The organism is Streptomyces roseolus, assembly GCF_014649855.1.
GTDB classification, from domain to species: Bacteria; Actinomycetota; Actinomycetes; order Streptomycetales; family Streptomycetaceae; genus Streptomyces; species Streptomyces roseolus.
Genome location: NZ_BMTV01000002.1, coordinates 166,949 through 223,148 on the forward strand (window position 1 = coordinate 166,949; position 56,200 = coordinate 223,148).

Genomic DNA, 56,200 nt, shown 5'->3' on the forward strand with positions numbered 1-56,200 from the left:
CGCGCCGTCACCGGCACCCTGGCCCTCCGCCTCGGCGGCTACCTGACCGTGCTCCTCGGCCTCCTGCTCGCCGCCACCCTGCTCTGGCCGGACACCCCCTGGCCGACCGGGGAACGGCTGCTCACCCTGCTGCTCCTCGGCACCGTGCTCTGGCTGGGGCTGCTCCTCCAGGCGTTCGGCGCCGTCCTCGGCGCGGCGGCCGTCTGCCTCCTGGCCGCCGCCGCGCAGACCCTGGAACCGGCGGCGGGAACGCTCGCCGCGGGGACGGCGGCCGTCGTGCTGGCCGCCCTCACCCGTGCTCTGCTGGTACGACCGACCGCCCACCGCCTCTAGAAGGGCACCGACGTGAAGCGTTCCCTCCTGGTGCCCTTCTACGAGCACCCCGCCGACCGCCCCGAGGGCTGGGCGGCCCTGATCGCGGCCGCGCCGGCGCTCCACGGCGTCGTCCTCAACCCCGCGGACGGCGCCGGCGAGGCCCCCGACCCGGCCTTCGCCGAGGCCGCGGAGCGGCTGCGCGCCGCCGGGGTGCGGATCCTCGGCTACGCGGACACCGCCTACGGCCGCCGTCCGCACGCCGAGGTCGTCGCCGACCTGCTCCGCCACCGCGACTGGTACGGCGCCGACGGGGCCTTCCTCGACCAGGTCGCGACCGCGCCCGACGCCCTGCCGCACTACCGCCGTCTCGCCGTCGCCGCGCGGACCGCCGGCGCGGCGACCCTCGTCCTCAACCACGGCACCCACCCCGACGACGGGTACGCCGAACTCGCCGACCTGCTGGTCACCTTCGAAGGCCCCTGGGACACCTACCGCGCCCTCGACCTGCCGGCCGCCCCGCACCACTGCCACCTCGTCTACGCGGCCCCGCCCGGCTTCCGCCCCGCGACCGAGATCCACTGCGCGGTGCCGGGCACGGGCGCCCACCCCTGGGGGACCCTGCCGCACGGGATCGCGGAACCCGCCCGATGAGGCGCCTCCTGCCGCTCCTCGCGGCCCTCCTGCTCCTGGCCACGGCCTGTACCACCGCCCCCGCCCCCGACCCCAAACCGGAGGAGCGGGAACGCTGGCGCCCGACGGCCGGGCTCGCCTGGCAGTGGCAGCTCAGCGGCCGCCTGGACCCGACCGTCGACGTCCCCGTCTACGACATCGACGGCTTCGACCACCCGGCCGCGACCGTCGCCGACCTGCACCGCCGGGGCCGGAAGGTGATCTGCTACCTCTCCACCGGCGCCTGGGAGGACTTCCGCCCCGACGCGGACCGCTTCCCGAAGTCAGTCCTCGGCAGGAGCAACGGCTGGGCCGGCGAACGCTGGCTCGACATCCGCCGCACCGACGTCCTCGAACCCCTCATGGCGGAACGCATCGACATGTGCCGCGCCAAGGGCTTCGACGCCGTCGAACCCGACAACATGGACGGCTACCGCAACCGCACCGGCTTCCCCCTCACCGCCGCCGACCAGCTCGCCTACAACCGCCTCATCGCCCGCCTCGCCCACGACCGCGGCCTGGCCGTCGGCCTCAAGAACGACCTCGACCAGATCCCCCAGCTCCTCCCCGACTTCGACTTCGCGGTCAACGAGCAGTGCGCCGAGTACGCCGAGTGCGACCTCCTGGCCCCCTTCATCGCCGCGGACAAACCCGTCTTCCACGCCGAGTACGAACTGACCCTCGCCCAGTTCTGCCCCCGCTCCCGCGCACTGGGCCTCAGCTCGCTCCTCAAACACCACGAACTCGACGCCTGGCGCCGGGCCTGCTGAGGCCCGGAGACCGGAAGGCGGGGGATCACGAGAGCCGGAAGCAGGTGGCCCGGCCCTCGCCGCGGTCCCGCCATTCCGAGGGGGTCGACCAGCGCGCCGGCTCTCCGGTGCCTTCACGAGGGGGAGAGGGTTGCCCGCCGGAAGATCACGAAGCGGTCACCCTGCGGTCAGCCCAGCGTCAGCGCCACCAGGGTCGCCGTCGCCGCCGTCTCCTCCACGGCGCCGAAGACGTCGCCGGTGACGCCGCCGAAGCGGCGGACGCAGCGGCGGAGGAGGAGGGCGGCGGCGGCCAGGCCGGCGCCGGTGGCGAGGACGGCGTGGACGGCGTCGTACGAGGAGAGGAGGAGGCCGGAGGCGGCGGCGAGGAGGAGGACGGCGGCGGTGCAGAGGGTCGCGGAGCGCACCGGGACGGTGGCGGCGACGATCGCGCCGAGGCCCTCGGGCCGGGCGGCCGGGACGCCGTGCCGGGAGGCGTGGGTGAGGGCGAGCCGGGCGACCGTGGCCGCCAGGACGGCGGCGGCCGCGCCGTGCGCCCAGCCCTCCCCGTACAGCTCGTACAGGGCCGCGACCTGCGCGAGCAGGACGAGGACGAGGGCGATGACGCCGAACGGCCCGATGTCGGACTGCTTCATGATGCGCAGCGCGTCCCCGGCCGGCTTGGCGCTGCCGAGGCCGTCGGCGGTGTCGGCGAGGCCGTCGAGGTGCAGGCCCCGGGTGAGGACGGCGGGGACGGCGACGGTGACGACGGCGGCGAGGAGGGGGCCGGCGCCGAGGGGGAGGAGGACGCCGCCGGCCGCCGCGGCGACCAGGCCGACCGCGAGCCCGGCGAGCGGGGCGCAGAGCATGCCGGCGCGCGCCGCGTCCCGGTCCCAGCGGGTGATGCGGGCGGGGAACACGGTGAGGGTGCCGAAGGCGAAACGCAGGCCGTCCATCCGGGCAGGGTAATCGCCGGACCGGGACGGTAGATTGCGCCTACCGGACAAGAGGTGCATATCGGATCGGGGTGGCATGGGTCACTGGTTCTCCCGCAACATCCTGGAGCCGGGGAAGCTGCCGATGCTCCTCGCGCTGACCTCGTTCGTCCTGACCTTCCTGGTCACCCGCACGGTCACCCGGCTGATCCGCGCCGGGAAGGGCCCGTTCCGGAACGTTTCCTCGGGCGGGCTCCACATCCATCACGTCGTGCCCGGTGTGGTCCTCGCCGTGCTCGGCGGCTTCGGCGCGGTCGCCAGCGGCCGTCACGGCTTCGGCGCCGCGGCCTTCGCCGTCGTCTTCGGGATCGGCGCCGGCCTCGTCCTCGACGAGTTCGCGCTCATCCTCCATCTCGACGACGTGTACTGGTCGGAGGAGGGCCGGCAGAGCGTGGAGGTCGTCGTGCTGACCGCCGCCCTCGTGCTGCTGCCGCTCAGCGGCTTCTCCCCGCTCGGCGTCGACGACGTCACCGACGAGGAGCGCCAGGACCGGGTGGGCTTCCTCCTCACCCTGGCCCTCAACTTCCTGTTCATCCTGGTCGCCCTGGTCAAGGGCAAACCGCGGATGGCGCTCCTCGGGGTCTTCGTGCCGTTCGTGGCGATCGTCGGCGCCGTCCGCCTCGCCCGCCCCGGCTCCTGGTGGTGGCGGCGCCTCTACCACCGCCGCCCTCGGGCACGCGCGCGGGGCACGGTCCGCGCCTACCGGCACGACCGGCGCTGGACCCGGGTGCGGCGGAGGGTTCAGGACCTGATCGGCGGTTTCCAGGAACGCGTCCCGGGCCGCGGCCCCGGCTCGTCCTGACCCCGCTCCCGCCAGGTCTCGAAGGCCATCAGGACGAGGACCCCGGCGATGGCCGCCAGATGCTCCTTGCCCGCCAGGTTCGGCTTGACGACCACCTCGACCACCATCGCCACGACGACGGCCGCGCCCGTCCAGTACGCCCGCTTCCGCCGGCACACGTAGACGGCGAGGCCGACCACCGCCGCCGAGGGGCCGGTGTCCACCACCTGCGCGTCGGAGGCCGGCAGCCCGAAGAGGGTGCCGGGGCCCAGGGCGATGCCCACGCGCGCGTACAGGGTCCCGCAGAGCGTCGCCAGGTACGCGATCCCCAGCGTCCGCCACCGCCCGAGGCACAGCTCCGCGATCCCGAAGACCAGCAGGACCTGCGCGAGCGCGCCCCAGACCGGCAGGTCGAGCGCGGGGACGAAGAGCGAGAGCGGGGTCCGCAGCAGGGCGAGCCACAGCGGGTCCTCGGCCCGCACGGCACCGATGGCCTGGACCGGCCCGTACCCCCACTCCTGGTTCTGGACGAACTGGAACGCCGCGGTGAGGCAGACCGCCGTGAGCGTCAGCGGCACCGCCCTCCACCGCCGGGCCGTCAGCTCCCCCCGTACGGTGACGGCCAGCGGCCCCCACTCGCGCCGGGCGAACCGGCGCACCGGCGAGCTCACCGCCCGCCCGCCAGGTGCTTGCGGTACAGCCTCCCCCGAGGACTTCGTCCAAGGGGTGCCCCCAGGAGCCCCGGAGCCTCCAGGAAGCCCTCGGCCCGCCCGGCGGCCAGGCCGATGCGCGGCAGGTCGGCGCTCTTCTCGAAGAGCATGAAACGCGGCTCCCAGATCGGTCGGTACTTGGCGTTGGCCCGGTACAGCGACTCGATCTGCCACCAGCGGGAGAAGAAGCCGAGCAGGGAGCGCCAGAGCCTCAGCACCGGTCCGGCGCCGAGCTTCGAGCCGCGTTCGAAGACGGAGCGGAACATCGCGAAGTTCAGTGAGACCTGAGTGATCCCGATCTCCTTCGCCCGCTGGAGGAGCTCGATCACCATGAACTCCATCAGCCCGTTCTCGGAGTCCCGGTCACGCCGCATCAGGTCGAGCGAGAGCCCCTTCGGCCCCCACGGCACGAAGGAGAGCAGCGCCCGCAGCTCGCCCGTGCCGTCGGTGCACTCCAGCATCACGCACCGCCCGTCGCGCGGGTCCCCGAGCCGGCCGAGCGCCATCGAGAAGCCGCGCTCGGTGGCGCCGTCCCGCCAGTCGTCGGCCTTGCGCAGCAGCTCCGCCATCTCCCCGGCCGGAATCGACTCGTGCCGCCGGATCCGCACCTCGTACCCGGCCCGCGCCACCCGGTTGTACGCCTGCCGCACGGTCCGCATCGCCCGCCCGTCCAGGGTGAACTCGTCGGTCTCCACGATCGCCTCGTCACCCAGCTCCAGGGCGTCGAGACCGTGCCGGGCGTAGATCACCCCGGCCTCCTCGCTCGCGCCCATCACCGCCGGGGTCCAGCCGTGCTCCCGCGCCTCGGCGAGCCACGGTTCGATGGCCCCCGGCCACGCCTCCGGGTCGCCGATCGGGTCGCCGGAGGCGAGCGAGACCCCGCCCACCACCCGGTAGGCGACGGCGGCCTTCTCGCTCGGCGACCAGACCACGCTCTTCTCGCGGCGCAGCGCGAAGTAGCCGAGGGAGTCCCGCTCCCCGTGCTTGTCGAGCAGCGCCCGCAGCCGCTCCTCGTCCTCCTCGGTGAGCGGATCGACCGCGCGGCGGGAGCGGAAGGCGGCGAAGAGCACGGCGAAGAGCAGCAGCGTGGACATCACGTTGACGACCACGTCGACCCAGCCGGGGGTGGCGATGGCGGGGAAGCGGGAGTCGTCCGCGGCCAGCGTGATCAGCCGCATCACGCCGTACCGCCACCGCTCCAGGAAGGTGGAGGTGCCGGTGGCCGTGTTGGTGGCGGTCACCAGGAGGGCGGCGAGCAGCGAGGTGACGAGCAGGCCGCCGACCGCGACGATCGCGGCGAGCAGCGGATTGGACCGGTCCCCCTTCGCGTAGAACTCCTTGCGGCCGAGCAGCAGCGCCAGGAAGAAGGCCGCGCTCAGGGCCAGCGAGATCCAGTTCTGCGCGTGCTGCCGGACCTCGGGGAGGATCATCACCAGCGCGAAGAGCAGCAGGAACAGCCCGCTGAGCACGGTGTTGAGGATCCAGGCGGCCCGCTTGCGGCGGCGCATGGTGATCGCCAGGAAGAGGGTGAGGACGCCGGAGGCGAAGCCCGCCGTCAGCATGTACGGCGTGAAGTAGTCGTCCTCGTTGTGCCGCCGCAGGTCCTGGCCGAAGGAGACCCAGACGGCACTCAGGAAGTTGACGAACGTGACGGCGCGGAGGTACCAGACGGCGAACGCGGCACTCCGCCGTGAGCGGTCGGTACCGCGGGGCGTTCCTTCGGCGGACAAACGGACCTCTCCCATGAAAAGCGATCATATGGGGCACCGCTTGCCGTGCGGCGACGCCGGAGGCGGCCATCCGCGCGTCGCGGACGGCCGCCTCCGGGCCTCACCGATTCCGGTGGTGCGCTCCCCGTCAGACCGCCCCGGCCGGGGCGGCCGCGCCCGCGGCGGTCGGCTCCGGGCGCTCGGGCAGCTCGGCGGCGAGCGCCGCCGCGGCCCGGACGAGGGGGAGCGCGAGCAGTGCCCCGGTTCCCTCACCCACCAGGACGCCCTGGTCGAGCAGGGGGTTGAGCGCCATCCGGTCCAGCGCCTTCGCCTGTGCCGGCTCCCCGGACACCTGGCCCGCCAGCCACCAGTCCGGCGCCCGGAACGCCGCCCGCTGCGCCACCAGCGCGCAGGCCGCGCCCACCACGCCGTCCAGGATCACCGGCATCCGCCGCACCGCCGCCTGCAGCAGGAAGCCGGTCGTCGCCGCCAGGTCCGCCCCGCCGACCGCGCCGAGCAGCGCCAGCTGGTCGCCGAGCACCGGCCGGGCCCGCCGCAGCGCGTCCCGGATCGCCGCGCACTTGCGCATCCACGCCAGGTCGTCGATCCCCGCGCCGCCGCGCCCCGTCACCACCGAGGCGTCCGTGCCGCACAGCGCCGCGATCAGCGTCGACGCCGGGGTCGTACCGCCCACGCTCAGATCGCCGAGCACCACCAGATCGGTGCCCGAGTCGGCCTCCTCGTCGGCGATCGCCATCCCGAGCCGCACCGCCGCCTCGGTCTCCTCCGGCGTCAGCGCGTCCTCGACGTCGATCCGGCCGCTGCCGCGCCGCACCCGGTGCCGGGTCACCGACTCCGGCAGCAGCTCCGGGTCGCAGTCCAGGCCCGCGTCCACGACCCGCACCGGCACGTCCATCGAGCGGGCGAGCACCGCCAGCGGGCTCTCCCCGTCGAGCAGCTCCCGCACCAGGAGGTGCGCGGTCCCGGCCGGGCGGCCCGACACCTCCTGGACGGCGACGCCGTGGTCACCGGCGAAGACGACCACCTTCGGCTGCGTGATCGCCCGCACCCGCACCGCCGACTGGGCGGCCGACAGCCACTCGCCCAGCTCGTCGAGGCGGCCGAGCGCGCCCGCGCGGACGGCGAGCCGCTCCCGGCGCTCCTCGGCGTCGCGCCGGATCCCGCCGTCGGGGCGCTCGATCAGATCGGAGAAGTCGTCGAGATTCAGGGGCTGCAGGGGCTGCAGGGGTTCCATCGGGGTTCCGCCTTGTGGCATCAGCGAGGTTCGGCACGGGCTGGTCGCCTCGGGCGCCCTCAGGCACCTTCAGGGACCCTCAAGGATCAGCACCCTACCCGCGCAGCACCAGGGCCTGACCGGCGACCACGAGGACCACCTGCTCGCACTCGTCCCCGAAGGCCGCGTTGAGCCGCCCCAGCTCGTCCCGGAAGCGCCGCCCGGCCGCCGTCGCCGGCACCACGCCCGAGCCGACCTCGTTCGTCACCGCCACCACCGTCCTGCGGGCCGCCCGCACCGCCGCCACCAGCTCAGCCGTCCGCTCCCGCAGCGCCGCCCGCCCGCCGTCCGCCCAGACGGCGTCGTCCCAGGCGCCCACCCGGTCCATGGCGTCCGTCAGCCACAGCGACAGGCAGTCGATCAGCAGCGCCGGACCCTCCTCCGCGAGCAGCGGCACCAGGTCGGTGGTCTCGGCCGTACGCCACGAGCCGGGCCGCCGCTCCCGGTGCAGGCTCACCCGCTCCGCCCACTCCCGGTCGCCCTCGCGGGACCCGCCGGTCGCCACGTACACCACGTCGGGGAAGGTCTCCAGGCGCCGCTCGGCCTCCACCGACTTCCCCGACCGCGCTCCGCCCGTCACCAGCGTCCGGCGCGGCACCACCGGCAGGTCGTGGTACTCGCCCAGGTACAGCACCGTCCCGTCCGGCACCGCCCGCGCCCCGGCCGCCGCGAGCCGCCGGTCCAGCTCGCCGCCGGCCGGCGCGTCATGGTCCAGGTGGACGGCGATCACCTCCGTGCCGGGCCCCACCGCGCCGCTCGCCCGCAGCCGGGCCAGCGCGTCGGGACGGCCCGTGACGTCCGCCGCCACCAGGTCGTACGGCTCCTGGTGGTTCTCCGCGAGACCGGCCGGCGCCCCGCCGCGCGGCAGGTAGAGCAGCCGCTCGCCCTCGGCCGACACCACCTCGTAGCCGGTCCCGGGGGAGTCCATCGGCACCGCCCGCACCCGGTGCCCGCTGATCAGCGTCAGCTCCCGTCCGTCGGGCACCCGCCCGGCCGTCGGCAGCCCCGCCGGCAGCTCCACCGGCGGACCGTCGTGCGGATACGTCAGGAGCACCTGCCGCACCCCCACCAGCGAACGCCCCGCGCGGGCCGCGGCGAGCGCCGCCCCCGGGGTCAGGTCGAGCAGCAGGGCCCCGTCCACGAGCAGCGCGGTCGCGGCACGCGCGCGTGCGCCGCGGGAGGACGCGCACACCGCGCAGGGGCAGTCGGGGCGGGGCAGACCGAGCGGGGAGCCGGTGCCGAGCAGAGTCAGTTCCACGCTCTGATCCTCCCGCGCCCCCGCGCGCGGTGCTCGCCCGGCTACGCTGCGGGCAGGAAACCGATCATCCGGTGAGCCCCAGGAGGCGGACATGGCATGGACGTGGCGGTTCGAGAAGTCCGACGGCACGGAGGTCACCCCGGTGGTGACCCCGGAGGACTTCACCACGCAGGGCGACGCCGAGAGCTGGCTGGGCGAGCACTGGCGCGACCTCCTCGCCGGCGGCGCCGACCAGGCGACCCTCTCCGAGGACACGGTCAAGATCTACGGTCCGATGCCCCTGGACGCGGGGGAGTAGGAGCGTCGCGCACGCGACCGCGGGGCCGGAGGCCGCTCACATCTCGCCGAGCGTGACCTCCGCCCTGCGGGTCGCCGAGCCCCGGACGTAGGTGACCTCCACCTCGTCTCCCGGCCTGCGGTCCGCCAGGGACTCCGCCAGCGAGGTGATCGTCGTGATGTCGTCGTCGGCGAGCCGGGTGATCACGTCCCCCGCCCGCAGCCCCGCCTCCGCCGCCGCCCCGCCGGCCTCCGCCTCCACGACCGCCACGCCCGCCGGCTCGTAGTCGTCGTTCAGGAGGGTGCGGCCGGTGATGTCGAGGGCGGCCCGGCCCGAGTCGGTGACCTTGCCGTCCTTGATGATCTGGTCGGCGATCGTCCGCACCATCGACGCGGGGATCGCGAAGCCGATCCCGGGCGCCGCGCCGCCGCCCATCTGCGGGTCGCTCGCCGCCAGGGTCGGGATGCCGATGACCCGGCTGTCCAGGTCGACCAGCGCGCCCCCGCTGTTGCCGGGGTTGATCGCCGCCGAGGTCTGCACCATGTTCCCGATGGTCGCCCCCGTGCCGCCGCCGGTGCGGCCCTCGCTGACCGTGCGGCCGGTCGCCGAGACGATGCCCTGGGTGACGCTGCCGGACAGTCCGAGCGGGGAGCCCATCGCCAGCACGATCTGGCCCATCTCCACGTCCGCCGAGTCGCCGAACTCGGCCGGTCTGAGCCCGTCGGGCACCGACTCCAGCCGGATCACCGCGAGGTCCTGTTCGGGATAGGCCGCGACCAGCCGGGCCGCCACCGGCTGCCCGCCGGTGGCGGCGGTGACCCGGAAGGACTTCTCCTCGCCGACCACGTGCGCGTTGGTGACGACGTGCCCCTTGTCGTCGTAGACGACGCCGGAGCCGAGGCCCTCCGAGGCGTCGATCTGCACCACGGACGGCAGGACGTCCCTGATGACGGTCTGGTAGTCGTCCTGGAGGTCGTTCGCGGCGAGCGGCGCCGCCTGCGCGGTGGTCCGCCCGGGCGCGTCGGCCGCGCCGGAACCGGACGAGCACCCGGCGGTCAGCGCGGCGGCACAGGCCCCCGCGGCGAGGGGCAGGACGAGGCGTCGGGTACGGGAGCGTGTACGCGCACGGGAGGCATCCATGTCCGGAGTATCCGTTCCGCCCCCTTCGCCCGTCCCGATGGAGGCCGCCGATCAGGCGTACGTCCCGGCGGAGCGGGCAGGGACAGGGGCAGGGAGCAGGCGATGCGGAAAGGGGCCGGCGCGCCGCGTCGGCGCACCGGCCCCTCCGGCCGCGCGGGACGGGCTCAGCCCCGTACCCCGCACAGGTGCAGCAGCGCCGCCACCCGGCGGTACGGATCCGTCCGGCCCGCCCGCTCCTCGGCGGCGAGCAGCCGCTCCAGCTCCTCGGCGGCCGGCAGACCCACCTCCAGCGGGACGCCGTCGGTGAAGACCCGCACCCCGTACCAGGCGTGCAGCGGCGCCGCGATCCCGGCGAGCGTCGCCGACAGCGCGTCGAGGCGGTCGGCCCGCACCTTCACGCCGTCGTCGTCCTGGTAGACGTCCGTGTCGAAGCCGGCCAGCGCACCCGCCCAGTCCCCGGCGAGCCCCGGCCGCATGGCGAGGGCGTCCGCGTTCCGTACCACCAGGGAGAGCAGGCCGCCGGGCGCCAGCATCCGGGCCAGGCCCGCGAGCAGCGCGTCCGGCTCGTCGGCGTACATGAGCACGCCGTGGCACAGCACCACGTCGAAGCTTCCGGGCAGGAAGTGGACGCCGGTCTCGCGGCCGTCGCCCTCGATGAGCCGGACCCGCTCGCGGATCCCGGCCGGCTCGGTCGCCAGCGACTCCCGGGCCGCCTTCAGCAGGTCGGGGTCGGACTCCAGGCCCGTGACCGTGTGCCCGGCCCGGGCCAGACGCAGCGCCTGCGTGCCGGCCCCCATGCCCGCGTCGAGGATCCGCAGCCGCTGCCCCACCGGGTAGCGGCCCGTTATCTGCTCGTCGACCTGCCGGGCGACGATCTCCTGCCGGATGGTGTCCCGCAGCCCGCCGTGACCGGCGGGCCAGTGGACGACCGCCGGCAGTACGGGAGCGCCCGCCCCGGCGCCGGGGACGCCGAAGCCGGGGACACCGGAGGCCGAACCGTCCGCGCTCAGGGCCGCTCTCCGCGCTTGACCTGCGGCTTCGGCAGCCGCAGACGGCGCATCTGGAGCGTGCGCATCAGGCCGTACGCGACCGCGCCGCGCTTCGGCTCGTTAGGGAAGCGCTCGTTGAGCTGCTTCCGCAGGCGGATCCAGATGCCGATGGAGTCGATGACGATCAGGATGATCACACCGAGCCACAGCAGCAGCGAGATGTTCTGCAGCGCGCGGTTGGTGTTGCCGAAGAGCGAGAGCACGAGGATGACCACGGCCATCGGCAGGAAGAACTCGGCGATCGCGAACCGCGAGTCGACGAAATCGCGCACGAACCGGCGCACCGGGCCCTTGTCACGGGCCGGCAGATAACGCTCGTCACCGCTGTTCAGCGCCTCGCGCTGACGGGTCAGGTCGGCTCGCCGCGCCTCACGCTGGCGCTTGGCGGCCTCCTTGCGGTCGAGCGGGACGCTCTGCGCACGACGGCGCTGGGTCTGGGCCTCACTCCGCTTCGGGGTCGGGCGGCCCTTGGGGGCCTCGGGGTCGCGGGGCTGCTTGGAGAGGTCCGCCGTCACCTTCTCGGTGGGGGCCTTCTCATCCTTCGAACGGCTACGGAACACAAAACCCAAGGGTACGGGGTGGCGGGCGGGGAACCCCAGTCCGGGAGGGAACGATCCGCTCACAGCCGGCGTCGTAACCGGTACGCACACGAGGACGCACGGGCGCGCCAGGGGTCTCCCCGAGATCCTTCTACTCCTCCCGCCGGAGACGGGAGCTGCCGCAGTCGTCCTTGGGGAGGAGCGCATCCCGCTCCGAACAGTGCGGTAATGGAGACAGGGACCGTACTGTGGATCCTGACGAAGAGCTGGTGCCGAGTCCGTCAGAAGGGGGCGCGCGAAGCCCATGAGCGGTGTCATGAAGCGTATGGGGATGATCTTCCGCGCGAAGGCGAACAAGGCCCTTGACCGGGCCGAGGACCCGCGCGAAACGCTCGACTACTCCTACCAGAAGCAGCTGGAGCTGCTGCAGAAGGTGCGCCGGGGCGTCGCCGACGTCGCCACCTCCCGCAAGCGGCTCGAACTCCAGCTGAACCAGCTGCAGGGCCAGTCCGCCAAGCTGGAGGACCAGGGCCGCAAGGCGCTGGCCCTCGGCCGCGAGGACCTCGCCCGCGAGGCGCTCTCCCGCCGGGCCGCGCTCCAGCAGCAGGTCAGCGACCTCGAGACGCAGCACCAGACGCTCCAGGGCGAGGAGGAGAAGCTCACCCTCGCCGCGCAGCGCCTCCAGGCCAAGGTCGACGCCTTCCGCACCCGGAAGGAGACCATCAAGGCCACCTACACGGCCGCCCAGGCCCAGACCCGGATCGCCGAGTCCTTCTCCGGCATCTCCGAGGAGATGAGCGACGTCGGCCTCGCCATCCAGCGGGCCGAGGACAAGACCGCCCAGCTCCAGGCCCGGGCCGGCGCCATCGACGAGCTGCTCGCCTCCGGTGCCCTCGACGACCAGTCGGGCCTCGCCAAGGACGACATCCAGGCCGAGCTGGACCGCCTCTCCGGCGGCACGGACGTCGAGCTGGAGCTCCAGCGCATGAAGGCCGAACTGGCCGGGGGCCCCTCCGACCGGCAGCAGGCCATCGAGGGCGGCGCCACGGGCACCCCGCAGCAGAACCAGCAGCAGAACCACCCCCGCTTCGACAAGCAGTAGCCGACCGGCAGAGGACGCGTCATGATCGTACGGATCATGGGGGAGGGCCAGCGAGAGCTGGCCGACAGCCACTTCGCCGAGCTGAACGAGCTCGACGACGAGTTGCTGCGCGAGATGCGATCGGGCGACGAGGAGGGCTTCCGCCGCACCCTGGCGGCCCTCCTCGGCGCCGTCCGCACCCTGGGCACGCCCCTGCCGGACGACGCCCTGGAACCCTCGGAACTCATCCTCCCGTCCCCGGACGCCACCCTGGACGAAGTCCGGGACATGCTCTCGGACGACGGCCTGATCCCCGGCTAGGCCGGTGCGGGCGGGCGTTCCGCGAGGGGCGCGGGGGTCCCCCGTCCGAGCGGGGCCGAGAGCCGGGGGGCGGGCACACCGGAACCGCGCCCTGAGCGGCGCCCGAGCCGCGGCCCCCGCCCCCGGGACCCGCGCCCGAGCCGCAGCCCCCGCCCCCGGGACCCGCGCCGTTCCCCGCGCCCGAACCACCCCGTACCGTTCCCCGGTGACCCGCACCCACCTGGCCACCCACCTGAGGGACCGCCTCCGCGACCACCCCCTCGCCTTCGACGCCGTCCTCGCCGGAGGCGTCCTCGTCGCGATGATCGCCGCCTCCTTCACCGACCCCCACGGCAGCGCCACCGGCCCCACCTTCGGCGAGCGCGTCCCCACCCTCCTCGGCGTCGGGATGATGCTCGCCGCCGCCGTCGCCCTCATCCTCCGCCGCCGCAGACCCTTCGCGGTCCTCGCGTTCACCTCCGCGCTCGCCCTCGTCGAGCTGCTCGGCGAGACCCGCCCGGCCCCCGTCACCATCGGCGTCGTCGTCGCGCTCTACACCGTCGCCTCCCGCACCGACCGCCCCACCACCTGGCGCGTCGGCCTCGCCACCATGACCGCGCTGGCCGCCGCCGCCATGGCCTTCGGCCCGACGCCCTGGTACGCCCAGGAGAACCTCGGGGTCTTCGCCTGGACCGGCATGGCCGCCGCCGCCGGCGACGCCGTCCGCAGCCGCCGCGCCTTCGTCGACGCGATACGGGAGCGCGCCGAGCGGGCCGAGCGGACCCGCGAGGAGGAGGCCCGCCGCCGCGTCGCCGAGGAGCGGCTCCGCATCGCCCGCGACCTCCACGACGTCGTCGCCCACCACATCGCCCTGGTCAACGTGCAGGCGGGGGTCGCCGCGCACGTCATGGACAAGCGCCCCGACCAGGCCAAGGAGGCCCTCGCCCACGTCCGCGAGGCCAGCCGCTCCGCCCTGGACGAGCTCCGCGTCACCGTCGGCCTGCTCCGCCAGTCCGGCGACCCCGCGGCCCCGACCGAGCCCGCCCCCGGCCTCGCCCTCCTCGACGGGCTCCTCGCCGGCTTCCGCAAGGCCGGGCTGCCGGTGTCGCTGGCCCGCACCGACGGCGGCCACCAGCTCCCCTCGGCCGTCGACCTCGCCGCGTACCGGATCGTCCAGGAGGCCCTCACCAACGTCCGCAAGCACGCGGGACCCGACGCCCGCGCCGAGGTGAGCGTCGTCCTCGTGGGCCGTACCGTCGAGATCACCGTCCTCGACGACGGCGTCCCGCAGCCCGGACCGGCCCCCGAGCCCTCCGGCGGCCACGGCCTGCTCGGCATGCGCGAGCGGGTCACCGCGCTCGGCGGCGTCCTCACCGCCGCACCCCGCTACGGCGGCGGCTTCCGCGTGCAGGCGATACTGCCGCTGACGCCCGGGACGGCCCGGGAGCCGGGGGAGGACGACCGATGACCATCCGGGTACTGCTCGCCGACGACCAGGCCCTGCTGCGCAGCGCCTTCCGGGTGCTCGTGGACTCCGAGCCCGACATGGAGGTCGTCGGGGAGGCCGCCGACGGCGCGCAGGCCGCCGCCCTGGCCCGCAGCGAACGGCCCGACGTCGTCCTCATGGACATCCGGATGCCCGGCACCGACGGCCTCGCCGCCACCCGCGCGATCACCGCCGACCCCGAACTCGCCGACGTCCGCGTCGTCATGCTCACCACCTTCGAGATCGACGAGTACGTCGTGGAGTCGCTGCGCGCCGGCGCCTCCGGCTTCCTCGGCAAGGGCGCCGAACCGGACGAGCTGCTCGGCGCCATCCGGATCGCGCACGCCGGCGAGGCGCTGCTCTCCCCGGCCGCCACCAAGGGCCTGATCGCCACCTTCCTCGCCCAGAGCGCCGCCGCCGACCCGGTCGGCGCCCCGGTGGACGCGGGCCGGCTCGCCGCGCTCACCGCCCGGGAGCGCGAGGTCCTCGTCCTGGTCGGCGGCGGCCTCTCCAACGACGAGATCGCCGCACGGCTCGACGTCAGCCCGCTCACCGTGAAGACCCACGTCAACCGCACCATGGCCAAGCTCGGCGCCCGCGACCGCGCCCAGCTGGTGGTGACCGCGTACGAGACGGGACTGGTACGCCCGAGGACTGAGTGACCCCGCCCGGCGGCGTACTCCATACGCGGTACGCGCCGGCCCGGAAACGGGCCCGGGGGGCGAGGAATCCGTCCTCCGGATGGCCGATCCTGGGCGCTGGGGGGCGCTCCTGGCTGCCCGCCGCCTGCCGACGAGTACGCCACGGAAGAGAGACCCCATGTCCTGGCTGTCCAGATTCAGCCTCGCGCAACGGGCCCTGATCGGGCTGATGTCCATCGTCGCCGTCGTCTTCGGACTGATAGCGATCCCCCAGCTGAAGCAGCAGCTGTTCCCGTCGATCGAGCTCCCGATGGTCTCGATCATCGCCCCCTACCAGGGCGCCTCTCCCGACGTGGTCGAGAAGCAGGTCGTCGAGCCGCTGGAGAACAACCTCAAGGCCGTCGACGGCATCAAGGGCATCACGTCCACCGCCTCCGAGGGCAGCGCCGTCATCATGGCCTCCTTCGACTACGGGGACGAGTCGACCAAGCAGCTCGTCGCCGACGTCCAGCAGGCCGTCAACCGCGCCCGGGCGCTGCTGCCCGACACGGTCGACCCGCAGGTGGTGGCCGGCTCCACCGACGACATCCCGACCGTCGTCCTCGCCGCCACCTCCGACCGGGACCAGCAGGCCCTCGCCGACCAGCTGGAGCGGACCGTCGTCCCGGCCCTGGAGGACATCGACGGCGTCGGCCAGGTCAGCATCGACGGCGTGCAGGACCTCCAGGTCTCCGTCACCCCCGACGAGCGCAAGCTCGCCGCGGCCGGCCTGACCTCCATGAACCTCGCCGAGGCGCTCCGGAACGGCGGCGGCACCGTGCCCGCCGGCTCCTTCTCCGAGGCCGGCAAGAGCCGCACCGTCCAGGTCGGCGGCGGCTACACCTCGCTCCAGCAGATCCAGGACCTCCGCGTCAAGCCCGCGCGGGGCAAGGCCGTCCGGCTCGCCGACGTCGCCACCGTGGAGCAGGAGGAGTCCGCCCGGGTCTCGCTGACCCGCACCAACGGCAAGCCCAGCCTGGCCGTCATGGCCACCATGGACAAGGACGGCAGCGCCGTCGCCATCTCCGAGGCCGTCGAGGAGAAGCTGCCCGGGCTGCGGGAGCAGCTGGGCGCCGGCGCCCAGCTGACCGTCGTGTCCGACCAGGGCCCGGCCGTCGCCAAGTCGATCTCGGGCCTCACCACCGAGGGCGCCCTCGGCCTCGTCATGGCCGTCCTGGTGATCCTGGTCTTCCTCGCCTCGGTCCGCTCGACGCTGGTCACCGCGGTCTCCATCCCGCTCTCGGTCGTCCTCGCGCTGATCGTGCTGTGGACCCGCGACCTCTCGCTCAACGTGCTGACGCTCGGCGCGCTCACCATCGCCATCGGCCGGGTCGTCGACGACTCGATCGTGGTCCTGGAGAACATCAAGCGCCACCTCGGTTACGGCGAGGACCGCCAGTCGGCGATCATCACCGCGGTGAAGGAGGTGGCCGGCGCGGTCACCTCCTCGACCCTGACCACCGTCGCCGTCTTCCTGCCGATCGGCCTGGTCGGCGGCATGGTCGGCGAGCTGTTCGGCTCCTTCAGCCTCACCGTGACGGCCGCCCTGCTGGCCTCGCTGCTCGTCTCCCTGACGGTCGTGCCGGTGCTCTCGTACTGGTTCCTGCGCGCTCCCAAGGGCACCTCCGAGGATCCCGACGAGGCCCGCAGGCTCGCCGAGGAGAAGGAGGCGAAGAGCCGCCTCCAGCGCGCGTACGTGCCGGTCCTCCGCTTCGCCACCCGCCGCCGCCTCACCAGCGTCGCCATCGCCCTCGTCGTCCTGGTCGTCACCTTCGGCATGGCGCCGCTGCTGAAGACCAACTTCTTCGACCAGGGCGACCAGCCGGTCCTGACGGTCAAGCAGAAGCTGGAGCCGGGGACCTCCCTGGACGCCTCCGACGAGGCCGCGAAGAAGATCGAGAAGGTCCTCGCGGACACCGAGGGCGTCAAGGACTACCAGGTCACCGTCGGCTCCTCCGGCTTCATGGCGGCCTTCGGCGGCGGCACCGGCGCCAACCAGGCCTCCTTCCAGGTAACCCTGGAGGAGTCCGCCTCGTACGAGAAGACCCGCGACGCCATCGAGTCGGCCCTCGGGAAGCTCGACGGCGTCGGCGACACCTCGATCTCGGCCGGCGACGGCTTCGCCGCCCAGGACCTGAGCGTCATCGTGAAGGCCGGCGACCGGGAGCTGCTCCAGAAGGCGTCCGAGCAGGTGCGGAAGGCCGTCGCGGAGCTGGAGGACGTCACCGACGTCCAGAGCGACCTCTCCCAGTCGGTCCCGCGGATCTCCGTGCGGGCCGACGAGAAGGCGGCCGACGCCGGCTTCGACGACGCCACCCTCGGCATGGTCGTCGCCCAGGCCGTCCGCGGCACCCCCGCCGCCAAGGCCACCCTCGACGACACCGAGCGGGACGTCCTCATCACCTCGGCCGCCCCGGCCACCACCCTCGACCAGCTGAAGGCGCTGCCCGTCGGCCCGGTGAAGCTCGGTGACATCGCCACCGTCGAGCTCGTCCCCGGCCCGGTCTCCATGACCCGGATCGACGGCGCCCGCGCGGCGACGATCACGGCCAAGCCGACCACGGACAACACCGGCGCCGTCGGCACCGCGCTCCAGTCGAAGATCGCCGCGCTCGACCTGCCGGAGGGCGCCTCGGCCTCCGTCGGCGGCGTCTCCGAGGACCAGAACGAGGCCTTCCTCAACCTGTTCCTGGCGATGCTCGCGGCCGTCGCGATCGTCTTCATGCTGCTCGTCGCGACCTTCCGGTCGCTGGTCCAGCCGCTGATCCTGCTGGTCTCCATCCCGTTCGCCGCCACCGGCGCCATCGGCCTGCTGGTCGCGACCGGCACCGCGATGGGCGTCCCGGCGATGATCGGCATGCTGATGCTCATCGGCATCGTCGTCACCAACGCGATCGTCCTGATCGACCTGATCAACCAGTACCGGGCCCAGGGGTACGGCGTCGTCGAGGCCGTCGTCGAGGGCGGCCGGCACCGGCTCCGCCCGATCCTGATGACCGCACTGGCGACGATCTTCGCCCTGCTGCCGATGGCCCTCGGCATCACCGGCGAGGGCGGCTTCATCGCCCAGCCGCTCGCCGTGGTCGTCATCGGCGGCCTGATCAGCTCGACCCTGCTGACCCTCCTGCTCGTCCCGACGCTCTACGCGATGGTCGAGCTCCGCAAGGAGCGCCGCGCGAAGAAGAAGGCGGCGAAGAAGGGCGCGAAGAAGACCGTCAAGGGCAAGGACGGCGAGCAGAAGGTGATTCCGGAGCAGCCGGACGTCACCCCGCTCGACGCGAGCCTGCTCGACGCCCTGGACTGAGGTCCCGGCCGGCAGGCGAAAGGGGCGGCCCACGGACTCGTGGGCCGCCCCTTCCGGCGTACGTGCGGGAGAACCGTTACGGCAGGGCCAGCATCCGCTCCAGCGCCAGCTTCGCGAACGACTCCGTCTCCCGGTCGACCTCGATCCGGTTGACGAGGTTGCCCTCGGCCAGCGACTCCAGCGTCCACACCAGGTGCGGCAGGTCGATCCGGTTCATGGTGGAGCAGAAGCAGACCGTCTTGTCGAGGAAGACGATCTCCTTGCCCTGGTCGGCGTAACGGTTCGCCAGGCGGCGGACCAGGTTCAGCTCCGTGCCGATGGCCCACTTCGAGCCGGCCGGGGCCGCCTCCAGGGTGTTGATGATGTACTCGGTCGAGCCCACGTGGTCCGCGGCGGCGACGACCTCGTGCTTGCACTCCGGGTGGACCAGCACGTTCACGCCGGGGATCCGGGCGCGCACGTCCTCGACCGACTCCAGCGAGAAGCGGCCGTGCACCGAGCAGTGGCCCCGCCACAGGATCATCTTGGCGGCGCGCAGCTCCTCGGCGGTGAGCCCGCCGTTGGGCTTGTGCGGGTTGTAGACCACGCAGTCGTCCAGGGACATGCCCAGGTCGCGGACGGCGGTGTTGCGGCCCAGGTGCTGGTCCGGGAGGAAGAGGACCTTCTCGCCCTGCTCGAAGGCCCAGTTCAGCGCCCGCTCGGCGTTGGACGAGGTGCAGATGGTGCCCCCGTGCTTGCCGGTGAAGGCCTTGATGTCCGCCGAGGAGTTCATGTACGAGACGGGCACGGTGACGTCCGCGATCCCGGCCTCGGTCAGCACGTCCCAGCATTCGGCGACCTGCTCGGCGGTGGCCATGTCGGCCATCGAGCAGCCGGCCGCGAGGTCCGGCAGGACGACCTTCTGGTCGTCGCCGGTGAGGATGTCGGCCGACTCGGCCATGAAGTGCACGCCGCAGAAGACGATGTACTCGGCCTCCGGCTTGGCGGCGGCGTCACGGGCGAGCTTGAAGGAGTCTCCGGTGACGTCGGCGAACTGGATGACCTCGTCGCGCTGGTAGTGGTGGCCGAGCACGAAGACCTTGTCCCCGAGCTTCTCCTTGGCCGCCCGGGCCCGCTCCACCAGGTCCGGGTCGGAGGGAGACGGCAGGTCGCCGGGACATTCCACGCCGCGCTCGCTCTTCGGGTCGGCCTCGCGACCGAGCAGCAGCAGGGCGAGCGGCGTCGGCTGGACGTCCAGGGTGGGGTTCTGGGCGGTGGTCACGTCACGCACCCTTTCTTCGGGGGGAGCTTCAAAAGCCTTTTCGTCTAAATGACGCTATCTATCATAACCCCTTCACGTCATTCTGACGATGGCCATAGTGTCGATGTGACGAATTCGCCCTCCGCGTCTCTGGACAGGGTGTGCGAGCATGAAGGAGGGAAATCCCACCCGACCCGGAATGAATCCGGGGCACCGCCGGTTGTCACCGTCGGCAAGCAGTCTCCGTACAACCCGGGAGAGATGTAGATGTCCGTATCGGACGAGACCAGCACCGTCACCGACGGCATCCTTCTGAGCGACGCCGCCGCGGCCAAGGTCAAGGCTCTGCTCGACCAGGAAGGCCGTGACGACCTCGCGCTGCGCGTCGCCGTCCAGCCCGGCGGCTGCTCCGGCCTCCGCTACCAGCTGTTCTTCGACGAGCGCTCGCTCGACGGCGACGTCGTCAAGGACTTCGACGGCGTCAAGGTCGTCACCGACCGCATGAGCGCCCCGTACCTCGGCGGTGCCTCGATCGACTTCGTCGACACCATCGAGAAGCAGGGCTTCACGATCGACAACCCGAACGCCACCGGCTCCTGCGCCTGCGGCGACTCGTTCAGCTAAACCGTCGCGGAGCGCCGAAGAGGGCGGTGGCCCGGGAGACCGACCTCCCGGGCCACCGCCCTCTCCGCGTGCCCGGCGACTACCGGCGGGGCACCGCCTCCCCGCTCGCCGCGTCCACCACGGGACGGCCGCCCAGCGGCGCCGCCAGGGTCACCTCCACGGTGATCTCCTTGGCGACCAGGATGCAGGCCGCCTGGTCCGGGTCCCGCAGCTTCTCCTCGATCCGCACCCGCACCTGCCGCGGGTCCTCCGCGGCGTGCGCCGTGTACGTGTGGCACACCCCGCCCCAGAAGGTCACGGCGAGCGTCCGTCCGTCACCGCCGACCGTGAACGACTCGATCCGCCGCACCGGCGCCGTCCCGTCGGAGGGCTCCGGCGCGACCGGCTCGGGCGACGGAGCCGCCGGCGGCACCAGGAACTCCGCCGCCACCGCCGTCGAGGTCACCGTGTACGGCGCCGAGTCCGCCGGGTCCGCGGTGAACAGCCACGTCGGCACGAGGAGCCGCCCGTCCGCCGTGTCCGTCGCCGCCAGGCCGAGCACCGCACCCGTCACCGGCACCTGGCGCGGCTGGGCCACGTCCACGGCCGTCCGGCAGGGCGCGTCCTTCCCGGGCCCGTCCTTCCCCGGCGTGACCGGCGCGTCCGGCGCCTGCGGCTCCCCGGCCGGCGGATCCGTCGCGCAGCCGCCGATGCCGATCGGACCCGTGCCCCTCGACGTCTCGTTCAGCCGCGCCAGCGCCCGCTCCGCCGACACCACCGGATACGTCGCGCCCTCCACCGGCTCCTTCAGCGTCCCGCTGCCCGCCACCGGACGCCCGTCCGGGCCGATGTGCAGCCCCGTCGACCAGCCGTAGGTGGGCAGCCCGCCGATCACCGGGTCGGCGTTCACCACCCGCACCGAACCGTTCATCACCTGCGTCGCCGACACCTTGGCGTCGTCCTGCCCCAGCGCCTTCAGCACCGGAGCGGCCGCCGCCCTCGCCGCGGCCTCGCTCACCGGGGAGCCGCCCGTCGGGGGCTTCGCCTCGCCCGGCGGCGGACACGCCCTGCCCTTCAGACAGGTGTCGCCGGCCGGACCGCCGTCGTACCAGGAGTACGTCCAGCTCCCCGGCGCCTGCCGCGCCACGTCCAGGCGTGGCCCCTGCCCGTCCTTCTCGGGCCTGATCGTCCACACGTCCCCGATCAGCGCCGGGCGTCCCTCGATGCCGAGGACCCCGGCCAGCCTGGCCACCTCCTCGGAGGTGACCAGGCCCTTCGGCCGGTGGACCGCGGCCGACGAGGGCCCTTGGGGGAGTGGGCCCTCGGCTCTGTAGACCGTCCCGTCCGGGCCGCCGCCCGGATCGGGCTCGCCCGGCGCGATCCCCGCGCCCGGGGCCGTGCCGCCGCTCCCGCCCCCGAGCCGCAGGAGCGGCGGCGCGGCCGCCGCGTCCGCGGCCTCCGCCCCGGTCCGGGGTCTGTCGTCGTCACCGGCGGCCGTCAGATACAGCCCACCGCCTCCGGCCAGCAGCACACCCGCCGCCACCGAGGCGACGAGCGCGGTCCGTCGCCCGCGTCCGCTCTCCGTACCGCTCACCGCAACGCTCCCTCGTGTCGTTCGGACACCGGTGGGACGGGGCGGGGGCGCGGTCGGTTCCGTCCCGTCAGCCGCCGTACTCGGCGGTGGCGGCGATCAGCCGCGCCGACGCGTCCGGGACGACCACCCCGTGGATCGAGGCGGGGGAGACCGGGGCCGGCGCCGGATCGGCCGGCGTCACCCAGTGCGGGACCATCCGGGCACTGGCCCCGCGCAGCTCGGCGAGGCTCAGTTCGGACTCGTGTCGCTCGCGGGGAGCGGGATACGTGGTCATGGGCGCACCGTATGCACCACCCGCCTCCGGAGAAAAGGCCTACTCTGGGGTAGTTTCCACTGTTCGGCAGCGGCCCCCGCAGCGGCTACCGTGGATCGTCATCGCCCTTTACACCCGCAGGAGCGTCCCAGCCGTGCGTATCGCAGTCACCGGCTCCATCGCCACCGACCACCTCATGACCTTCCCCGGCCGGTTCGCCGACCAGCTCGTGGCCGACCAGCTCCACACGGTGTCCCTGTCCTTCCTCGTGGACAACCTCGACGTCCGGCGCGGCGGCGTCGGCCCCAACATCTGCTTCGGCATGGGCCAGCTCGGCGGCAACCCGATCCTCGTCGGCGCGGCCGGCTACGACTTCGACGAGTACCGCGCCTGGCTCGACCGCCACGGCGTCGACACCGGCTCGGTCCGCATCTCCGAGGTCCTGCACACCGCGCGCTTCGTCTGCACCACGGACAAGGACCACAACCAGATCGGCTCCTTCTACACCGGCGCCATGAGCGAGGCCCGCCTCATCGAGCTCAAGGCCGTCGCGGACCGGGTCGGCGGGCTCGACCTCGTCCTCATCGGCGCCGACGACCCCGAGGCGATGCTCCGCCACACCGAGGAGTGCCGGACCCGGGGCATCCCCTTCGCGGCGGACTTCTCGCAGCAGATCGCGCGGATGAACGGCGAGGAGATCCGCACGCTCCTCGACGGGGCGACGTACCTCTTCTCCAACGAGTACGAGAAGGGCCTCATCGAGTCGAAGACCGGCTGGACCGACGAGGAGATCCTGTCCCGCGTCGGCCACCGCGTCACCACGCTCGGCTCGCGCGGCGTCCGCATCGAGCGCGTCGGCGAGCCCGCGATCGAGGTCGCCTGCCCGGAGGAGGAGGCCAAGGTCGACCCCACCGGCGTCGGCGACGCCTTCCGCGCGGGCTTCCTCACGGGCCTGTCGTGGGGCGTCGGCCTGGAGCGGGCGGCGCAGATCGGCTGCATGCTGGCGACGCTGGTCATCGAGACGCTCGGCACGCAGGAGTACACGCTGCGCCGCGCCAACTTCATCGAGCGCTTCACCAAGGCCTACGGCGAAGAAGCCACCACGGAACTCCAGACCCACCTCTCCTGACGAACCGGCCCACCCCCGTGTGGGCATACGTCCCGCTTGGGGGTCCCCCCTGGACGAAGTCCTTGGGGGAGGGACGGGTGGGCACACGGGACGGCGCGCTTCAGCCGTGCCCAGGCTCCAGCGCCTGAACCCGCACCTGCTGTACGACGCCGTACCGGTGCGGGTCCAGGCGCAGGAGCGGAGGCACCCGCAAGGGTGCCGTTCCGTTGTGCCCGCCCTCCCCCGAGCTCTCGGCTTCGCTCGAGCAGGGGGGGACCCCCATCGCCCCTGGCGGAACGCCTGCCCGCAACGGAACGGCGGCACGGGTCGTCAGGTCGTGCGGCGGACCGTGTACGCGTGGGCGCCGCGGGGCGCGGGGGCGACGCCCACGTACTCCTGGCCCCGCATCTCGCACCACGCCGGGATGTCCAGCCGGGCCGCCTCGTCGTCGGCGAGCACCACCACCGTCCCCCCCACCCGCACCGCCCCGATCACCTTCGCCAGCTCGATCACCGGGATCGGGCACCGCTTCCCGACCGCGTCGACGACGAGCTCCTCCGCGAGCGCGGGCTCGGCCGCCGCGGGCACCGCGCCCAGCCGGTCCCGTACCGACGCGACGACCCCCGGCAGCACCGCCAGGAAGCGGTCGACTTCCGCCTCCTCCGTGCCGGCCGGCAGGGAGACCCGTACGTTCCCCTCGCTCAGGACGCCCATCGCGCGCAGCACGTGGCTGGGCGTCAGCGTCGAGCTCGTACACGACGAACCGGACGAAACGGAGAAACCCTCCCGATCCAGCTCCGTGAGGAGCGTCTCCCCGTCGACGTACAGACAGGAGAAGGTGACGAGGTGGGGGAGGCGCCGCACCGGGTCGCCGACGACCTCCACGTCCGGCACCAGCTCCGGCACCCGCGCCCGGATCCGGTCCACCAGGGCCCGCAGCCGCGCGCCCTCCGTCTCCGCCTCGGCCCGCACCGCCCGCAGGGAGGCCGCCGCCGCCACGATGGCCGGCAGGTTCTCGAAGCCGGGTGCGCGCCCCGACTCCCTTTCGTCGGAGGGGCCTTGGGGCGCGAAGCGGACGCCCTTGCGCACCGCGAGCAGCCCCACACCCGCCGGTCCGCCCCACTTGTGCGCGCTCGCCGCGAGCAGCGACCAGCCCTCCGGGGCCGGCCCCCAGCCCAGCGACTGCGCCGCGTCCACGAGCAGCGGCACCCCGGCCGCCCGGCAGGCCTCGGCGACCTCGGCCACCGGCTGCTCGGTGCCGACCTCGTGGTTGGCGGTCTGGAGGCAGGCCAGGGCCGTCCCCTCGTCCAGCGCCGCCGCGAAGGCCGCCGGGTCCACCGCCCCGGTCCGGCCGACCGGGACCTCCGCCACCTCGCCGCCGGCCGCCGCGTGCGCCTCGCCCGCGTGCAGGACGGAGGAGTGTTCGACGGCCGACACCACGAGCCGCCGGCCCACCCGCCGACGCCCGGCGAGCGCGCCCGACACGCCCGAGTGGACCGCGCGCGTTCCCGAAGGAGTGAAGACGAGTTCGTCGGGGCGACAGCCCACCGCCTCCGCCGCGGCCTCCCGCGCCGCGTCGAGCAGCAGCCGGGCCCGCCGCCCCTCCCGGTAGAGCCGGGCGGGGTCGGCCCACCCCTCGTCGAGGGAGGCGAGCAGCGCCTGACGGGCGACGGGGTGCAGGGGAGCGGCGGACGCGGCGTCGAAGTACGGCATCCGCCCACCGTAGGGCCTGGCCCGATCCGGTCGGCCCGCGCCCCGCGGATCCCCGGGGCACCGTGCGTGAAGCCCCGTCAGGAGGGCGCGCCGAGGGGTCCTGAGACCCCCGGACGGGTGCTTCCGGTCCCTCTCCGGAACGTTCCCGTCCACCCCTTCGGGGACTCGGACGGCGCGTTGGGCACCCTCCCCGCGCGACCCCAAATAGCGTCCAGTAGGGTTTGGTCCGCATAAACATCCAAACCCCTGCCCGCGGCCGGGGCGGCGACCGACCAGCGAGACGGACGGCCGTGGCCGACCAACGCGGGCCGAGACTCTCGGGAAGGCGCTACGTGAGTCCCAACGGCTCCGACCGCTCGTCGCGGCGCCCGATGCGGCGGAAGCTGCCGCAGGTGCTGACTGCGGGCCTGATCCTGGCGACAGCCACCGGCTGCTCGTACAACTGGGAAGACTTCCCTCGCCTCGGCATGCCCACCCCCGTCACGGAAGAGGCGCCTCGGATCCTCTCCCTGTGGCAGGGCTCCTGGGCCGCCGCGCTCCTCACCGGCATCATGGTGTGGGGCCTCATCCTGTGGGCGGTCATCTTCCACCGGCGCAGCCGGACCAAGGTCGAGGTACCCCCGCAGACCCGCTACAACATGCCCATCGAGGCGCTGTACACGGTCACCCCGCTCATCATCGTCTCGGTGCTCTTCTACTTCACCGCGCGCGACGAGTCGAAGCTTCTTGCCCTCTCGGACAAGCCGGCCCACACGATCAACGTGGTCGGCTACCAGTGGAGCTGGGGCTTCAACTACATCGAGAACGTGCCCGGCGTCGAGGGCGACGCGAAGACGGACAAGAACCTCGCGTCCATTCCGGACAAGTACATCAAGGACTTCCCGGAGAACGCGGGCGGCGTCAACGTCGCCGGCATCCCCGGCGACCGGAACCCGCAGACCGGCAACCCGGGCCCGACCCTGTGGCTGCCGAAGGGTGAGAAGGTCCGCTTCGTCCTCACCTCGCGCGACGTCATCCACTCCTTCTGGGTGGTGCCGTTCCTCTTCAAGCAGGACGTCATCCCGGGTCACACCAACGTCTTCGAGGTGACCCCGACGCAGGAGGGCACCTTCCTCGGCAAGTGCGCCGAGCTGTGCGGTGTCGACCACTCCCGGATGCTCTTCAACGTCAAGGTCGTCTCCCCGGAGCGCTACCAGGCGCACCTGAAGGAGCTGGCCGAGAAGGGCCAGACCGGCTACATCCCGTCCGGCATCGAGCAGACGGACCCGGCCAGGAACGCGGAGAAGAACCAACTGTGAGCATCCCCAACGAAACCAAGGGTGCCGCGGCTGAGGACTCGTACGAGAACGAGGTGCCCGTCCGCCGCAAGCAGCCCGGCAATGTGGTGGTGAAGTGGCTGACCACCACCGACCACAAGACCATCGGTACGATGTACCTGGTCACCTCGTTCGTGTTCTTCATCATCGGCGGCCTGATGGCGCTCTTCATGCGCGCCGAGCTGGCCCGTCCGGGCACGCAGATCATGTCGAACGAGCAGTTCAACCAGGCGTTCACGATGCACGGCACGATCATGCTGCTGATGTTCGCGACGCCGCTGTTCGCCGGATTCGCGAACTGGATCATGCCGCTGCAGATCGGCGCGCCCGACGTGGCGTTCCCGCGGCTGAACATGTTCGCCTACTGGCTGTACCTCTTCGGCTCGATCATGGCGGTGGCCGGCTTCCTCACCCCGCAGGGTGCGGCCGACTTCGGCTGGTTCGCCTACTCCCCGCTGTCGGACGCGGTCCGCTCGCCGGGCGTCGGCGCCGACATGTGGATCATGGGTCTGGCCTTCTCCGGCTTCGGCACGATCCTCGGCTCGGTCAACTTCATCACCACGATCATCTGCATGCGCGCTCCGGGCATGACGATGTTCCGCATGCCGATCTTCACCTGGAACGTGCTGCTGACCGGTGTCCTGGTCCTGCTCGCCTTCCCGGTCCTGGCGGCCGCGCTGTTCGCCCTGGAGGCGGACCGCAAGTTCGGTGCCCACGTCTTCGACGCGGCCAACGGCGGTGCCCTGCTCTGGCAGCACCTCTTCTGGTTCTTCGGACACCCAGAGGTGTACATCATCGCCCTGCCGTTCTTCGGCATCGTCTCCGAGGTCATCCCGGTCTTCAGCCGCAAGCCGATGTTCGGCTACATCGGCCTGGTGGCCGCGACCATCGCGATCGCCGGTCTCTCCGTGACGGTGTGGGCGCACCACATGTACGTCACCGGTGGCGTGCTCCTCCCGTTCTTCTCCTTCATGACGTTCCTCATCGCCGTACCGACCGGCGTGAAGTTCTTCAACTGGATCGGAACGATGTGGAAGGGCTCGCTGTCCTTCGAGACGCCGATGCTCTGGACGATCGGCTTCCTGATCACCTTCACCTTCGGTGGTCTGACCGGCGTCATCCTGGCCTCGCCGCCGATGGACTTCCACGTCTCCGACTCGTACTTCGTCGTGGCGCACTTCCACTACGTGGTCTTCGGCACCGTCGTCTTCGCGATGTTCGCCGGCTTCCACTTCTGGTGGCCGAAGTTCACCGGCAAGATGCTCGACGAGCGCCTCGGCAAGATCACGTTCTGGACGCTGTTCATCGGCTTCCACGGCACGTTCCTGGTGCAGCACTGGCTCGGTGCCGAGGGCATGCCGCGTCGTTACGCGGACTACCTGGACGCCGACGGCTTCACCGCGCTGAACACGATCTCGACGATCTCGTCCTTCCTGCTCGGCATGTCGATGCTGCCGTTCTTCTACAACGTGTGGAAGACCGCCAAGTACGGCAAGAAGATCGAGGTCGACGACCCGTGGGGCTACGGCCGTTCGCTCGAGTGGGCGACGTCCTGCCCGCCGCCGCGGCACAACTTCCTCACCCTGCCGCGGATCCGTTCCGAATCCCCGGCGTTCGACCTGCACCACCCTGAGATCGCGGCTGTCGACCAGCTGGAGAACAAGCCGCACGAGGCCGCGGCCCTCACGGGCAGCAAGGAGGCCGGCAAGTGAAGATCCAGGGCAAGATGTTCATCTGGCTGAGCGTCTTCATCCTTGCCATGGCGATCCTGTACGGCGTCTGGAGCAAGGAGCCGGTCGGTACGACGGCGCTCTTCCTGGCCTTCGGCCTCTCCATCATGATCGGCTACTACCTGGCCTTCACGGCCAAGCGTGTCGACGCGATGGCCCAGGACGACAAGGAGGCCGACGTCGCGGACGAGGCCGGCGAGGTGGGCTTCTTCGCCCCCCACAGCTGGCAGCCGCTGTCGCTGGCCCTCGGCGGAGCGCTCGCGTTCCTCTCGGTCGCGATGGGCTGGTGGATCATGTACTTCTCCGCCCCGCTGATCCTGGTCGGCATCTGGGGCTGGGTCTTCGAGTTCTACCGCGGTGAGAACCAGAACCAGTAGCAGTACCCCGTAACACCCCGAGGGGCCCGGACGCTTCGTACGCGAAGCGGCCGGGCCCCTCTTTTGCCGCGCTCGGCGCGCCCGGGCGGGGAACTGTCCTTAGCGTGAGGTCATGAACGACACGCCGCGCATTCGGACTGTTCTGAGCTGCACACTCCTGGCCCTCGCCGTGACCGCGGGCGCGACGGCGTGTGCGGGCCCGGACGGCCATCCGCTGTCGGCGAGCCCGTACGACGCCGCCGACCAGGTCGTCTTCGCGGCGGCCGACGGGACCCGTCTCGACCCGGAGAAGCCGCTGGAGATCACCTCCAAGGGCGAGGACGGGCGGATCAGCGACGTCACCGCCACCGACGCGGCGGGCCGCCACCTGGCGGGCGAACTGACCGCGGACGGGCGTACGTGGCGCTCCACGGGCTCACTGGCCGCCGGGACCCGTTACACCGTCAGGGTGGCCACGGAGGACGGGGACGGGGCCCCTGGCGCCCGTACGTACACCTTCGAGACGGCTCCGGCCAAAAGGGCCCTGACCGCCACCTTCGGGCCGGAGGCGGGCACGTACGGCGTCGGCCAGCCGATCACCGCCGACCTCAGCCTCGCCGTCAAGGACCGGGCCGCGCGCGCCGTCGTCGAACGGGCCCTCAAGGTCCGCTCCACCCCCGCCGTCGAGGGCTCCTGGTACTGGGTCGACGACAAGAAGCTGCACTTCCGGCCCAAGGAGTACTGGCCGGCCGGCGCGCTCGTCTCGGTCACCGGCAACCTCGACGGGCTCCGCGTCGGCGACAAGCTCTACGGCGGCCCGTCCAAGCCGCTCCGGCTGAAGATCGGCGACCGGATCGAGGCCGTCGCGGACGCCGGGACCCACCACATGACCGTGCGGCGCAACGGAGAAGTGATCAAAACCATTCCGGTGACCACCGGAAAACCGGGCTTCTCCACCCGTAACGGGATCAAAGTGGTGCTCGGCAAGGAGTACTACGTCCGCATGCGCGGCACCAGCATCGGCATCGCCGAGGGCAGCGCGGAGTCGTACGACCTGCCGGTGTACTACGCCACACGGGTCACCTGGAGCGGCGAGTACGTGCACGCCGCCCCCTGGTCCGTCGGCTCCCAGGGCGTCGCCAACGTCAGCCACGGCTGCGTCGGCATGTCCACCGGCAACGCGGCCTGGTTCTACGAGACCGTCCGCCCCGGCGACATCGTCAAGACCGTCAACAGCTACGGCGAGACGATGGACCCCTTCGGCAACGGCTTCGGCGACTGGAACCTGTCCTGGGACAAGTGGCGCCGGGGCAGTGCCCTGGTCGCCGAGAAGGGCGACCCCACCGCCACCGAAGACGCCAAGGCCCGCCTCAGGCCGTCACTTTAGGGCCCGGCCCCGCCGGCTCACGCCCCGATCGAGAGGCGGGAGCGCAGCAGGGCCGCCAGGGACGCCGCGAACTCGACGGGTTCCACCGGAAGGGTGACCGCGGCGTCCGCGCGGCTCCAGGTGGCCAGCCAGGCGTCCTGCGGGCGGCCGATGAGCAGCAGCACCGGCGGGCAGTGGAAGACCTCGTCCTTGATCTGCCGGCAGACGCCCATGCCGCCCGCCGGGACGGCCTCGCCGTCGAGGACGCAGACGTCGATCCCGCCCTCGTCGAGCCGCTTGAGCACGGCCGGGAGCGTGGCGCACTCCACGAACTCCACGGGCGGCACGTCGGCCGCGGGCCGCCGCCCGGCGGCGAGCCGGACCTGCTCCCGGGTGTTCGCGTCGTCGCTGTAGACCAGGACCGTGGCACTCGACTGCATCGTTCCTCCGTCCGGAAGGCGGGCCGGTCGTCCTCGACCGGTGCGCGGGATGCTACTCCGGTCCACACCCCGTCAACACCCGTTCAACACCTGTTCGAAGGGTGCCGGGAGGCCCGCGCGATGGGCCGTTCGGGCTGGACACACCCCCCTGACACTCCGAACGGCACCCCCCGGAGTGAGGGCGGGATAAGCGACCGACATAATGTCGGTCGTGGCGACAGTAACGACAGTAGATACCGGGCACGCGCACCCGTCGGTCAATCGACCGAACCTCACCAGCGTCGGAACCATCATCTGGCTGAGTTCCGAGCTGATGTTCTTCGCGGCCCTCTTCGCGATGTACTTCACCCTGCGATCGGTGACCGGTCCCGAGTTCTGGGCGGAAAAGGCCGACGCCTTGAACTTCCCGTTCTCGGCGACCAACACCACGATCCTGGTGCTCTCCTCCCTCACCTGCCAGCTCGGCGTCTTCGCCGCCGAGCGGGGCGACGTGAAGAAGCTCCGGACGTGGTTCATCATCACGTTCGTGATGGGTGCGATCTTCATCGGCGGCCAGGTCCTCGAGTACACCGAGCTGGTCAAGCACGAGGGCCTCTCGCTCTCGTCCGACCCGTACGGCACGGTGTTCTACCTGACCACCGGCTTCCACGGCCTGCACGTGACGGGCGGTCTCATCGCCTTCCTGCTGGTCCTCGGCCGGACGTACGCCGCCAAGAGGTTCACTCACGAGCAGGCAACCGCCGCCATCGTCGTGTCCTACTACTGGCACTTCGTCGATGTCGTCTGGATCGGCCTCTTCGCCACGATCTACATGATCAAGTAGTCGGTCACCGCCGGTCACGGCGGACCGACATCCAGCAAGCATCGACGCAGAAGATCCTGACACCGGGGTAATCCGTGAAAAAGCTCTCCGCACGACGACGCCATCCGCTGGCGGCGGTCGTCGTCCTACTTCTCGCGCTGGCGGCCACGGGGGGGCTGTACGCCGCGTTCGCGCCCGCGGGCACGGCGAAGGCCGATGAAACCGCCCAGTCCCTCGCCATCGAGGAGGGCAAGAAGCTCTACTCCGTCGGCTGCGCCAGCTGCCACGGAACCGGCGGTCAGGGCACCACTGACGGCCCGTCCCTGGTCGGCGTGGGCTCCGCCTCCGTGGACTTCCAGGTCGGCACCGGCCGTATGCCGGCGCAGCAGCCGGGTGCCCAGGTCCCGAAGAAGAAGGTCATCTACACGCAGGCCGAGATCGACCAGCTCGCCGCGTACGTGGCCTCCCTCGGCGCCGGCCCGGCCACGCCGAAGGAAGGCCAGTACAGCCCCGAGGGCGCCGACATCGCGAAGGGTGGCGAGCTGTTCCGCACCAACTGCGCGCAGTGCCACAACTTCACCGGCGAGGGCGGCGCGCTGACGCACGGCAAGTACGCCCCGAGCCTTGAGGGCGTCAGCCCGAAGCACCTCTACGAGGCCATGCAGACCGGCCCGCAGAACATGCCCTCCTTCCCGGACACCACCATGCCGGAGAAGGAGAAGAAGGACATCATCGCGTACGTCAACGCCGTCAACGGCGACGAGACCCCCAGCCCCGGCGGCCTCTCGCTCGGTGGCCTCGGCCCCGTCTCCGAGGGCCTGTTCGCCTGGATCTTCGGTCTGGGTGCGCTGATCGCAGTTGCCATCTGGGTCGCGGCCCACACCGCTAAGGCCAAGAAGTCATGAGTACCCAAGAGATTCCAGAAGAGAACCTGCCGGCAGGGCAGGACACCGCGCACGGCGCGGTGAAGGTCGCGGACAACCCGTTCGCCGACCCGGGCCTTCCGCCCCACAAGCCGCGCGTCCAGGACATCGACGAGAAGGCGGCCCGGCGCTCCGAGCGCGCCGTCGCCTTCATGTTCGTGCTGTCGATGCTGGCCACCGTCGGCTTCATCGCCTCGTACGTGATCTTCCCGGTCGACAAGATCGTGTACATCTGGCCCTTCGGCCACGTGTCCGCGCTCAACTTCGCGCTCGGCTGGACCCTCGGTCTCGCCCTCTTCTTCATCGGCGCGGGAGCGGTCCACTGGGCCCGCACCCTGATGTCCGACGTGGAGATGGCGGACGACCGTCACCCGATCGCGGCCACCCCCGAGGTCAAGGCGCAGGTCATGGCCGACTTCGCGCAGGGTGCCGCCGAGTCCGGCATGGGCCGTCGCAAGCTCATCCGCAACACGCTCTTCGGCGCGCTGGCCATGGTGCCGCTCTCCGGCGTCGTGCTGCTGCGTGACATGGGTCCGCTGCCCGAGAAGAAGCTCCGCACGACGCTGTGGGCCAAGGGCAAGCTGCTCATCAACATGAACACGCACGAGCCGCTGCGTCCCGAGGACGTCGCCGTCGGTTCGCTGACCTTCGCGATGCCCGAGGGCCTCTCGGAGCACGACCACAACTTCCAGGTGGAGATCGCCAAGGCCGCCCTGATGATCGTCCGCATCCAGCCGGAGGACATCAAGGACAAGCGCGAGCTCGAGTGGTCGCACGAGGGCATCGTCGCCTTCTCGAAGATCTGCACCCACGTCGGCTGCCCGATCTCCCTGTACGAGCAGCAGACGCACCACGTGCTCTGCCCGTGCCACCAGTCCACCTTCGACCTGTCCGACGGCGCCCGAGTCATCTTCGGCCCGGCCGGTCACGCCCTCCCGCAGCTGCGGATCGGCGTGAACGACAAGGGCTTCCTCGAAGCGCACGGCGACTTCGACGAGCCCGTCGGTCCCGCATTCTGGGAGCGCGGATGAGCACTGTGACCAACACGCAGAAGAAGGCGCCCGCCGGTGAGCGGGTCGCCGACTGGGCCGACGGCCGCCTGGGGATCTACACGCTGGCCAAGGCCAACATGCGGAAGATCTTCCCGGACCACTGGTCCTTCATGCTGGGCGAGATCTGCCTCTACAGCTTCCTCATCATCATCCTGACGGGCGTCTACCTGACGATGTTCTTCCACCCGTCGATGAACGAGGTGGAGTACGCCGGCTCGTACGTCCCGCTCCAGGGACAGCTGATGTCCGAGGCGTTCAACTCGACCATGCACATCTCCTTCGAGGTGCGCGGTGGTCTGCTCATCCGGCAGATCCACCACTGGGCGGCGCTGATCTTCCTCGCCGGCATGTTCGTGCACATGATGCGCGTCTTCTTCACCGGCGCGTTCCGCAAGCCGCGTGAGATCAACTGGCTGTTCGGCTTCCTGCTGTTCTTCCTGGGCATGTTCACCGGCTTCACCGGTTACTCGCTCCCGGACGACCTGCTCTCCGGCACCGGTGTCCGCTTCATGCAGGGCGCGATCCTGTCGGTGCCGATCGTCGGCACCTACCTGTCGATGTTCCTCTTCGGCGGCGAGTTCCCCGGCGGCGACTTCGTCGCGCGGTTCTACTCGGCGCACGTGCTGCTGCTCCCCGGCATCATGCTGGGCCTGGTGGTCGCGCACCTGATCCTGGTGTTCGTCCACAAGCACACGCACTTCGAGGGCCCCGGCCGGACGAACAAGAACGTCGTCGGCATGCCGCTGCTCCCCGTGTACATGGCGAAGGCCGGAGGCTTCTTCTTCCTGGTCTTCGGCGTCATCGCGGTGATCGCCGCGATCGCCTCGATCAACCCGATCTGGGCGCTCGGCCCGTACCGTCCGGACCAGGTGTCCACCGGCGCCCAGCCCGACTGGTACATGGGCTTCGCCGAGGGTCTGATCCGCGTCATGCCGGGCTGGGAGATCAACCTGTGGGGCCACACGCTGGTCCTCGGCGTGATGATCCCGCTGGCGATCTTCCCGCTGGTCCTCGCCGCCATCGCGGTCTACCCGTTCATCGAGTCGTGGATCACGGGCGACAAGCGCGAGCACCACATCGCGCAGCGCCCGCGCAACGCTCCGACGCGCACCGCCTTCGGTGTCGCCTGGATCACCGCGTACATGATCATGCTCGTCGGTGGTGGAAACGACCTCTGGGCGACCCACTTCCACCTGTCGATCAACTCGATCACCTGGTTCGTGCGGATCTTCTTCTTCCTCGGCCCGGTCATCGCGTTCATCGTCACCAAGCGGATCTGCCTCGGCCTCCAGCGCCGGGACAAGGACAAGGTGCTGCACGGCCGCGAGTCCGGCATCATCAAGCGCCTGCCGCACGGTGAGTTCGTCGAGGTCCACGAGCCGCTCAGCCAGGGCGAGCTGTACAAGCTCACCGCGCACGAGCAGTACGAGCCCGCCGCGCTGCCGCCGGCCGTCGACGAGAACGGCGTCAAGCGGAAGATCGGCGCGATGGAGAAGCTCCGGGTCAAGCTCAACAAGGGCTACTACGGCGACGACAACCAGGTCGCCAAGCCCACCCTCGAGGAGTACAAGGAGATCCAGAGCGGCCACGGCCACCACTGAGACCCTCCTGACCTCCTGAGGTAGGTCGCCACGGCGAGAGCCCCGTCCATTCGATGGACGGGGCTCTTTGCCGTACCCGCGGCTCGATAGGCTGGAGCCCGCATCCGACGCACGATCACCAGGAGCTGCCATGAGCGCTGTGACCCCCGCTGGAGGACCTACCACGGCGGGCCGCTCCTGGCCCGTCCTCCTGAACGGCCTCCTGGAGGGGAAGAACCTCTCCGCCGACGACACCGCCTGGGCGATGGACCTCATCATGAGCGGCGAGGCGACCGACGCCCAGATCGCCGGCTTCATGGTGGCGCTGCGGGCCAAGGGCGAGACCGTCGAGGAGATCAGCGGGCTCGTCCGGACCATGTACGCGCACGCCAACACGATCGAGGTGCCGGGACCGGCCGTCGACATCGTCGGGACCGGCGGCGACGGCGCCAAGACCGTCAACATCTCCACGATGGCCTCGATCGTCGTCGCCGGCACCGGCACGAAGGTCGTCAAGCACGGCAACCGCGCCGCCTCCTCCGCCTCCGGCTCCTCCGACGTCCTGGAGAAGCTCGGCATCAACCTCGACCTCACCCCCGCGCGGGTGGCCGAGGTCGCCGAGGAGGCCGGCATCACCATCTGCTTCGCGGTGAGGTTCCACCCCTCGCTGCGGCACGTGGCCGCCGCCCGCGGCCAGCTCGGCATCCGCACCACCTTCAACGTGCTCGGCCCGCTCACCAACCCGGCCCGGGTGCGGGCCCAGGCGGTCGGCGTCGCCGACCCGCGGATGGCGCCGATCGTCGCCGGGGTCTTCGCCGAACGCGGCAACTCGGCCCTGGTCTTCCGCGGCGACGACGGCCTGGACGAGCTGACCATCACCGGCACCTCCCGGGTGTGGGTGGTCCGGGACGGTGCCGTCCGCGAGGAGGTCTTCGACCCGAAGGACGTCGGCATCGACTACGCGCCCCTGGAGGCGCTGCGCGGCGCCGACGCCTCCTTCAACGCCGACGTGGCCCGCCGGCTCCTGGCCGGCGAGACCGGCCCGGTACGGGACGCGGTGCTGCTCAACGCGGCGGCGGCGCTCACGGCGCTGGAGCCCGGCGAGGGCACCCTCGCGGAGCGGCTGCGGGCCGGGATGGCGCGGGCCGCCGAGTCGATCGACTCCGGGGCCGCCCGCGCGACCCTGGACCGCTGGATCGCCGTCAGCAACGCCTGAGCCGCCCGCCGCGGTCCGCGCGACACCCGTTCCGGAATGCGGACGGGGTTGCGCGGAGCGCGAGCGGTGGCATACGTTCGGCGACAGGTCATGAGTGACAGCCCTCAAGCCCCGGCTGGCTGTCCGGCAACCCTCCGTCCGTGGCGGGGTGCCCCGGGTGAAGACCAGGCCGTGGACAGCAAGGTCCTCGGCAAGCGCGGACCCCTGCGCCATCCCTGGGGTCCTGGTCCTCGAGGGAGCGGTCTCGTGAGCAAGCGAATGCGCTAGGGCCTCCGGCCCCTTCTTCCCGCCTCCGCGCGGCCCCTGTCCCCTTCCGGTGCCGTGCGTCGAGGCCCCCACCCGTACGCGGTACGCCGGTCGGCGTCGCCCTGCGGGTCCTTCACGCCACTCGCCTGAACCGCCGGGAGACACCGCCATGTCCGCACGCCCGAACACCGCCGCCGACACCGCCGCCGCCGAGACCGCCGACGCCTGCTGCACCGGGCCGCTGCCCGTGCTCGGCCGGGACGTCACCGTCCCGCTCGTCACCGGCGGCGAGGTGACCTACGCGGCCCTCGACTACGCGGCCAGCGCCCCCGCCCTCCAGCGCGTCTGGGACGACGTCGCCGCCTATGCCCCGTACTACGGCAGCGTGCACCGGGGCGCCGGTTACCTCTCCCAGCTCTCCACGGACCTCTTCGAGCAGAGCCGCGCCACCGTCGCCGCGTTCCTCGACTGCCGCGACGGCGACCAGGTCGTCTTCACCCGCTCCACCACCGACTCGCTCAACCTGCTCGCCCAGGTGGTCCCCGGCGACTGCCAGGTGTTCGTCTTCGAGACCGAGCACCACGCCTCCCTGCTGCCCTGGCGCGACGCCCGGGTGACGTACCTCGACGCGCCGCGCACCCCGGCGCAGGCCGTCGAGACCCTGGAGCGGGCCCTCGCCGACCGCGAGCCCTACGGCCCCGCCCTGGTCTGCGTCACCGGCGCCTCCAACGTGACCGGCGAGCTGTGGCCGGTGCGCGAACTCGCCGCCGCCGCCCACGCGCACGGCGCCCGGATCGTCCTCGACGCCGCCCAGCTCGCCCCCCACCACCCGGTGTCGGTGAAGGACCTGGACGTGGACTGGGTCGCCTTCTCCGGGCACAAGCTGTACGCGCCCTTCGGCTCCGGCGTCCTCGCGGGCCGCGCCGACTGGCTCCAGGCCGCCGAGCCCTACCTGGCCGGCGGCGGCGCCTCCCGCACCGTGGCGCGCCGGGCCGACGGCGGCGTCGACGTCGAGTGGCACACCACCGCCGCCCGCCACGAGGCCGGCTCCCCGAACGTCATCGGCGTCTACTCCATCGCCTCGGCCTGCAAGGCGCTCACCGAGGCCGGCTTCGACACCCTCGTCGCCCGCGAGCGGCACCTCATCGACACCGTCCGCGCCGGGCTCGCCGAGGTCCCCGAGGTCCGGGTCCTCTCCCTCTTCGGCGACGACGCCCCGCGCGTCGGCGTCATCTCCTTCGTCGTCGAGGGCTGGAACAGCTCCCACTTCGCCGCCGCGCTCTCCGCCGAGTACGGCATCGGCGTCCGCGACGGCCTCTTCTGCGCCCACCCGCTGGTCCGCACCCTCCTCGGCTCCGACCCGCAGGGCCCGGGCGAGTGCGGCGCCCCCGAGCCGGCCGCGCCCGGCGAGAGGTCTCTGAACGCCATCCGCGTCAGCTTCGGCGCCGGCACGCCGGACGAGCACGTCGAGCGGTTCGTCGGCGCCGTGAAGGAGCTCGTCCGCGACGGCGCCCGGTGGAAGTACCGCACCGAGGAAGGCCGCTGCGTCCCCGACCGCGGCTGACCGGGCCGGTTCAGGCCGCGAGCCGGGTTCCCAACAGGACCATCCGCAGGGCCCGTTCGGCCGCGTCCGCGAGGAACTCGGCTCCCCGGTCCAGGGCTTCGGTCAGGCCCACGGGGGCCGGCAGGATCGAGCCGTACGCGTCGACCCCCGCCGCCCGCACCTCGTGGGCGCCCTGGCCGAGCGTCCCGGCCAGGGCGAGCACCGGCACCCCGTGGGCCCTGGCCCGGCGCGCCACCTCCGCCGGGACCTTGCCCCGCACGGTCTGGCCGTCCAGTGCCCCCTCCGCGGTGATCACCAGGTCGGCGCGGGCCAGCCGGGCGTCCAGGTCGACGTGGTCGAGCAGCACCTCGAAGCGGGGGAGCAGCCGGGCGCCGAGCGCGGCGAGTCCCGCGCCGAGGCCGCCGGAGGCCCCGGACCCCGGAGCCGTACCGAGTCCGGCGGGCGCGCCCAGGTCCCGTACGAGCAGGGCGGCCCAGCGGTCCAGGGCCGCCGCCAGTTCCTCGACCCGCTCCGGGCCCGCGCCCTTCTGCGGGCCGAAGACCCGGGCCACGCCCCGCTCGCCGGTGAGCACGTTGTACGGATTGCAGGCCACGAGCAGCTCGACGGCCGCGAGCCGCGGGTCGAGGCCGACCGGATCGATCCGGTCGAGCCGGGTCAACGCGGCTCCACCCAGGGGGAGTTCGGATCCCCCGGCGTCCAGGAGTCGGGCGCCGAGGGCCTGGAGCGCACCCGCTCCGCCGTCCGAGGTGCCGGAGTCGCCGCAGCCGACCAGGATGCGGCGGGCCCCGGCGTCCAGCGCGGCCCGGATCAGTTCCCCCACCCCGTACGTGGTGGTGGCACCCGGGTCGCGCCGGCCGGCCGGCACCAGGGAGAGGCCCGCGACGGCCGCCATCTCGACCACCGCGGAGGAGCGGTCGAGGAGTGCGAAGTGGGTCCGCACCGGGTGGCCGAGGGGACCGGTCGCGATCCGGGGCAGCAGCCGGCCCCCGGTCGCGGCGGCCAGGGCCCGGGCCGTCCCCTCGCCGCCGTCGACGAGCGGGATCAGGTCGACCACGGCGTCCGGGCGGACCCGGCGCAGCCCTTCGGCGATGGCCTCGGCGGCCTCGGGCGCGGACAGCGACTCCTTGAAACCGCTGGGGGCGACGGCGATGTGCAGGCTCACGGCTGGGACTCCGGAAGGACGGGCACGCCGAGCGGCGGCCAGACGACGAGGGCGAAGAACAGCACCAGGGCGGCGCTGAGCGGGGCGAGTACGGCGGAGAGCCGCAGCAGGTCGCGCGGGGTGAAGGAGGGGACGCCGTCCGGCGGTTCGGCGAAGAGGGCGACGGGTTTCGCGGAGGCGGGCAGCGTCTGGCAGAAGCCGGCCGCGGCCGTGGAGGCGAGCGCGGCGGCCACCGGATTGATCCCGGCGCCCACCGCCGCGGCCACCACCAGCGGCACCAGGACCGAGGAGCGGGCCGAGCGGGACTGGAGCGCCAGATGGGCGGCGGTGCTCACGGCGACGACGACGGCGAGGAAGGCCCACGGGGGCAGCCCGGCCGGCATCCCGCCGACCAGCCACCCGGCCGCGCCGGAGTCGACGAGGGCCACGCCCATCGCGGTGGTCGCCGCCATGAAGAGCAGCATCGGCCAGGGCACCGCCTTCAGCCCGTCCTTCATGCGGACGGTGCCGAGCGCGGGGGTGGAGGCGACGACCGCGCCGATCAGCGCGACCACCGCCGGCGAGACCCCGTGCAGCGGCTCGGCGCACCACAGCACCACCACCGTGCAGAGCAGCAGCAGACAGCGCTGCTCGGGCGGGGTGAGCGGCCCCGACACCGGGGTGGGGGAGTGCTCCTGGAGCGCGGCGACGGTGATCCGCACGGGGGCCCGCCGGTCCTCGCGGCGGGTGGTGGTGAGCAGCACCGCCTCCGCCGCCAGATGGGAGGCGACGACGGCGAGGGGGAGGCCGAGGACCAGCCAGCGGGCGAAGCCGATGCCCTCGCCGGTCTGCTCCAGGAGGACCCCGACGGTGATGAGGTGGGCGCCCGCGCCGATCAGGGTGGCGACGGCCGACAGCAGGATGACGGTGGGGAAGAGCAGGGCCAGCATCACCACGAGCCGGCGCCGGCCGGCCAGCGCCTTCGCGAGGGCGAGGAAGACCGGCAGGGCGAGGGCGGCCCGCCCGGAGGTGGCCGGGACGGCGAAGGAGGTGACGACGAGCGCGGCGGTGGTCAGGTGGACCAGCCGGCGTACGGAGCCGGCGCCGGTGACGAGGAAGGCGGCCGCGCGGCCCGCGAGCCCGGTCCGGGTGACCGCGGCCGCGAGGACGAAGGCGCAGATCAGCAGCCAGACGGTGGCGTCGCCGAGGGTGGCGAAGAGGGTGTCGGCGCTGATCACCCCGGTGACGGTGAGCGCGAGCCCGGCGCCGAGCGCGATGTAGGTGTCGTCGACGGGGGCGGCGATCCAGGCGCAGGTGGCGAGGGCGAAGACGGCGAGGGTCAGCCGGGCCCCGCCGTCCAGGCCGGGGGCGGTGCCGGGGACGGCGAGCACCGCGCAGACGCTGAGCGCGAGGCAGAGCCAGACGGCCTGGCGGAGGGAGAGGTTCACGGGAACCACCCTCCGGGCGGCCGGTGAGCCTCCGATGAGCCTTCCGTGAAGGAAGGTTCACGCACCCGCGGCCGGGCGCGTCAGGGCATCCGGTACCCCATGCCCCGGACCGTCTCCAGCCGCTCGGCGCCCAGTTTCTTCCGCAGCGCCCGCACGTACACGTCCACGATGTTGGAGCCGGGGTCGAAGTCGTACCCCCAGACGTGGGAGAGGATCTGCTCCCGGGAGAGCACCTGCCCCGGATGGCGCAGGAACAGCTCCAGGAGGACGAACTCACGGGCGGTCAGGTCCACCGTCCGGTCCCCGGCGCGGGCCCGCCGGGTGCGCAGGTCCAGGCTCAGGTCGCCGCTGCGGAGCACGGTGACCTCGGGGGCGCGGGCGGCGGTGCGCAGCCGCAGCCGGATCCGGGCGAGGAGCTCCTCGAAGCGGAAGGGCTTGGTCATCCAGTCGTCGGCGCCGCCCTCCAGGCCGGCCACCGTGTCCCGTACCGAGTCACGGGCCGTCAGGACGAGGACGGGCAGGGTCGCCCGGGCTTCGCGCAGCTCGCGCAGGACGGTGAAGCCGTCCCGGCCGGGCAGTCCGATGTCCAGGACCATCAGGTCGAAGCCGCCGGTGAGCGCCCGGGCGAGCGCGGTGTCGCCGTCGGCGGCCACGGAGGTGGTGAAGCCGTTGGCGCGGAGGCCCTTCTCGACGAAGGAGGCGATGCGCTCCTCGTCCTCGGCGATCAGCACGCGGTTCATGATCACTCCTCGAAGACAAGTACGAAAGTGGCCCCGCCGCCCTCGGTGGGACGGAGCTCGACCCGGCCGCCCCGGTGCCCCTCGGCGATGGCCCGGACGATGGCGAGGCCGAGTCCGGCGCCGCTGGTGCGGGCCCCGCGGCGGGCGGTGCCCCGCCGGAAGCGCTCGAAGATCACGGCGGCGTCCCGCTCCTGGACGCCGGGGCCGCGGTCGGCGACGTACAGCTCGATCCGGCCGGCGGCGGCCCGCGAGCCGATCGCGATCCGCGCGCCGGGCACGGTGTGCTGGACGGCGTTCTGGGCGAGCTGCACCATCGCCTGGGTGATCCGCTGGGCGTCGAGCGCGGCCTCCCCGTCGGCCACCGCGTCGAGCACCCAGTCGCGTTCGCCGAGCGCCCGGGCCTTCACGAAGACGTCGGCGGTGAGCTCGCCGAGCTGCACCGGCCCGGTCCGCACGAAGTCGGGCCGTTCGGCCTTGGCGAGCAGCAGCAGGTCCTCGACGATCCGGCTCATCCGGTCCAGTTCGTCGGTGACGATCCGGACCGTCTCCGCCCGCTCGGCCGGGTCGTCGCCCATCAGCTCCAGATGGCCGCGGACGATGGTGATGGGGGTGCGCAGCTCGTGCCCGGCGTCGTCGACGAACTGCCGCTGGCCGGCGAAGGCCCGCTCCAGCCGGTCGAGCATCGCGTTGAAGGTCTCGGCGAGCGCGGCGACGTCGTCCTTGCCCTGCACCGGGATCCGCTGGGTGAGGTCCCGCTCGGTCAGCTCGGCGGCGGTGGTCCGCACCAGCCGCACGGGGGCGAGGATGCGGCCCGCGACCACCCAGCCGATGCCGGTGGTCAGCAGCAGCGCCACCCCGGATATGGCGAGCAGGATGCGGAACGCCTCGTCGGCGATGGCCTGCTCGCGGTCGGCGTGGAAGGCGACGACGAAGGCGGAGGGCGGGCCGCCGGTCTCGATCGGCACCTTCGCCCACCGCACCTCGCCCCGGCTCCGGTCGATCCGGCCCCAGGGCTCCGGGGCGGCGGCGATGGCGTCGAGCGCGGGCCGGTCGCGGTGGAGCGGCAGCGGGCTCGGTATGTCACGGGACTGCCGGACGACCCGGGGGCCGGGCCCGCCGGTGCCGACCAGGCCGAGCAGCTCCTCGTCCGGGTCGGAGTACTGGCGCTGGAGGAAGACCCGCAGCAGCGCCTCGGGGTCGGTGAAGCGCCGGCCGGTGTCCGGGTCGACGCCCTGGGCCACGAAGTTGGCGAACTCCCCGGTCTCCTGGGTGAGCAACTGGTTGATGCGGTGGTCGGCGTCGCGCAGCAGCAGGGTGCGGGTCACCACGGCGACCGCGGCGAGCGCGACCGCCATGACGAGCAGCAGCCAGAGCAGGATGCGGACCCGGGCGGAGAGACGGTGTTCGGTGCGCTTCACTCGTGATCGTCGTCATCGTCGTCGCCGCCCGTGGCGGAGGGGCCGGGCACGACGGAGTCGGAGGGCGGAGGCGTCGTGGGCGCGGGAGGCGCGGGAGGCGCCGAGGGGGCCGTGGGCGTCGGCGGGGTGGAGAGGTGGACGGCGGGCGGGACCCGCGGCGCCGCCGGCTCGTCGGTCAGCGCGTAGCTGGTCGCGGCGATCCCGAGCGGGACGGCGACGACGGCGACGAGTCCGGCCATGCGGTGGGTGAAGGACATGCCGCCAGGGTCGGGCGCGCGGGCACGGCCCCGGATGAAGCCCGGATGAGGATTCCTTCATCCGGGCGTCGTGCGGGCCCCGGGTTTTGGCTCAGGACTCCAGGCCGATGGCGAAGGCCGCCTCCAGGTCGTGCTGCGAGTACGTGCGGAAGGCCACGTGGGTGTCGGTGCCCTCGACGCCCGGGATCTTGCTGATCCGGCCGGGAATGACCTCGGCCAGGTCGTCGTGGCGCGGCACCCGGACCATCGCGATGAGGTCGTACGTGCCGGTCACCGAGAAGACCTCGCTGACGTTGTCGAGCGCGGCGATCGACTCCGCGATCTCGGGGATGCGGTCCACGCTGGTCTTGATGAGGACGATCGCGGTGATCACGGCTGGCTGTCTCCCTCGGTCGCCGCTGCTGGGGTTTTCACTCTATCCCCACCCCGGAACCGCACCCAGGCGTAGAGGAAGCCGACCGAGAACCCCACCACGTGGGCCAGATAGGCGACCCCGGGGCCCGCGCCCGCGGAGCGCGCGGCCAGCCACTGGAGCGTGAACCAGAAGACGAGCACCGCCCAGGCCGGGAAGCGCAGCGGCAGGAAGAAGAGGAAGGGGAAGAGGCTGGTGACCCGGGAGCGGGGGAAGAGGAAGAGGAAGGCCCCGAGCACCGCGGAGATCGCCCCCGAGGCGCCGACCAGGGTCTGCCCGCTGTCGGCGTGCGCCATCGCGTAGCCCAGCAGGGCGAGGTAGCCGGTGCCCAGGTAGAAGAGGGCGAACTCGACGTGTCCCATCCGCTCCTCGGCCATCGCCCCGAAGACCCACAGGAAGAGCATGTTGCCGAGCAGGTGGAGCCAGCCGCCGTGCACGAAGAGGGCGGTGAAGGGGGTGAGCAGGGCGTCCGGGTCGCCACGGGTCAGCTCGGCCGGCACCACCCCCCACCGCCGGAAGTACGCGCTCTGCGCCGCGAGCACCTCGTCCCCGGTCCCGTACGACGGGTTCAGGCCGGAGACCGGGCTGACGACGAAGAGGAGACAGCAGGCGGCGATCAGCCCGTAGGTCACCGCGGGTCCGGTCCGGACGCCCCGGTAGGCGCCCAGGGCCGTGGCTCGCCAGTCGATCATGCACAGAGCATGGCCCAAGACGGACGAAGTGGACAGAGTGCCTCGCCGGACCGGGCGCCGTCCGGTGAGGCCGTAGGGTTACCTGATCGAGCACCGCAGTCCGACGGCGCACCGCGGCTCCCGTACCTGGTACCACCACGACAGGAAGAAGGACGGCACCATGACGACGGTTCCCCTGCCGACCGACGAGACCCGCTGGCGCTGCACCCTGTGCGGCAACCTGACCCGCTTCGACGTGACGCGCTCGTCCAAGGTCGTCGAGTACGTCCATCTGGACCTCGCCGGGGAGCCCAAGGTCGAGGAGCGCGAGGTGCTCAGTGAGACCATCGAGTCGGTCCGCTGCCGCTGGTGCAACGCGGTGGACCAGATCGAACTGGTGGACAAGCCGGGCGTCGAGTCCTGACGGACGGCGCCGACGACAGTAGGGGTGACGGATCGTGGAGCAGTCCGCGCACGGTGACGAACCGGCCGGCGCGGCAGGTGACGCTGCCGAGACGCTCGACCATCCCCTGCCGGAGGGGGTGCGGCGGCGGGTGATCGCGCTGGTCGCCGACGCCTTCGGCGGCCTCACCGTCGCCGAGCTGCCCGCCCCCCTGCGTCAGTACGCCCGCTTCACCGCGAGCCGGCGCGCCAAGTTCGCCGGCAACGCCATGGCCGCCGCCCTGGAGGGCGATCCGCTCTTCCGGCAGCGGATCGGCGAACGGTTCAAGCAGGCCCAGCCGGAGCTGGCCGGGGCCGTCGAGGGCGGCACCCCGCCCGCCGCCGCCGACCCCGTCGACGTGGCCGCGGTGGCGTACGTGCTCCGTCCGGCCGGCTGGGCCAAGCTGGTGGCCGCCGCCGGCGAGGAGGTCCAGCGCGCCGACGCCGAGCGCGCCGACGAGGCCGGCCGGCGCGAACTGGAGCGGCTCCGCGAGGAGCTGGCCGCCGCCCGCGAGCGGACCCGGGACGAGACCGAGCAGCTCCGGCACGACCTGGAGAGCGCCCGCAAGGAAGCCGAATCGCTTCACCGCAAGCTGCGCAGCGCCCAGAGCGACGTCAAGCGCGGCGAGGCGGCGCTGCGGCGCGCCCAGGGCGAGATCGAGGCCGCGCGCTCCGAGTCCGCCGCCCAGGTCTCCGCCGCCGAGAGCGAGGCGCGGCGGCTCAAGGCCCGGCTCGGCGAGGTCGAGGCGGCCCTGGAGGCGAGCCGCCGGGCCGCCCGCGAGGGGCGCTCGGTGGAGGACATGCGGCTGCGGCTGCTGCTCGACACCGTCCTCGACGCGGCCCAGGGGCTCCGGCGCGAACTGGCCCTGCCGCCGGTGTCGGTGCACCCGGCGGACACCGTGGACGCGGTGGAGCCGGGGCGGATGTCCCCGAAGGACATCGCGGCGCGCGCCCTGTCGGAGACCGATCCGGCCCTGCTCGACCAGCTGTTGGAGCTGCCGCAGACCCATCTCGTCGTCGACGGCTACAACGTCACCAAGACCGGCTACCCGACGATGCCGCTGGAGAAGCAGCGGCTGCGGCTGCTCGGCGGGCTCTCCGCCCTCGCGGCCCGCTCGGGCGCCGAGGTCACCTGCGTCTTCGACGGGGCCGAGCTGGCCGCGCCGGTGCTCCTGGCGCCGCCGCGCGGGGTGCGGGTGCTGTTCTCCAAGCCCGGGGTCACGGCCGACGAGTTGATCCGCCAGCTGGTGCGGGCGGAACCGCCGGGCCGGCCGGTCGTGGTGGTCTCCACCGACCGCGAGGTGGCGGACGGCGTCGCGAAGGCCGGTGCCCGGCCGGTGGCGTCGGCTCTGCTCCTCAAGCGGCTTTCGCGTCTCTCATAACGACTCGCCCGGCTCACAACTGTTGTGCCCTATGACCGATTTATGGACGGCAATCCGTCAAGTGCCCGTCACAGCCGGTGTGATGTGCGTAAATAAAGTGGTGCGTGGGCGAGTTTTTTGCCAGCGGGATTTGAACTGATCACAACTTGGTCACTAGGGTCGGGCCTCGAACCTTCGCGCGGTTGATCACCCATCAGGGCGGTCCGCGGAGGAACCGCCTGCCCCTGACCGGCCGGGCGGCTCGAGGAAGAAGGAGCTCGCCTTCGTGGCGTCCCACCGTCGACCCAAGCAGCCGAGCCGCACCCGTGTGACCGTGCTCACCGCGACCGCGGCCGCCGCCGTCGCGTTCTCCGCCCAGACCGGAGCCCAGGCGGCCCCCAAGCCCAAGATCGACGAAGTCAAGTCGAAGGTCGACAAGCTCTACCACGAGGCCGAGGAGGCCACGGAGCAGCACAGCCTGGCCGAGGAGCGCCGCGGCAAGCTGCAGAAGGAGATCGGCCAGATCCAGGACCGGGTGGCCCGTGGTCAGCAGGAGCTGAACACCCTCCGGGACCAGATCGGTTCGGTCGCCAGCGCCCAGTACCGCTCCGGCGGCATCGACCCGGCGATCCAGCTCTTCCTCTCCTCGAACCCGGACGACTACCTGGACAAGGCGTCCGCCATCGGCCGGGTCACCGACCAGCAGGCCGACGTCCTCGCCGACATCCAGGAGAAGCAGCGCAGCCTCGCCCAGCAGCGCGCCGAGGCCACCGCCAAGCTCGGCGACCTCGAAGAGGTCCGCAAGACGCTCGCCGAGAAGAAGAAGAAGATCCAGGGCAAGCTCGCCGACGCCCGCACGCTCCTCAACACCCTCACCGCCGAGGAGCGCGCCCGCATCCAGCAGGAGGAGCGGGCCGAGGCCGAGCGCGCCTCCCGCGCCGCCGCCCCCCGCCTCGACCTCGGCAACGAGGCCCCGGCCAGCGGCCTCGGCGCCGCCGCGCTCTCCGCCGCCGCCACCCAGCTCGGCAAGCCGTACGTCTCCGGCGCCGAGGGCCCCAACGCGTACGACTGCTCCGGGCTGACGCAGTGGGCCTACCGCCAGGCCGGCGCCGGCCTCACCCGCACCACCTACACCCAGCAGAACGACGGCGTGAAGATCGGCCGCAGCCAGCTCAAGCCCGGCGACCTGGTCTTCTTCAACGGCCTGTCGCACGTCGGCCTGTACGCGGGCAACAACACGATCCTGCACGCCCCCAAGCCGGGCGCCGTGGTCCGCTACGAGTCCATGAACTACATGGGCACCTTCCAGTTCGGCGTCCGCATCGGCGGCTGACCCGCCCGGCCGTGCCGCCCGAACGGGTGGTTCGCCGCACGCTCCGCTGACCTGACGCCCCGCCGGTGACCTCGTGATCTCCGGCGGGGCGTCATTTTGTGTGCCCGGCGCCTTCGTTGGACGCGGGGGAAGGAGCGGCTACTGTCTGCCGCGCCAGTCCGCACGAGCCGAACGAAAGAGCGCGAGCCGTGGCCTCCCACCGCCGACCCGCCCGGGTCACCGTCCTGACCGCCGCCGCCGCGGCCACCGCGGCGGCCTCCCTCGGCGCCGTCCCCGCGAGCGCCGACCCGGGCGCCGGCACCGAGGCCACCCGCGCCAGGGTCGACCGGCTCTACGAGGAGGCCGAGCGCGCCACCGAGAGCTACAACCGGGCCGACGAGAAGGCCGACGCGCTGCGCCGCAAGGTCGGGCTGGCCCAGGACAGCCTCGCCCGCGGCCAGGAGCGCATCAACCGGATGCGGGGCGCGCTCGGCGCCCTCGCCGGCGCCCAGTACCGCTCCGGCGGCCTCGACCCCACCCTCGACCTGCTGCTCTCCTCCGACCCCGACAGCTACCTCGACCGGGCCTCCGTCCTCGACCGGGTCACCGCCCGGCAGACCGCCGCCCTCACCGAGCTCCGGCAGGAGCGCCACCGCCTCGACCAGGAGCGCGCCGAGGGCCGGGCCGCCCTCGCCGAGCTGGAACGCAGCCGCGCCGAGGTGGCCCGCCACAAGCGGTCCGTGGAGCGCAAGCTCGCCGAGGCCCGCCGGCTCCTCGCCTCCCTGACCGCCGCCGAGCGCGCCGACTACGAGCGGGCCTCCCGCTCCGGGGGCCGGGCCGACGGCCCCGGCGAGGAGCTGCCGCCGCCCGCCGACCTCGGCCCGGCCGACTCCCGGGCCGCCGCCGCGGTCCTCGCCGCCCGCAGGGCCGTCGGCAAGCCGTACGTCTGGGGCGCGACCGGCCCGACCGCCTTCGACTGCTCGGGGCTGATGGTCTGGGCGTACCGGCAGGCCGGGATCAGCCTGCCGCGCACCTCGGCCGCCCAGCGGCAGGCGGGCCGGCAGGTGCCGCTCTCCCAGGCGCAGCCCGGCGACCTCGTCACGTACCGCGGCGACGCCAGTCACGTCGCCATCTACGCCGGGAACGGGCAGGTCATCCACGCCCCCTACCCGGGCGCCCGGGTCCGCTACGACCCGGTGAACATGATGTCGCACGTGACGGTGACCCGGCCCTGAGCCCGCCCGCCTCCGGCGCCGGGAGGCGCGACCCCGTCACCCTTCCGTACGATCTGACGCGTGGAGGAACAGGGGTGCGGGGCGCGACGGCCGGGAGCCGCGCTGCTCGCCCTCCTCCTCGCCCTCGCCGCGCTCGTCGGCTGCTCCACCGCCGCCCCGCCCGCCGACCCGGCCCTCCGCGAGGTGCGGGCCCTGCTCGACCGGCACGCCGAGGCCCTCCTCGACCGCGACGAGACCGCCTGGCTGGCGGCCGTCGCCCCTTCGTACCGCGCCGAAGCGCGCACCGAGTTCCGCCGGCTCGCCGCCGTCCCGCTCGCCGGCTGGTCCTACCGCGTCACCGGCGTCGACCGGACCGGCGAGGGCCGGCTCACCGCCCGCGTCGAGCGCGGCCACCGCGTCGAGGGGTACGATCCCGGCCCCCTCGCCGCCGACCGGATCGTCGACCTCGCCGAGCGGGACGGGCGCTGGTACGTGACCGGGGAGCGGCCGGCCGAGGGCGCCCCGGTGCGGCTCTGGGAGCAGGGCGAGGTCACCGCGGTGCGCGGCGCCCGCTCCCTCGTCCTCGGCGTCGGCCAGGACCGGAAGCGGCTCGCCGAGATCGCCCGGCTCGCCGACCGGGCGGTGCCCGCCGTCGACGCGGTCTGGAGCCCCGGGTGGGCCCGCCGGGTGCTCGTCCTCGTCCCCGCCTCGCTCGACGACATGGGCGGGCTGCTCGCGGTGGACGGCTCGCGGTACCGGGGGATAGCGGCCGTCACCACCGGCGAGACCCGGCGCCGGGCGGACGCGCCCGCGGACCGGGTGATCGTCAACCCGGAGGCGTACGGGGTGCTCGGCGACTTCGGCCGCGAACTGATCCTCACCCACGAGACCGTGCACGTCGCCACCCGCGCCCACACCTCGCCGGCCACCCCGGTCTGGCTCTCCGAGGGCTTCGCCGACTGGGCCGCCTACCGGGGCTCCGACCGCACCCCCGCCCAGGCCGCCCCCGAGCTGCGCCGGGCCGTGCGGGCCGGGAACCCGCCCGCCGCGCTCCCCGAGGACGCCGACTTCGGCTTCGACGGCGACGGCGAGGCCCTGGCCCACTCCTACGAGAGCGCCTGGCTCGCCTGCGCGATGATCGCCGACCGCTGGGGCGAGGACCGTCTCACCGCCTTCTACCGGGAGGTGGGTGCCCACCCGGGGCGGGAGGGCGCGGTGGAGAACGCCCTGCACGAGGTCCTGGAGACGACGCCGGAACGATTCACCGCGGACTGGCGGGCGTATCTGCGCGCTCAGCTCGGCTGAGCGCGGGCGTCGAGCTCGGCAAGGGCCCCGGCGAGCCGGGCCTCCTCCTCGGTGCCGGTCGCGCGGGCGACGCGGAGCATGCCGCGGCCGCGCGGTGCGCCGGCGGTGCCGCGCCGCCGCACCGGGCGGGACGCTCAGGCCGAGCCCGTCAGGACCTTCTCGCGCTCCGGCTGACCCTGCGGCACCGGGATGACCGTGCCGGCCTCGGTGACCGTGTGCTTCCACAGGATCCGGCAGGCCATCAGGGTCGCCGCGATCAGCAGGCCGTTGCGGAGGAACAGCACGCCGATGCCCAGCCAGTCGCTCTGGGTCACGTGCGAGAACCAGACCGGGAACTCGAACTGCGTCACCGCCGTCGCCCACAGGATCAGGTACGCCGGCGTCCGCATCCGGCTGGAGCGGTACACCAGGCAGACCGCCGCCAGGCCGACCAGCCAGATCATGTACTGGGGGGAGATCACCCGGCTCGTCGCGGTGAAGAGCAGCACCGCGACGAAGGCCGCGTCCGCGACCGTCGAGGAGGTGAAGCGGCGCGCCTTGAACCGCCACAGCAGCAGCCAGCCGAAGGCCGCCGCCGTCAGCGCCATGGCGCCCTTCGACACCCAGGAGACGTACGGGCCGAGGAACTCGATCGAGCCGTAGTTCATCCGCGCCTCGCCGTCCCAGCCGAAGTGCCGGGCCACGTGGAAGACCATCGCGCCCAGCGACTCGACCTCCGTGCCCCGCTCGCTCTGGAAGGAGAGGAAGGCGAGCCCGCCCGGCATCCACACCATGCACAGCGCGAGGACGCCCACCGCCGTGCCGGCCGCGACCGGCCAGGAGCGCCAGGTCGCCCGGCCCTTCGGGGTGCCCGCGAGGATCAGCGCCGGCCACACCTTGAGGACCGCGCCGAACCCGGCGAGCGCGCCGAGCACCCGCGGGCTGCGGATCGCGGCGAGCAGCCCCGCCACGGCCACGGCGGTGACCATGATGTCGTAGCGGGCGTACGCGGTCGGGCCCATCAGCGGCACCGCCGCCAGCCACAGCCACGCGCCGCGCGTCGACCGGCCGGGCCGCCCGCCCGTGTACACGAGCAGCCCGAAGACGGCGGCGTCGCAGAGGAAGGCCAGCACGAAGAACGCGGCCGAGTAGTTCAGGAACGGCAGCAGGGCGGGGGAGAGGATCGCGAGGGCCGCCGCCGGCGGGTACTGCCAGGTGACGTCGTCCTGCGGGTACGTGCCGGTCTTCAGGACCTCGTACCAGCTCTGGTAGATCTGCTCCACGTCACTGGTGACGTCGGGGCCGGGCACCACCACGATCTTGAAGACGCAGATCAGCAGGATGATCCTGGTCAGCGCCCACAGCCCCAGCGGAAGACGCCATTCCCGCAGCCGCCCAGCCGTGCGCGAGCCGATCTCCACTGCGCCCGTCATACCTGTCCTGTTCCTGTCCTGTCGGTCCGCTCGCGCGGAGAGGGGTGGTGCCGGGCGTGGGTGCGATCGCAGGCCATCACGTACTGTCTGTCACGATGCACAAGACCCTGATCGTAACCAACGACTTCCCGCCGCGTCCCGGCGGAATCCAGGCGTTCCTGCACAACATGGCGTTGCGACTGGACCCCGACCGGCTCGTGGTCTACGCCTCCACCTGGAAGCGCGGCCGCGAAGGCGCGGAGGCCACCGCTCTGTTCGACGCGGAACAGCCTTTCACGGTTGTCCGGGACCGCACCACCATGCTGTTGCCCACACCACGTGTGACCGCCCGGGCCACCGCGCTGCTGCGCGAGCACGGCTGCGCATCGGTCTGGTTCGGCGCCGCCGCCCCCCTCGGCCTGATGGCGCCCGCGCTGCGCCGGGCCGGCGCGAAGCGGCTCGTCGCCACCACCCACGGGCACGAGGCCGGCTGGGCCCAGCTGCCCGCCGCCCGGCAGCTGCTGCGCCGGATCGGCGAGGGCACGGACACGATCACCTACCTCGGCGAGTACACCCGCTCCCGCATCGCGTCCGCGCTCACCCCGGCCGCCGCGGCCCGCATGGTGCAGCTGCCGCCCGGCGTCGACGAGAAGACCTTCCACCCCGGCTCCGGCGGAGCCGGGGTCAGGGCCCGACTCGGCCTCACCGACCGCCCCGTCGTGGTCTGCGTCTCCCGGCTCGTCCCGCGCAAGGGACAGGACACCCTGATCCGCGCCCTGCCCCGGATCCTGCGGCAGGTGCCCGACGCCGTCCTGCTGATCGTCGGCGGCGGCCCGTACGAGAAGGAGCTGCGCCGGCTCGCCGCCGAGACCGGCGTCGCCGCCTCCGTCCGCTTCACCGGCGCCGTGCCCTGGTCGGAGCTGCCCGCCCACTACGGCGCCGGCGACGTCTTCGCCATGCCCTGCCGCACCCGCCGCGGCGGCCTCGACGTCGAGGGGCTCGGCATCGTCTACCTGGAGGCCTCCGCGACCGGTCTGCCGGTCGTCGCCGGCGACTCCGGCGGCGCCCCCGACGCCGTCCTCGACGGCGAGACCGGCTGGGTCGTCCGCGGCGAGTCCGCCGAGGACACCGCCGACCGCGTCACCGCCCTCCTCCTCGACCCCGAGCTCCGCGCCCGCATGGGCGAGCGGGGCCGCGCCTGGGTGGAGGAGAAGTGGCGCTGGGACCTGCTGGCGGAACGGCTCAGGGAGCTGCTGTAGGCATGCGGAGAGGGGCCCGGCGCAACGCGCCGGGCCCCTCTCCGCAGGGACTCACTTGGTGTAGAGCGCCTCGATCTCGTCCGCGAAGTCCTTCGCCACCACGTTCCGCTTCAGCTTCAGCGACGGGGTGATGTGGCCCGCCTCCTCGGTGAACTGGGCGGCCAGGACGCGGAACTTGCGGACCGACTCCGCCTTGGAGACCGCCGCGTTGCCGTCGTCGACCGCCCGCTGGACCTCCGCGAGGAGGTCCGGGTCGTCGCGGAGGGCGGCGGCGGTGACGCCGGCCGGCTTGCCGTGCTCGCTCGCCCAGCGGCCCAGGAACTCCTCGTCGAGGGTGACCAGGGCGCCGACGAACGGGCGGCCGTCGCCGACCACCATGCACTCCGCGACCAGCGCGTGGGCGCGGATCCGGTCCTCGATGACCGCCGGGGCGACGTTCTTGCCGCCCGCCGTCACCAGGATCTCCTTCTTGCGGCCGGTGATCGCGAGGTAGCCGTCCTCGTCGAGGGTGCCGATGTCACCGGTGTGGAACCAGCCGTCGGCCAGCGCCTCGGCGGTCGCCGCCTCGTTGTTCCAGTACTTCGAGAAGATGTGCTCGCCGTGCAGCAGCACCTCGCCGTCGTCCGCGATCCGCACCACCGAACCCGGCAGCGGCTGGCCGACCGTGCCGATCTTCGGGCGGTCCCACGGGTTGAAGGCGGTGGCCGCGCACGACTCCGTCAGGCCGTAGCCCTCCAGGACGGTGAAGCCGATGCCGCGGAAGAAGTGGCCCAGCCGCTCGCCGAGCGGCGCGCCGCCGGAGATCGCGTACTCGCCGCGGCCGCCGAGCACCGCCCGCAGCTTCGAGAAGACCAGCTTGTCGAAGAGCTTGTGCTTGAGCCGCAGGCCGAGCGACGGCCCCTGCGGGGTGGCGAGCGCCCGGCTGTAGGCGATGGCCGTGTGCGCGGCCTTGTCGAAGATCTTGCCCTTGCCGTCGGCCTGCGCCTTGGCCCGCGCCGAGTTGTAGACCTTCTCGAAGACGCGCGGGACGCCGAGGATCAGCGTCGGCCGGAAGGAGGCCAGCTCGTCCGTGAGCGTCTTGATGTCCGGGAGGCAGCCCAGGCGGATCGGGGCCATCACGGAGGCCACCTCGATCAGCCGGCCGAAGACGTGCGCGGCGGGCAGGAAGAGCAGCACCGAGGACTCGCCGGTGCGGAAGAGCGGCTTCAGGCGCTCCACCACGTTGCCGCACTCGGCGAAGAAGGCCCGGTGGGTCAGCACGCAGCCCTTGGGGCGGCCGGTGGTGCCCGAGGTGTAGACGACGGTTGCCGGGTCGTCCGCGTTCGCCGCCGACATCCGGGCGTCCAGGGCCTCGTCCGAGACCTCCGCGCCGGAGGCCGTCAGCGCGGCGACCGCGCCGTCCTCGATCTGCCACAGGCCCGTCAGCGCCGGCAGCCCGCCGCGCACGGACTCCACCGACGCCTGGTGCGCGGCCGTCTCCACGATCGCCAGCGAGGCGCCCGAGTCGCCGAGGATCCACTGGATCTGCTCCGGCGAGCTGGTCTCGTACACCGGCACGGTCACCGCGCCGGCGCTCCAGATCGCGAAGTCGAGCAGCACCCACTCGTAGCGGGTGCGGGAGAGCAGCGCGACGCGGTCGCCCACGCCGACCCCGGCGGCGATGAGGCCCTTGGCGGCCCCGCGGACCTCGGCGAGGAACTCCTTGGCGGTCACGTCCGTCCACCCGCCGTCGGCGGCCTTGCGGGCCATCACGGCGACGTCTGGGTGCTGGGAGGCGTTGCGGCGGATGAGATCCGTCAGGTTGCCGTCCGAGGGGACCTCGTACAGGGCCGGAAGGCTGAACTCGCGCAAGACTGCTGCTCCTCATCGGGCTCCGGTGCCACGGCTCTGTGGTGCTCGCACCGGTGCGGTCCATGATCGGGCAGGTGCTCGGTGGGGGCGAGCACGACTGTGGACTGCCCGGACGTTACCCACCAGTACGTGGTTCCCGATAGGGGGTTCCGGTCAGATGTTCTCTGCGTCACACCAGCGTGACGGCCCTCCGCGCACAGTAATCCACAGCTTTGCGGACTCCCAAGTAACCGCAGGTCCGACGGCCTAAGGTGGGGATCATGCGAGTCCACGTGGTCAGCGACGTGCACGGCAACACCGACGCCCTCGCCCGGGCGGGGGACGGCGCCGACGCCCTCATATGCCTCGGCGATCTGGTCCTCTTCCTCGACTACGCCGACCACAGCCGGGGCATCTTCCCCGACCTCTTCGGCGTGGCCAACGCCGACCGGCTCGTCGAACTGCGCACCGCCCGCCGCTTCGACGAGGCCCGCGACCTGGGACGCAGCCTCTGGGCCGGGCTCGACGTCGACCGCGACACCGCCATCGAGGCCGCCGTCCGCCGCCAGTACGCCGAACTCTTCGCCGCCTTCCCCACCCCCACCTACGCCACCTACGGCAACGTCGACATCCCCGCCCTCTGGCCCGAGTACGCCCGCCCCGGAACCACCGTCCTCGACGGCCGGCGGGTCGAGCTCGGCGGCCTCGTCCTCGGCTTCGTCGGCGGCGGCCTGCGCACCCCGATGCGCACGCCGTACGAGATCTCCGACGAGGAGTACGCCGCCAAGGTCGAGGCCCTCGGCGAGGTCGACGTCCTCTGCTCCCACATCCCGCCGGAGGTCCCCGACCTCACCTACGACACCGTCGCCCGCCGCTTCGAGCGCGGCAGCCGCGCCCTCCTCGACGCCATCCGCCGCACCCGGCCCCGCTACGCCCTCTTCGGCCACGTCCACCAGCCGCTCGCCCGCCGGATGCGGATCGGCGCCACCGAGTGCGTGAACGTCGGGCACTTCGCCGCCACCGGCCGCCCCTTCGCCCTGGAGTGGTGACGGGGCCGGCACGGGGGCGCGATAGCCTTCCCCCGGCACGTGTCCGTGCCCCTTGACTTCCGCCGGACCGCACAGTGGAGGAGCCACCGCGATGGCCGAACACACCAGCTCGAGCATCACCATCGAGGCGGCGCCGGCCGACGTCATGGGTGTGATCGCCGACTTCGCCCGCTACCCCGACTGGACCGGCGAGGTCACCCAGGCCGAGGTCCTCTCCACCGACGAGACCGGCCGCGCGGAGAAGGTCCGGCTCGTCCTCGACGCCGGCGCGATCAAGGACGACCACACCCTCGCGTACACCTGGACCGGCGCCCACGAGGTCAGCTGGACGCTCGTGAAGTCCCAGATGCTCCGCTCCCTCGACGGCTCCTACCGCCTCACCCCGCTCGCCGGCGACCGCACCGAGGTCACCTACCAGCTGACCGTCGACGTCAAGATCCCCATGCTCGGCATGATCAAGCGCAAGGCCGAGAAGGTCATCATCGACCGCGCCCTCGCCGGCCTGAAGAAGCGCGTCGAGTCCCGGGCCTGACCCCCGGGCCCACCCTGGCTCCCCCGGGCCCACCCTGGCCCCCCGGACCGTCCGACCGGATGCCGGATGCCGGATGCCGGATGCCGGATGCCGGACGCCGGACGCCCGGAGACCGGGCCCCGGCCGGGCCGCGATAGCGTCAGCCGCATGCGGATCATCCTCGTCACCGGAACCGGCGGCGCCGGGCGGAGCACGGTCGCCGTCGCGACCGCGCTCGCCGAGGCCCACGCCGGACGCCGGGTCCTGCTCGTCCCCGGTGACACGGACCCCGGCCCGGCCGTGGACGCCGCCGCCCCCGGGACGCTCACCGTCCTGCGGACCGACCCCGCCGGCGACTTCCGGCGCGAGTTCCTCGCCCTCCAGTCCCGCTCCGGGACCGTCCTCGACCTCCTCGGCGCCGCGCCCTTCGAGGACGCCGAACTCACCGAACTGCCCGGCAGCCGCCAGTTCGCCCTTCTCCGGGCGCTGCGCGAGGCCGCCGCCGGCGACCACGACCTCGCCGTCGTCGACCTGCCGCCGCTGCGCGAGGCGCTGACCGTCCTCGCCCTCCCCGAACAGCTCCGCCGCTACCTCCGCCGGCTGCTGCCGCCCGAGCGCCAGGCCGCCCGCGCGCTGCGCCCGATGCTCGCCCAGCTCGCCGGCGTCCCCATGCCCGCCCAGTGGCTGTACGAGACCACCGCCCGCTGGGAGCGGGAACTCGCCGCCGTCCAGGCCGTCGTCGAAGCACCCGGCACCACCGTCCGGCTCGTCCTCGAACCGGGCCCGGCCGCCAGCGCCGCCCTCCGCGAGGCCCGCCTCGGCCTCGCCCTGCACGGCCTCGCCCTCGACGCCGTGATCGCCAACCGGCTCCTCCCCGCCGCCTCCGACGACCCCTGGCTCGCCGCCCTCACCGCCGAGCAGCACCGCCGGCTCGCCGACCTCCGCGCCGACGCCGGCGAGCTCCTGCACGAGCTGCCGCACCTCGGCCGCGAGCCTCGCGGCCCC

The 56,200-nt window shown here is 72.8% G+C and carries 54 protein-coding genes and 1 riboswitch (2 of these 55 cut by a window edge); of the genes, 31 read left to right on the top strand and 23 right to left on the bottom strand.

The annotated features are described in order from the left end of the window. The 3 genes in view from IE245_RS02820 to IE245_RS02830 are tightly spaced (at most 12 nt apart) and all read left to right on the top strand, a layout consistent with a single transcriptional unit that may run on beyond the window. Positions 1 to 333 carry the end of a hypothetical protein gene (locus IE245_RS02820; protein ID WP_189945077.1) on the top strand. 1,101 nt of this gene lie to the left of the window's left edge, so 333 of the gene's 1,434 nt are visible here — the last part of the coding sequence; the start codon falls outside the window, past its left edge; it ends in the stop codon at positions 331 to 333. Positions 334 to 345: 12 nt separating this feature from the next. Further along, a complete protein-coding gene (locus IE245_RS02825) occupies positions 346 to 966 on the top strand; it encodes a spherulation-specific family 4 protein (RefSeq protein ID WP_189945078.1) in 621 nt (206 codons plus the stop codon). After that, positions 963 to 1,754 (top strand): endo alpha-1,4 polygalactosaminidase, encoded by a 792-nt coding sequence (locus IE245_RS02830; protein ID WP_189945079.1) that lies wholly within the window; start codon positions 963 to 965, stop codon positions 1,752 to 1,754. The genes IE245_RS02825 and IE245_RS02830 overlap by 4 nt, the downstream gene beginning before the upstream one ends. A gap of 167 nt (positions 1,755 to 1,921) precedes the next feature. Here the strand turns inward: IE245_RS02830 and cobS are convergent, their stop codons facing one another. Further along, positions 1,922 to 2,686, bottom strand: coding sequence for an adenosylcobinamide-GDP ribazoletransferase (gene cobS, locus IE245_RS02835; protein WP_189945080.1), 765 nt, complete (start codon positions 2,684 to 2,686; stop codon positions 1,922 to 1,924). Positions 2,687 to 2,762: 76 nt separating this feature from the next. Here cobS and IE245_RS02840 point away from each other — a divergent pair, with 76 nt between their 5' ends. After that, entirely contained in the window at positions 2,763 to 3,527 is a 765-nt protein-coding gene (locus IE245_RS02840) for a hypothetical protein (protein ID WP_189945081.1), read from the top strand. Here the strand turns inward: IE245_RS02840 and IE245_RS02845 are convergent. The 4 genes from IE245_RS02845 to IE245_RS02860 all read right to left on the bottom strand — a co-directional run bounded on the left by IE245_RS02845 (position 3,467) and on the right by IE245_RS02860 (position 8,477). Next, positions 3,467 to 4,177, bottom strand: a complete 711-nt coding sequence (locus IE245_RS02845) for a hypothetical protein (protein WP_189945082.1) — start codon at positions 4,175 to 4,177, stop codon at positions 3,467 to 3,469. The two genes, IE245_RS02840 and IE245_RS02845, sit on opposite strands and share 61 nt — an antisense overlap. Beyond that, a complete protein-coding gene (locus tag IE245_RS02850; protein WP_189945083.1) occupies positions 4,174 to 5,961 on the bottom strand; it encodes a phosphatidylglycerol lysyltransferase domain-containing protein in 1,788 nt (595 codons plus the stop codon). Before IE245_RS02850 ends, IE245_RS02845 begins: the two co-directional genes overlap by 4 nt. 112 nt (positions 5,962 to 6,073) lie before the next feature. Beyond that, complete coding sequence (gene cobT / locus IE245_RS02855; RefSeq protein ID WP_189945270.1) at positions 6,074 to 7,153, bottom strand: nicotinate-nucleotide--dimethylbenzimidazole phosphoribosyltransferase; 1,080 nt, start codon at positions 7,151 to 7,153, stop codon at positions 6,074 to 6,076. Positions 7,154 to 7,274: 121 nt separating this feature from the next. After that, positions 7,275 to 8,477 carry a bifunctional adenosylcobinamide kinase/adenosylcobinamide-phosphate guanylyltransferase gene (locus IE245_RS02860; protein WP_189945084.1) on the bottom strand — a complete coding sequence of 401 codons (1,203 nt, stop codon included), beginning with the start codon at positions 8,475 to 8,477 and terminating at the stop codon, positions 7,275 to 7,277. 91 nt (positions 8,478 to 8,568) lie between these two features. Here IE245_RS02860 and IE245_RS02865 point away from each other — a divergent pair, with 91 nt between their 5' ends. Then, entirely contained in the window at positions 8,569 to 8,775 is a 207-nt protein-coding gene (locus IE245_RS02865; protein ID WP_189945085.1) for a hypothetical protein, read from the top strand. 36 nt (positions 8,776 to 8,811) lie between these two features. On the opposite strand, the gene IE245_RS02870 is transcribed toward IE245_RS02865, so the two are convergent. From IE245_RS02870 to IE245_RS02880, 3 genes are all read right to left on the bottom strand, one after another. Then, positions 8,812 to 9,894: a S1C family serine protease gene (locus IE245_RS02870; RefSeq protein ID WP_189945086.1), complete on the bottom strand. Its 1,083-nt coding sequence runs from the start codon at positions 9,892 to 9,894 to the stop codon at positions 8,812 to 8,814. Between the two features lie 164 nt (positions 9,895 to 10,058). Continuing rightward, the gene (locus tag IE245_RS02875) at positions 10,059 to 10,793 is read right to left on the bottom strand and encodes a class I SAM-dependent methyltransferase (RefSeq protein WP_189945271.1); all 735 of its coding nucleotides are present in this window, start codon (positions 10,791 to 10,793) and stop codon (positions 10,059 to 10,061) included. Between the two features lie 107 nt (positions 10,794 to 10,900). Next, positions 10,901 to 11,503 (bottom strand): DUF3043 domain-containing protein, encoded by a 603-nt coding sequence (locus IE245_RS02880; protein ID WP_189945087.1) that lies wholly within the window; start codon positions 11,501 to 11,503, stop codon positions 10,901 to 10,903. 283 nt (positions 11,504 to 11,786) lie between these two features. Here IE245_RS02880 and IE245_RS02885 point away from each other — a divergent pair, with 283 nt between their 5' ends. The 5 genes from IE245_RS02885 (at position 11,787) to IE245_RS02905 (ending at position 18,333) form a co-directional block, all read left to right on the top strand. Beyond that, the gene (locus IE245_RS02885; protein WP_189945088.1) at positions 11,787 to 12,584 is read left to right on the top strand and encodes a PspA/IM30 family protein; all 798 of its coding nucleotides are present in this window, start codon (positions 11,787 to 11,789) and stop codon (positions 12,582 to 12,584) included. A gap of 21 nt (positions 12,585 to 12,605) precedes the next feature. Then, positions 12,606 to 12,884 carry a PspA-associated protein PspAA gene (pspAA, locus tag IE245_RS02890; protein ID WP_189945089.1) on the top strand — a complete coding sequence of 93 codons (279 nt, stop codon included), beginning with the start codon at positions 12,606 to 12,608 and terminating at the stop codon, positions 12,882 to 12,884. A 205-nt stretch (positions 12,885 to 13,089) separates the two neighbouring features. Next, positions 13,090 to 14,331, top strand: a complete 1,242-nt coding sequence (locus tag IE245_RS02895) for a sensor histidine kinase (protein WP_229851047.1) — start codon at positions 13,090 to 13,092, stop codon at positions 14,329 to 14,331. Then, a complete protein-coding gene (locus tag IE245_RS02900) occupies positions 14,328 to 15,011 on the top strand; it encodes a response regulator (protein ID WP_189945090.1) in 684 nt (227 codons plus the stop codon). Before IE245_RS02895 ends, IE245_RS02900 begins: the two co-directional genes overlap by 4 nt. A gap of 157 nt (positions 15,012 to 15,168) precedes the next feature. Then, positions 15,169 to 18,333: an efflux RND transporter permease subunit gene (locus IE245_RS02905; RefSeq protein WP_189945091.1), complete on the top strand. Its 3,165-nt coding sequence runs from the start codon at positions 15,169 to 15,171 to the stop codon at positions 18,331 to 18,333. A 76-nt stretch (positions 18,334 to 18,409) separates the two neighbouring features. Here the strand turns inward: IE245_RS02905 and nadA are convergent, their stop codons facing one another. Then, the gene (gene nadA, locus IE245_RS02910; protein WP_189945092.1) at positions 18,410 to 19,594 is read right to left on the bottom strand and encodes a quinolinate synthase NadA; all 1,185 of its coding nucleotides are present in this window, start codon (positions 19,592 to 19,594) and stop codon (positions 18,410 to 18,412) included. Positions 19,595 to 19,840: 246 nt separating this feature from the next. On the opposite strand from nadA, the gene IE245_RS02915 reads away from it, so the two are divergent. After that, entirely contained in the window at positions 19,841 to 20,197 is a 357-nt protein-coding gene (locus tag IE245_RS02915) for a HesB/IscA family protein (protein ID WP_030758092.1), read from the top strand. 79 nt (positions 20,198 to 20,276) lie between these two features. On the opposite strand, the gene IE245_RS02920 is transcribed toward IE245_RS02915, so the two are convergent. Then, complete coding sequence (locus tag IE245_RS02920; protein WP_189945093.1) at positions 20,277 to 21,770, bottom strand: hypothetical protein; 1,494 nt, start codon at positions 21,768 to 21,770, stop codon at positions 20,277 to 20,279. Between the two features lie 67 nt (positions 21,771 to 21,837). Beyond that, a complete protein-coding gene (locus tag IE245_RS02925) occupies positions 21,838 to 22,044 on the bottom strand; it encodes a hypothetical protein (RefSeq protein WP_030496813.1) in 207 nt (68 codons plus the stop codon). 133 nt (positions 22,045 to 22,177) lie between these two features. On the opposite strand from IE245_RS02925, the gene IE245_RS02930 reads away from it, so the two are divergent. Further along, the gene (locus IE245_RS02930) at positions 22,178 to 23,152 is read left to right on the top strand and encodes a carbohydrate kinase family protein (protein WP_189945094.1); all 975 of its coding nucleotides are present in this window, start codon (positions 22,178 to 22,180) and stop codon (positions 23,150 to 23,152) included. Positions 23,153 to 23,461: 309 nt separating this feature from the next. Here IE245_RS02930 and IE245_RS02935 read toward each other — a convergent pair whose 3' ends face one another. Next, positions 23,462 to 24,844, bottom strand: coding sequence for a cysteine desulfurase/sulfurtransferase TusA family protein (locus tag IE245_RS02935; protein WP_189945095.1), 1,383 nt, complete (start codon positions 24,842 to 24,844; stop codon positions 23,462 to 23,464). Between the two features lie 332 nt (positions 24,845 to 25,176). Here IE245_RS02935 and ctaC point away from each other — a divergent pair, with 332 nt between their 5' ends. The 4 genes from ctaC to IE245_RS02955 all read left to right on the top strand — a co-directional run bounded on the left by ctaC (position 25,177) and on the right by IE245_RS02955 (position 29,633). Beyond that, on the top strand, positions 25,177 to 26,142 hold the full coding sequence (gene ctaC, locus IE245_RS02940; RefSeq protein WP_189945096.1) for an aa3-type cytochrome oxidase subunit II: 966 nt from the start codon (positions 25,177 to 25,179) through the stop codon (positions 26,140 to 26,142). Then, positions 26,139 to 27,872, top strand: coding sequence for an aa3-type cytochrome oxidase subunit I (gene ctaD / locus IE245_RS02945; protein WP_189945097.1), 1,734 nt, complete (start codon positions 26,139 to 26,141; stop codon positions 27,870 to 27,872). The genes ctaC and ctaD overlap by 4 nt, the downstream gene beginning before the upstream one ends. Then, on the top strand, positions 27,869 to 28,267 hold the full coding sequence (locus tag IE245_RS02950) for a cytochrome c oxidase subunit 4 (RefSeq protein ID WP_189945098.1): 399 nt from the start codon (positions 27,869 to 27,871) through the stop codon (positions 28,265 to 28,267). The genes ctaD and IE245_RS02950 overlap by 4 nt, the downstream gene beginning before the upstream one ends. 112 nt (positions 28,268 to 28,379) lie before the next feature. Then, the gene (locus IE245_RS02955) at positions 28,380 to 29,633 is read left to right on the top strand and encodes a L,D-transpeptidase (protein ID WP_189945099.1); all 1,254 of its coding nucleotides are present in this window, start codon (positions 28,380 to 28,382) and stop codon (positions 29,631 to 29,633) included. 17 nt (positions 29,634 to 29,650) lie between these two features. Here the strand turns inward: IE245_RS02955 and IE245_RS02960 are convergent, their stop codons facing one another. After that, on the bottom strand, positions 29,651 to 30,052 hold the full coding sequence (locus IE245_RS02960) for a response regulator transcription factor (protein WP_189945100.1): 402 nt from the start codon (positions 30,050 to 30,052) through the stop codon (positions 29,651 to 29,653). A gap of 202 nt (positions 30,053 to 30,254) precedes the next feature. On the opposite strand from IE245_RS02960, the gene ctaE reads away from it, so the two are divergent. The 6 genes from ctaE to IE245_RS02990 all read left to right on the top strand — a co-directional run bounded on the left by ctaE (position 30,255) and on the right by IE245_RS02990 (position 37,435). Beyond that, complete coding sequence (ctaE, locus tag IE245_RS02965) at positions 30,255 to 30,875, top strand: aa3-type cytochrome oxidase subunit III (protein ID WP_030497557.1); 621 nt, start codon at positions 30,255 to 30,257, stop codon at positions 30,873 to 30,875. Positions 30,876 to 30,949: 74 nt separating this feature from the next. Next, complete coding sequence (gene qcrC / locus IE245_RS02970; protein WP_189945101.1) at positions 30,950 to 31,759, top strand: cytochrome bc1 complex diheme cytochrome c subunit; 810 nt, start codon at positions 30,950 to 30,952, stop codon at positions 31,757 to 31,759. After that, positions 31,756 to 32,808, top strand: coding sequence for a cytochrome bc1 complex Rieske iron-sulfur subunit (gene qcrA, locus IE245_RS02975; protein WP_189945102.1), 1,053 nt, complete (start codon positions 31,756 to 31,758; stop codon positions 32,806 to 32,808). The genes qcrC and qcrA overlap by 4 nt, the downstream gene beginning before the upstream one ends. Further along, the gene (qcrB, locus tag IE245_RS02980; RefSeq protein ID WP_189945103.1) at positions 32,805 to 34,430 is read left to right on the top strand and encodes a cytochrome bc1 complex cytochrome b subunit; all 1,626 of its coding nucleotides are present in this window, start codon (positions 32,805 to 32,807) and stop codon (positions 34,428 to 34,430) included. Before qcrA ends, qcrB begins: the two co-directional genes overlap by 4 nt. 130 nt (positions 34,431 to 34,560) lie before the next feature. Beyond that, a complete protein-coding gene (gene trpD, locus IE245_RS02985) occupies positions 34,561 to 35,625 on the top strand; it encodes an anthranilate phosphoribosyltransferase (RefSeq protein ID WP_189945104.1) in 1,065 nt (354 codons plus the stop codon). Positions 35,626 to 35,711: 86 nt separating this feature from the next. Next, positions 35,712 to 35,828: riboswitch (SAM riboswitch) on the top strand. 212 nt (positions 35,829 to 36,040) lie between these two features. Beyond that, entirely contained in the window at positions 36,041 to 37,435 is a 1,395-nt protein-coding gene (locus IE245_RS02990; protein ID WP_189945105.1) for an aminotransferase class V-fold PLP-dependent enzyme, read from the top strand. Positions 37,436 to 37,445: 10 nt separating this feature from the next. Here IE245_RS02990 and IE245_RS02995 read toward each other — a convergent pair whose 3' ends face one another. The 7 genes from IE245_RS02995 to IE245_RS03025 form a co-directional block, all read right to left on the bottom strand. Continuing rightward, on the bottom strand, positions 37,446 to 38,597 hold the full coding sequence (locus IE245_RS02995; RefSeq protein ID WP_189945106.1) for a glycerate kinase family protein: 1,152 nt from the start codon (positions 38,595 to 38,597) through the stop codon (positions 37,446 to 37,448). Further along, positions 38,594 to 40,024 carry an SLC13 family permease gene (locus IE245_RS03000; protein ID WP_189945107.1) on the bottom strand — a complete coding sequence of 477 codons (1,431 nt, stop codon included), beginning with the start codon at positions 40,022 to 40,024 and terminating at the stop codon, positions 38,594 to 38,596. The genes IE245_RS02995 and IE245_RS03000 overlap by 4 nt, the downstream gene beginning before the upstream one ends. An 80-nt stretch (positions 40,025 to 40,104) precedes the next feature. After that, positions 40,105 to 40,764 carry a response regulator transcription factor gene (locus IE245_RS03005; protein WP_189945108.1) on the bottom strand — a complete coding sequence of 220 codons (660 nt, stop codon included), beginning with the start codon at positions 40,762 to 40,764 and terminating at the stop codon, positions 40,105 to 40,107. 2 nt (positions 40,765 to 40,766) lie between these two features. After that, positions 40,767 to 42,119, bottom strand: a complete 1,353-nt coding sequence (locus IE245_RS03010) for a sensor histidine kinase (protein WP_189945273.1) — start codon at positions 42,117 to 42,119, stop codon at positions 40,767 to 40,769. Between the two features lie 59 nt (positions 42,120 to 42,178). After that, entirely contained in the window at positions 42,179 to 42,439 is a 261-nt protein-coding gene (locus IE245_RS03015; protein WP_189945109.1) for a small hydrophilic protein, read from the bottom strand. Positions 42,440 to 42,530: 91 nt separating this feature from the next. Further along, positions 42,531 to 42,812: an Lrp/AsnC family transcriptional regulator gene (locus IE245_RS03020; RefSeq protein ID WP_030758121.1), complete on the bottom strand. Its 282-nt coding sequence runs from the start codon at positions 42,810 to 42,812 to the stop codon at positions 42,531 to 42,533. Next, positions 42,809 to 43,543 carry a rhomboid family intramembrane serine protease gene (locus tag IE245_RS03025; RefSeq protein WP_189945110.1) on the bottom strand — a complete coding sequence of 245 codons (735 nt, stop codon included), beginning with the start codon at positions 43,541 to 43,543 and terminating at the stop codon, positions 42,809 to 42,811. The genes IE245_RS03020 and IE245_RS03025 overlap by 4 nt, the downstream gene beginning before the upstream one ends. Before the next feature lie 160 nt (positions 43,544 to 43,703). Between IE245_RS03025 and IE245_RS03030 the strand changes: the two genes are divergently transcribed. The 5 genes from IE245_RS03030 to IE245_RS03050 all read left to right on the top strand — a co-directional run bounded on the left by IE245_RS03030 (position 43,704) and on the right by IE245_RS03050 (position 49,155). Then, on the top strand, positions 43,704 to 43,946 hold the full coding sequence (locus IE245_RS03030; protein ID WP_031006997.1) for a hypothetical protein: 243 nt from the start codon (positions 43,704 to 43,706) through the stop codon (positions 43,944 to 43,946). A gap of 34 nt (positions 43,947 to 43,980) precedes the next feature. Then, a complete protein-coding gene (locus IE245_RS03035) occupies positions 43,981 to 45,345 on the top strand; it encodes an NYN domain-containing protein (RefSeq protein WP_189945111.1) in 1,365 nt (454 codons plus the stop codon). 265 nt (positions 45,346 to 45,610) lie between these two features. Beyond that, positions 45,611 to 46,657, top strand: coding sequence for a C40 family peptidase (locus IE245_RS03040; protein ID WP_189945112.1), 1,047 nt, complete (start codon positions 45,611 to 45,613; stop codon positions 46,655 to 46,657). Positions 46,658 to 46,845: 188 nt separating this feature from the next. Further along, positions 46,846 to 47,871 (top strand): C40 family peptidase, encoded by a 1,026-nt coding sequence (locus tag IE245_RS03045; RefSeq protein ID WP_189945113.1) that lies wholly within the window; start codon positions 46,846 to 46,848, stop codon positions 47,869 to 47,871. A gap of 60 nt (positions 47,872 to 47,931) precedes the next feature. After that, complete coding sequence (locus IE245_RS03050) at positions 47,932 to 49,155, top strand: hypothetical protein (protein ID WP_189945114.1); 1,224 nt, start codon at positions 47,932 to 47,934, stop codon at positions 49,153 to 49,155. Here the strand turns inward: IE245_RS03050 and IE245_RS37640 are convergent. Next, positions 49,143 to 49,277, bottom strand: a complete 135-nt coding sequence (locus tag IE245_RS37640) for a hypothetical protein (RefSeq protein WP_268256507.1) — start codon at positions 49,275 to 49,277, stop codon at positions 49,143 to 49,145. The genes IE245_RS03050 and IE245_RS37640 overlap by 13 nt on opposite strands. 12 nt (positions 49,278 to 49,289) lie before the next feature. Then, complete coding sequence (locus IE245_RS03055; protein ID WP_189945115.1) at positions 49,290 to 50,567, bottom strand: glycosyltransferase 87 family protein; 1,278 nt, start codon at positions 50,565 to 50,567, stop codon at positions 49,290 to 49,292. A 95-nt stretch (positions 50,568 to 50,662) separates the two neighbouring features. Between IE245_RS03055 and IE245_RS03060 the strand changes: the two genes are divergently transcribed. After that, positions 50,663 to 51,805, top strand: coding sequence for a glycosyltransferase family 4 protein (locus IE245_RS03060; RefSeq protein WP_189945116.1), 1,143 nt, complete (start codon positions 50,663 to 50,665; stop codon positions 51,803 to 51,805). 51 nt (positions 51,806 to 51,856) lie between these two features. Here IE245_RS03060 and IE245_RS03065 read toward each other — a convergent pair whose 3' ends face one another. Next, positions 51,857 to 53,656: an AMP-dependent synthetase/ligase gene (locus tag IE245_RS03065; RefSeq protein WP_189945117.1), complete on the bottom strand. Its 1,800-nt coding sequence runs from the start codon at positions 53,654 to 53,656 to the stop codon at positions 51,857 to 51,859. 260 nt (positions 53,657 to 53,916) lie between these two features. Between IE245_RS03065 and IE245_RS03070 the strand changes: the two genes are divergently transcribed. The 3 genes from IE245_RS03070 to IE245_RS03080 form a co-directional block, all read left to right on the top strand. Continuing rightward, a complete protein-coding gene (locus IE245_RS03070; RefSeq protein WP_189945118.1) occupies positions 53,917 to 54,684 on the top strand; it encodes a metallophosphoesterase family protein in 768 nt (255 codons plus the stop codon). 91 nt (positions 54,685 to 54,775) lie between these two features. Next, complete coding sequence (locus IE245_RS03075; RefSeq protein WP_189945119.1) at positions 54,776 to 55,216, top strand: SRPBCC family protein; 441 nt, start codon at positions 54,776 to 54,778, stop codon at positions 55,214 to 55,216. A gap of 147 nt (positions 55,217 to 55,363) precedes the next feature. Continuing rightward, positions 55,364 to 56,200, top strand: the 5' portion of a protein-coding gene (locus tag IE245_RS03080; RefSeq protein WP_189945120.1) for an ArsA family ATPase. The gene runs 309 nt beyond the window's last position; only the first 837 of its 1,146 coding nucleotides appear in the window; it begins with the start codon at positions 55,364 to 55,366; the stop codon falls past the right edge of the window.

Excerpts from the sequence above, each read along its gene's own strand:
- qcrA (WP_189945102.1), top strand. The coding sequence starts at position 31,756 with ATGAGTACCCAAGAGATTCCAGAAGAGAACCTGCCGGCAGGGCAGGAC.
- IE245_RS03060 (WP_189945116.1), top strand. The coding sequence starts at position 50,663 with ATGCACAAGACCCTGATCGTAACCAACGACTTCCCGCCGCGTCCCGGC.
- qcrB (WP_189945103.1), top strand. The coding sequence starts at position 32,805 with ATGAGCACTGTGACCAACACGCAGAAGAAGGCGCCCGCCGGTGAGCGG.
- IE245_RS02900 (WP_189945090.1), top strand. The coding sequence starts at position 14,328 with ATGACCATCCGGGTACTGCTCGCCGACGACCAGGCCCTGCTGCGCAGC.
- IE245_RS03015 (WP_189945109.1), bottom strand. The coding sequence starts at position 42,439 with ATGTCCTTCACCCACCGCATGGCCGGACTCGTCGCCGTCGTCGCCGTC.
- cobS (WP_189945080.1), bottom strand. The coding sequence starts at position 2,686 with ATGGACGGCCTGCGTTTCGCCTTCGGCACCCTCACCGTGTTCCCCGCC.
- IE245_RS02925 (WP_030496813.1), bottom strand. The coding sequence starts at position 22,044 with ATGACCACGTATCCCGCTCCCCGCGAGCGACACGAGTCCGAACTGAGC.
- IE245_RS03070 (WP_189945118.1), top strand. The coding sequence starts at position 53,917 with ATGCGAGTCCACGTGGTCAGCGACGTGCACGGCAACACCGACGCCCTC.
- IE245_RS02885 (WP_189945088.1), top strand. The coding sequence starts at position 11,787 with ATGAGCGGTGTCATGAAGCGTATGGGGATGATCTTCCGCGCGAAGGCG.
- IE245_RS02915 (WP_030758092.1), top strand. The coding sequence starts at position 19,841 with ATGTCCGTATCGGACGAGACCAGCACCGTCACCGACGGCATCCTTCTG.
- IE245_RS02990 (WP_189945105.1), top strand. The coding sequence starts at position 36,041 with ATGTCCGCACGCCCGAACACCGCCGCCGACACCGCCGCCGCCGAGACC.
- IE245_RS03010 (WP_189945273.1), bottom strand. The coding sequence starts at position 42,119 with ATGGCGGTCGCGCTCGCCGCGGTCGCCGTGGTGACCCGCACCCTGCTG.
- IE245_RS03075 (WP_189945119.1), top strand. The coding sequence starts at position 54,776 with ATGGCCGAACACACCAGCTCGAGCATCACCATCGAGGCGGCGCCGGCC.
- IE245_RS03025 (WP_189945110.1), bottom strand. The coding sequence starts at position 43,543 with ATGATCGACTGGCGAGCCACGGCCCTGGGCGCCTACCGGGGCGTCCGG.
- IE245_RS03055 (WP_189945115.1), bottom strand. The coding sequence starts at position 50,567 with ATGACGGGCGCAGTGGAGATCGGCTCGCGCACGGCTGGGCGGCTGCGG.
- IE245_RS02865 (WP_189945085.1), top strand. The coding sequence starts at position 8,569 with ATGGCATGGACGTGGCGGTTCGAGAAGTCCGACGGCACGGAGGTCACC.
- pspAA (WP_189945089.1), top strand. The coding sequence starts at position 12,606 with ATGATCGTACGGATCATGGGGGAGGGCCAGCGAGAGCTGGCCGACAGC.
- ctaE (WP_030497557.1), top strand. The coding sequence starts at position 30,255 with ATGTCGGTCGTGGCGACAGTAACGACAGTAGATACCGGGCACGCGCAC.
- IE245_RS02960 (WP_189945100.1), bottom strand. The coding sequence starts at position 30,052 with ATGCAGTCGAGTGCCACGGTCCTGGTCTACAGCGACGACGCGAACACC.
- IE245_RS03030 (WP_031006997.1), top strand. The coding sequence starts at position 43,704 with ATGACGACGGTTCCCCTGCCGACCGACGAGACCCGCTGGCGCTGCACC.
- IE245_RS02905 (WP_189945091.1), top strand. The coding sequence starts at position 15,169 with ATGTCCTGGCTGTCCAGATTCAGCCTCGCGCAACGGGCCCTGATCGGG.
- IE245_RS02850 (WP_189945083.1), bottom strand. The coding sequence starts at position 5,961 with ATGGGAGAGGTCCGTTTGTCCGCCGAAGGAACGCCCCGCGGTACCGAC.
- IE245_RS02955 (WP_189945099.1), top strand. The coding sequence starts at position 28,380 with ATGAACGACACGCCGCGCATTCGGACTGTTCTGAGCTGCACACTCCTG.
- IE245_RS02870 (WP_189945086.1), bottom strand. The coding sequence starts at position 9,894 with ATGGATGCCTCCCGTGCGCGTACACGCTCCCGTACCCGACGCCTCGTC.
- IE245_RS02840 (WP_189945081.1), top strand. The coding sequence starts at position 2,763 with ATGGGTCACTGGTTCTCCCGCAACATCCTGGAGCCGGGGAAGCTGCCG.
- IE245_RS02830 (WP_189945079.1), top strand. The coding sequence starts at position 963 with ATGAGGCGCCTCCTGCCGCTCCTCGCGGCCCTCCTGCTCCTGGCCACG.
- IE245_RS03005 (WP_189945108.1), bottom strand. The coding sequence starts at position 40,764 with ATGAACCGCGTGCTGATCGCCGAGGACGAGGAGCGCATCGCCTCCTTC.
- IE245_RS02935 (WP_189945095.1), bottom strand. The coding sequence starts at position 24,844 with ATGCCGTACTTCGACGCCGCGTCCGCCGCTCCCCTGCACCCCGTCGCC.
- trpD (WP_189945104.1), top strand. The coding sequence starts at position 34,561 with ATGAGCGCTGTGACCCCCGCTGGAGGACCTACCACGGCGGGCCGCTCC.